This is a genomic window from Hymenobacter sp. B81 (genome assembly GCF_044628455.1).
Classification (GTDB): Bacteria; Bacteroidota; Bacteroidia; order Cytophagales; family Hymenobacteraceae; genus Solirubrum.
This window is the reverse complement of the sequence record NZ_JBIYZW010000002.1, coordinates 951156-994649: the sequence shown is the minus strand read 5'-3', so window position 1 is coordinate 994649 and position 43494 is coordinate 951156. Positions and strand designations below refer to the sequence as shown.

Genomic DNA, 43494 nt, shown 5'->3' with positions numbered 1-43494 from the left:
AGCCGGGGCACCACTCCGTTTACTCCGCGCCCCCGATAGCCGCCCCCGCCCCCGCTCCGTATCAGGCTTTCGGAAACCCGCCCGCTCCTGCCCATGATTGTCAACTACACGCCTACCGGCTGGCAGATCATCTACCAGCAGGCCCACGCCCTGCTGGCGGCCCAGCTGCTGCACCAGTGGCCCGCCTTTCTGCCGCCCGAGCGGTGGGTGGGCTTGCTGGCCGCCGCCGCCCAGCACGACGACGGCCAGCGCCGCTGGGACGGGCGCTACGCCCTCACTCCCGCCGGTGCCCCGGCCGACTTCACCACCAAGGAATTCTCGCTGGAGCAGGCCACCGAGCTGATGCGGCAGGCGCGGTTTCAGGGGCGCTGGCGCAGCCTGCTCACCAGTATGCACCTGGCGTTTCTCTACACCGACATCCAAGACCAGCACCCGGGCCTGGCGCCGTTTCTGGCCGAGCAGCAGCAGTGCCGGCAGCGCTGGCGCCGCGAGCTGAAAGTAGCCAAGGCCGAAGCTCAGCAGGCCTACGCCCTGCTGCAGTGGTGCGACCGGCTCAGCCTGATTCTGTGCCGCCACGAGCTGCCCGAGATGGAGCGCGCCCTCGAAGTCAGCCAGGGCCCCGACGGCCGCCGCTACGACGTGGCCCGGCGCGCCGCCGACCAGGCCGTAAAGGTGACGCCCTGGCCCTTCGCGGCCGCCGAGTTCAGCGTCAGCGTGGAAGCCAGCCGGCTGTCCCAGCTGCAATTCCGCGACGACGAGGAGCTGAGCCAGGCGTTGCGCCAAGCTCCGGTGGAAGTGCTGCAGTGGCAGCTGCGGGCGCCGGCCGGCTAAGCTCCGGCGCAACCGTGGGCGCCCTGTGGGCCGTAGTAGCTGCGCGGCCCGTTGGGCCCCGGCCCCTTTTTGCCTGCTTCATGTCCACGTCCTTCCGCTTTTCGGCCATTCCTTCGCTGTTTGGGTCCACCATTACCCAGTTCAACGAAAACAACTCGCTGCGCCTGGCCGCAGCCCTGTCCTACAACGCGGTCCTGTCGCTGCCGCCGCTGCTGCTCATCGTCATTGCCACGGCTGGGGCCTTGTTCGGTGAGGAAGCGGTGCAGGGCCGGCTGTTTGCCCAGCTCAACGGCCTGGTGGGCGCCGACGCGGCCAAAACCATTCAGGACTCCATCAGCGCCATTCACCAGCAGCAGCAGGGAGGCATGTCCGCGGCGCTGGGCATTGGGGCGCTGGTGTTCACGGCTACCACGTTTTTTGTGACCCTGCAGGAAAGCCTCAACAGCATCTGGAACCTGCGCGTGAAGCCCCGCTCCAACATGGGCACCGTCAAGCAGTTTATCCGCGACCGGGTGCTCTCGTTCGGCATCATCCTGAGCGTGGCCCTGCTGCTGCTGATTTCCTTTGTCATCAGCGCCCTGCTGAGCTTGTTTACCAGCTACCTGCAGCGGCTGCTGCCCGACATGGCCGTCATCTTCATCCGCCTTATCGACTTCGTGCTGTCGGTGGGCGTGACTACGGCGCTGTTTGCCCTTATCTACCGCTTTCTGCCCGATGCCATCATCCGCTGGCGCGACGTGTGGGTGGGCGCGCTGGTGACGGCGTCGCTGTTCGTGCTGGGCAAGTTCATCATCACTTTCTACATCTCCCAGGCCGAGCCCGGCTCGGCATTCGGCGCCGCCGGCTCCCTCATCATCCTGCTGATCTGGATTTACTACTCTTCCCTGATCATCTTCTTCGGCGCCGAGTTTACCCAGCAGTACGCCGACTGCTACGGCCAGCACGTGCAGCCCAAGGCCCACGCCGAGCGCATTGAAATCCGAGCCGTGCCGCCGGGCGAGTCCCAGGAAGAGCAGAGCACCGGGCGCCCCCACGCCGAGGGCCGCTGGCGCGCGTAGCCGCCCGAGTTACCCGCCTGCACTGGAGCGGCGCGCACCAATTCGCTCCCGGTCAGCGTTACGCTGGTAACTCACCGCCCACGGGGTTGCCGCCATGAAACGCCTGTTCCTTGCCCTGCCGCTGCTGGCGGCCTGCACCACCGATTCCGACGTCCGGCCCGACCCCGGGCCGGCGCTGTACCGCGTGCGCTTCGAAACCACCTGGAGCGCCGCCACTCACCCCCAGGACTTTCCCGCCGACGCGCACTTTTCGCGCCTGATTGGGGCGGCGCACCACGGCGCGGCCGCCTTGTTCCGGCCCGGCAGCCCGGCCAGCGTGGGCATTAAAGACTTGGCTGAGCGGGGCCACAACGCGGCGCTGATCGGTGAAATAAGGGGCCTGCAGGCAACCGGCGCGGCCGCGGCCCTGCTCGAAAGCCATCAGCTCTACACGTATGTGCCCGGCGAGCTGGTCGACACCGTGGCCCTCAGCGCCCGGCACCCGCGGCTGAGCGCCGTGACGATGATTGCGCCCAGCCCCGACTGGTTTGTGGCCCTGGAAAGCGAGAACCTGCTCGACGAGGCGGGCTGCTGGCGCCTCCACGCCGTGGTGCCGGCCCGCGCCTACGATGCCGGTACCGACAGCGGCCCCAGCTTTGCCTCGCCCGACCAGGTCACCAGCCCCGCGCAGCCCATCCAAATAATTACCAATGGCCCGCTCTCCCGCAACGGCGCGGTGGCCCCGTTAGGCGTTTTCCACCTCGACCGCATCCGCTAAGCCAGCGGGGGAATTGCCGTACCTTGCGGGGAATATCCCCTCGCGTATGACCCGTTATTTTCTCGTTTTGGCCGCGGCGCTGCTGCCGCTAGGCGCCATCGGCCAGTCCAAGCCGGCCACTGCTTCTGCCACCGCCCAGCTGGAAAGCGAAATAACCGCGGAGGTTTGCCGCGACTTTGAAAAGCAGCACAAGGTTCGCTCGCTCGACCAGCTCAGCAAGGACGAAGCCATGACCCTGATGCAGGAAGCCATGAAGCGCTCCATGATGAGCCGCGCCAAGCAGGTGGAGAAGCTGATGAAGGACGCTGGCGACAACTCGGCCGCCGTGCTGCGCGAAATGGGGCAGCGCGTGGGCGCCCGCCTGGCCAGCGAATGCCCCGTGGCCCTGGCCCTGTTTACGCGCCTGGCCGGCAACACCGCCGCCGTGCAGTCGGCCGACCTCACCATCGGCGACGCCGAACGGCCGCTGCTGACCCGCCTGGCCACTGCTATGTGCACCGATCTGACGGCCGTGGACGCCCAGCAGCCCCTGAGCCAGATGAGCAAGGAAGCGCGCACCGGCCAGATTCAGCAAAGCATGCAAAAAGTCCTGAAAGACCACGCCCGCGAGGTCAGCGAGCAGTACGGCCCCGAGCTGTTCATGGACGCGGATCGGATGCGCGCCCTAGGCATTAAAGTAGGCGGGCTAATGGCCGGCCAGTGCCCCAAGCTGGTGGCCACCTTCGGCCAGCAGTAAGCCCAGTAGCCGTATCAACGACAACGGCCCGGTTCGCGCACTGCGAACCGGGCCGTTGGGTTTTTAACCGGGGAGCTAGGCTACCTTTTCGCCCTGCTTCACGGCCAGCTGCCCGCAGGCCGCGTCGATGTCTTTGCCGCGCGAGCGGCGCAGATTCACCTGCACGCCGCGGTCGGCCAGGTATTTCATGAACGGGATGAGGCGGTCTTCGTCGGCGTTCAGGTAGGCGGCGTTGCTGATGGGGTTGTACTCGATCAGGTTCACCTTGCAGGGAATCCACTTGGTGATTTCCAACAGGGCCTTGGCGTCGTCAATCGAGTCGTTGATGTTGTCGAACACGATGTACTCGTAGGTTACCATGCGCTCGGTGAGCTGGTGGTAGTACTGCAGGGCTTCCTTGAGCACCGGCAAGGAGTTCGTTTCGTTGATGGGCATGATCTGGTTGCGCTTCTCGTCGGTGGGCGCGTGCAGGCTCAGCGCGAGGTTGGCCTTCACCCCGTCGTCGGCCAGCTTCTTGATCATCTTGGAGATGCCGGCGGTGCTGATAGTGAGGCGGCGCGCGGCCATGCCCAGGCCCTCCTTGTTGTCGGTAATGCGCTCCACGCTTTTCACCACGTTGGCGTAGTTGAGCAGCGGCTCGCCCATGCCCATGTACACGATGTTGGTGAGCGGCTTGCCAAAGTTTTCCTCAGCCTGGCGGGCGATGATGGCTACCTGGTCGAAGATTTCGGCCGCGTCGAGGTTGCGCTTGCGCTCCATGTAGCCGGTGGCGCAGAACTTGCACGTCAGCGAGCAGCCTACCTGCGAGGAAACGCAGGCCGTCATGCGGTCATCCTTCGGAATGAGCACGCCCTCCACGATATGGCCGTCGTGCAGGCGGAAAGCCGACTTGATGGTGCCGTCGGCGCTCTGCTGCTGCTGGTGCACCTGCACGGCGTTGATGACGAAGTGCTCTTCGAGCAGCTGGCGGGTGCTGAGCGAGATGTTGTTCATCCCGGCAAACGAGCTGGCCGCGTTGCGCCACAGCCACTCCAGCACCTGCTTGGCGCGGAAGGGCTTTTCGCCGTGCTCCACAAAAAAGGCTTTCAGCTCGTCGGCGGAGAGTTTGCGAATGTCGCGTCGCGAAGAGGCAATAACGGGCAGCGTAATCATAGCACAAAGGTACAACCAAACAGCTGCTTAGGTTCCCGGCCCGTCGCTCCGGCGGCTAGCCCCGCTTGTGCAGCCAGGCCGCGGCCTCCTCGGCCGTGTCGAAGTACTTCACCTCGAGCGGGGTTTGCAGCTGCATGACTACCTGCGCCGTGCCCAGGCGGTTGAACACGTTCTGCGACTGCACCACGGCGCAGTGCGCGTAGCCGCTTTCGCTCACGGCCCGCGGCACCCACTCCTCGCTCAGCCACTGCTGGTCGATGGGCGCGATGGGCGGCATGTTGCGGTGGTCGGTCAGAATGCGGTTCAGGCGCTGCTGCTTGAGCACGCTCAGGGCCTGCTCGTAGAGGGCGCGCAACTCCCCGCTGCTCATGGGCGCGCCCGTCCAGCTCAGGTGCACGTAGGCCTGCGGCTCGGCCCCCACGGCACCGGCCGCGTTGCGAAAATAGACGTGAGTGGGCAGGGAAGCAGGCATCAGCAGCTGGGCACCGTGAATGGTAAAATAAGGCGAATCTCACCGCCTGTGCAAGCCATTTATGGGACTTTTCTTTTCTACCGTTCGGTCATCTAACGCGTTTAGCTTGCCCCGGCTGCAGGCGGGCTCAGGCGGTTGGCTACGTCCGGCGGCAGCGGGCGCAGCTTGCGGGTATTGTAGTCGAAGCAGAGCATACCGGTTTTGGCGCGGGCTATTTCGCGGCCGCCGGTGGTCAGCACGTGGTACACCACGTCGAAGCCGTACTTGTGCGGGTCGGCCGCGGCCAGGTGCACGCGCAGCACGTCGCCGTAGAACCCTTCACCCTTGTACTCCACCGCCACGTCGGCCATGATCATTCCCAGCCGCGTGGCGGGGTCAAATTCGCTGAGCTGCAGGTGGGCCAGAAACTGCACCCGGGCCTCGTGGAGCAGGCTTACCAGCGCATCGTTGCCCAGGTGGGCGCCGTAGTTAAGGTCGGTAATGCGAATCGGCAGCTCCACTATGGTGGAAAACGCCTCGGGCAGAGCTATTTTTACTCGGGCCATACTCTTCCGTGATTAAATTGGCGAAAACAACGCCGGTACCAGCGGACAAAGCTACGCCTCAACCACCCGGCCAGGTGCTTCTCTCGCCGTTCCCCACTTCCAAAACGCCAGTTCCCTCCGCTATGAAAGTAGAAGTACGCACCACCGCCGATGGCTCGAGCACGCTGTACGTGCCTTCCCTCGACGAGCATTACCACTCCACCCACGGGGCCATTCAGGAAGCCCGCCACGTGTACCTGCAGGCGGGCCTGGAGCCCGCGCTGGCTTTGGCGACCAAGGGCCCGCTGTGGGTGCTCGAAGTGGGCTTCGGCACCGGCCTCAACGCCCTGCTCACCCTGCAGCACAGCCTCGACGCGCCGCTGCCCATTTTCTACGACACCATTGAGAAGTACCCGCTGTCGGCCGCCGTCATCCGCCAGTTGGGCGCCGAGCGCTACATTCACTGCCCCGAGCTGCTCGACTGCTACCAGCAGCTGCACGCGGCGGGCTGGGGCGTGCCGGTAGCCCTCACCCCGCAGTTTGCCCTGCACAAAATCATGGGCGCGCTGCAAACCACCGACTTGTCGGAAGACACTTACCAGGTGATTTACTTCGACGCCTTCGCGCCGGAAAAGCAGCCCGATATGTGGACCGACGCCATTTTTGCCCAGCTCTACGCCGCGGCCGCGCCCGGCGGCTGCCTGGTGAGCTACTGCGCCAAGGGCTCGTTTAAGCGCAGTCTGAAAGCTGCCGGCTGGCAGGTAGAGGCCATTCCCGGCCCGCCCGGCAAGCGCGAAATGACCCGGGCCTGGAAGCGGTAGCCCTCCAGCAGAGCCAGCAGGCATCACCCGCTGGCTCTTTCTTTTCTCACCCTTCGTTCGATGAGTTACTTGCGGGCCGCGTTGCTGGTGCTGGGTTTGGCCGTTCAGCAGCCCTTCACTGCCGACCCGGTTATTCGGGCCGAGAAGACCTACTTCGAGGCCGTGCGGGCCCGCGACGTGCCCTTGCCCAAAGCCCGGCCGGGCGAGTGGCGCCACGACCATCCCGAACCGGAACAGACCTTTGCCCAGTACCGCCAAAGCTTGATGCCCGGCGCCGACTCGGCGCGGCGCACCATTTACCTGCAGCCCCTGGGCTCGTTTACCCCGCTGCAGCAACGGGCGCTGCGCGAAACCCGCCGCTACCTGGCCGCCTTCTTTCAGACTCCGGTAGTGCTGCAGCCCGCACGCACGCCTTTCGTGCCGGCCCACACCCGGCGGCGGCTCGGCAAAGGCCCGGAACAAGTGCTGGCTTCCTACTTGCTGGAAAGCCAGCTGAAAGGTCAGCTGCCGCCCGATGCTTTGGCCCTGATGGCCTTCAGTCCCCAGGATTTGTACCCGCGCCCCGACTGGAACTACGTGTTTGGGCTGGCCTCCTACCCCGACCGGGTGGGCATTACCTCGCTGTACCGGCTGCAGGGCGGGACGCTGACGCCGGATAACTTTGCCCGGGGTCTGGCCCGGCTCATCAACCTGTCCTCGCACGAAATCGGCCACATGCTGCTCTTGCAGCACTGCCTGCGGGCCCGCTGCGCCATGAACGGCACCAACAGCCTGGCTGAAACCGACGCCACGCCCAACCGCTTTTGCGCCGAGTGCCAAGCCAAACTGTACCTGCGCCGCCGCTACGACAACCGGCAGCGGCTGCGGGAGCTGACGACTTTCTTTCAGGACCACGGGCTGCGCCGCGACTACCAGCTGGCCCGGCAGGATGCGCGCGGGCTGAAGTAGCGCGGCGGTCTTACTTTCGTCTTTTCTCCCCGTCCGTTCTATGCTGCAACGTCTCGCTCAAGCCCTATTTCCCGCCCGATTTGCTGCTGCCGACGATCGGTCGTTTGGCTTGTTTGGCCAGCGGGGTTTGCCCGAGCTGCTGCGCCGCCGCCGCTGGCGCGAAGTAGAGCAGGTGCTGCTGGCCGCCCAGCCCGACGAGCTGAGCTTGCTGCTGGACGAGCTGTGCCTGACCGACCGCTACACCCTGCACCTGCGGGCCTACCTGCAGGCAACCGATTCGGAGCTGGGGCGGCTGGTGCAGGGCGTGTACGACACTCACCGGGCCTGGGAGGCGCGCACCAGCAACTGGGCAGCCGAGGTGACGGAAGCGCAGGCCGACGGCTTCGTGCATTACCTGCTGGCCGCGCACCGCAGCCTGTCGGCCGAGTACGCGGCGCCGGGCCTGCAGCTGGAGGCGCTGGCCCGGCGCATTCGGGTGGAAATGGGGTTGAACGAGCTGCCGGAAGCCCACAAGACCTTCGCCGCCGCCGTGAGCCTGCACCCCGACCACGTGCTGACCTACCTGAACTACTTCAAGGCTCTGTCGCCGCGCTGGCTGGGTAGCCGCGACGAGCTGCTGGAGCTGATAACCTTCGCTGAGAATCCCGACACCCGGCAGCTGCTGCGGCTGGTGTTTCTGGTGGAGATGTTCAGCGACCTGCAGCAGGAAGACGAGCTTACTGCCGCCACCGAGCTGCGGCGCCAGCACGCGGCCACCCTGGAGGAAGCGCTGCAAAGCCCGCTGCCGCCGCTGAGCAGCACCATGAAATCGATTTACGCCCACAACTACTGGGCCTGCCTGTGCAGCATTCTGAACCGCGACGAACCACGCCGGGCCGCGCTCCGGCAACTGGGCACCCGCTTCACGCCCTACCCCTGGGCCTACTTCGGCGCCAAAACCCCGGCCCAGATCCGGGCACTGCAGCTGGGCTGACCAGCCCGGCCGGCGGCCGCGCGGGCCCGCTTCGCGGCCAACCCGCCGGCCCGATTGGATAACCCCGCCCGGCGCTTGAAAAAACGACCTGTCGTTTTACCGAAAACGCTAGGTCGTTTTCCCAAACACGATAGGTCGTTTTGCCCGTGACGACCTAGCGTTGCCAGCCCACCCCGGGCGGGACCGGGGCAAACCGGAGGGGTAGTTTCCCCCGCGGCCGGCCTGCAGTGCGCCGGCAGTTCAGCTGCCGGCTGGCGCGGGGTAGCCGGAAAGCGGCTTCTCGCGTAAGCTGGCAGAGCACTATGAGCCGTCAATTTCTCGAAACCGAAGGCCCGGGATGGGTCGAGCAGGGCATCATCAGCCCCGAGCAGCACCAGCGGCTGCTGGCTTTGTACCCCGAGCAGCACCAGCCCATCGGCCTGCTGCCGCTGCTGGGCAGCGGGCTCATTGGCCTGAGCGCGCTGAGCGTGGTGGCGGCCAACTGGCAGGCCCTGCCCGAGTGGCTGCGGCTGGCCTTGCTGATTGGGGCGCTGCTGGGGGCTTACGCGGGCAGCGAGTACTTTCTGCGGCGCGGGCAGCGGCCCCTGGGCATCGGCCTGGCCGGGCTGGGGCTGGTAGTGTTTGGGGCAGCCATTGTGCTTACCAGCCAGCTGTACCAGCTCATTGGCTACGACGCCACCGGGCTGCTGGCCTGGGTGGTGGCGGGCGTGGCACTGACTTATTTGCACCAGAGCCGCGGGCTGTTTCTGCTCACCGTGGCCATTGGGCTGCTGACGCAGGGCTACAGCACGGCCGAGCTCAGCGGCTACAGCTACGCCACGCTGGCCCTGACGGCCGGCGGACTGGGCTACTACTGGTGGCGGCGGCCCGACTCGCTGGGCGGAGCGGTGCTGGCGGCCGGGCTGCTGGGCCACGCGGCGCTGTTCATCGGGCACCAGCACCTGAAAATCACCTGGTTTTTTGTGCCGGCCATGCTGGTGTACGCCGCCGGCGACTGGCAGCCGCACCGGCCCGGCGCCCGCGCCCTGCAGGGGCCGCCGCTGGTGGCCGCGTTTCTGTTTATGCTGGGGCTGGCCATGTTCGGCGAGGCGGGTTCCTACACCGATCTGCTGCGGCCCCAGCTGCTGGCCTACCTGGCGGCGCTGCTGGGGGTATTTGTGGTGTCGGTGGCGGGCAAGCGGGCCCGGGGAAGGCTGAGCGGGGCTACCGACTGGCTGCTGCTGCTGCCGGGCTTTTACTTTCCGGCGGGGCTGCCGCTGGCCGTGGCGGCGCTGGTGGTGCTCTATGCTTACTCGGGCTCGGTGCTCTGGCGCGGGCAGCACGAGCAAAACGCCGACCGTATCAACCTGGGCACGACGCTGTTTGTGCTGACCACGATGGTGGCTTACTTCAAGCTGACCTGGGAGTTTATCGACAAGTCGCTGTTTTTCCTGCTGGGCGGGGCGCTGCTGCTGGGCCTGAGCTGGTATTTGCGCCGCCAGGCCCGCCGCGGTCTGCCCGCCGACTCGCCCTCCAACCCGCCGCAATGAACGCGCTCTTCGCCCTCACTCCCGAGCAGCGCCGCCGCGGCCGGCGCCTGGCCGTGGCGGCCCAGGTGCTGTTTGTGCTGGCCGTGGCCGCGGCCGGTTATGCCACCGACTACTTCGGCCATAGCGTGGCGCTGCGCACGGCGCCGGTGGATGCGCGTGACCTGCTCTACGGCGACTACGTGGTGCTCAGCTTCCGCATCGGCCAGCTCGACCGGCAGCTCTGGCGCGGGGCCAGCCCGCCGCGACGCCATCAGCCGGTGTACGTGGAGCTGCGCCCGGCACCCGATGGCAGCTACGAGGCCGTGGCCGTGCACGCCGCCGAGCCCGCGCGCGTACCGGCGGGGCACGCCGTGCTGCGGGGCTGGGTGCGCAATACCTGGCGCACGGGGCTGGGCATCCGGTACGGGCTGGAAAAATACTTCGTGCCCGAAGCCAGCCGCGAACTGCTGCGCAAGGCGCGGCGGAGCCCGTTGCTGGTGCACGTGCGGGTGGCAGGCTGGAGCCAAGCCCGCATTACCCGCGTGGAAACGCTGCCGGCCGAGTAATCAGCTGCCGAACTGCCAGATGCGGGTGGGCGTGACGCAGGCGTGCAGGGGCACGTCGCCGGGCCAGGCGTCGAGGATGCGCGCCACGGGCGGCTCGAGGCTGAGGCCGATGCGCCGGGCGTCGGGGCGGCAGAGGGGCAGGAAACGGTCGTAGAAGCCCTTGCCGTAGCCCACGCGCTGGCCCTGCTCGTCGAAGGCCAGCAGGGGAATGAGAAGGGCGTCGAAGGCGGCGGGCGGCAGCTCGGGGGCGTCGAGCGGCTCGGGAATGCCCCAGGCGTTTTCGCGCAGGACGGTGGCGGGCGTGAGCTGGTGGTGGGTGAGGCGGCCCTGGGCGTGCGAAACGGGCACGGCGACCTGCACGGGCGGCTGCTGCCAGAGCCGGTGCACGATGGGCCAGGTATCCAGCTCACGCTGGCGCAGAATGGGCAGGAATACGTGCACCGTGCGCCAGCGGGCCACGTCGAAGCCGGCAAAGAGCTGGTCGGCCACCTGGGCGCTGCGCTGGCTAAGCTCGGCTTCGGTGAGGGCCAGGCGGCGGGCGAGCAGGTGGCGGCGGAGGTCGGCTTTCAGCATGGGCAGGCGGGGTTTGCTCCGGGTGCGGGTGAGTTTGGTCCGGGGGCGGCGGGTTTTGCTCCAGCGGCGGCTGGTTTCAGTCCGACCGCCGGGAGTTTACGTCAAGTCAAGGCGTGTTACGCGCAAGTCGAAGGGTGTTATCGTCAAGTTGAATGGGGTTACACTCAAGTAGAAGGGTATTATCGTCAAGTTCGAAGGGTATAGCGTCAAATGAATCGGGTTACGCTCAAGTCGAAAGGTGTTGCGCTCAAGTCGTGGTAGGTTACGCTCAAGTCGAAAGGGGATACGCTCAAGTAGAAAGGTGTTATCGTCAAGTCGAGGTGGGGTAACGTCAAGTCGGGGTAGTTTATCGTCAAGTCGCAGGGGGTTATCGTCAACTCAGACTGGGTTATCGTCAAGTCGGGAGCTGGTTTTCCTGGTTCGGTTCCAGGACGGAGCAGCGGTGGCGGCGCGGCATAAAGAAGTGGTGCCCCGGCTGGGAGCCGGGGCACCACTTCTTTATGCCGGGGCTAATCCTTTACCGTGACGAAGAAGCCGAGCTTGGGCTGCATACCGGCCAGCAGGGCGCCCACGGCGGCCCGCTCCCAGGTGGCCTGGCTGGTGGTGCGCACGTACAGGTCGTTGTCGGTGAAGCCCAGGCCGGCCACGAAGGCCAGGGCCGAGCTGACGCGGGCCCGCTCGGGGCCGTCGACCCACTCCAGGCTGAGCAGGAAGTCTTCGTCGAGCACCAGCTGGTAGGGCGCCAGGTCGACGGTGATGGGGCCCTTCTGCACGGCCGAGGTGACGATGATGTCGCGGGCCACCAGCTTCACGTCGGAGGGCTTGCCGTTGGGCAGCAGGCGGTAGAGGTTGACGCGAAAGGTGAGCGGGCCGGCGTGGTTGTAGGCCACGTTGAAATTGGCGTTGAGCAGCAGGGTGGGCCGGCGCTTGAGCTGGATGATGCTGCCGATTTCGGTGCCCAGGTCGTTGGACGAGAGCGACAGGGTGCCGCCCTCCTTGTCTTTGTCGAAGCCCAGGCGGTGGGTGCGCTTGTACGGGCCCTTGGCTTTGACTTTCACTTCCTGCAGGGCAATGGCCTCGGGGGTGAGCTGCAGCTGGGGCTGGCGGGCCAGCTCTTCGAGCAGCAGGCGGCGCGGCCGGAAGCCCAGGCTGGAAACGCGCACGGTGTCGCGGGCGTGGGCGGTGCTGAAGGGCAGCGCGTAGCGGCCCTGCTCGTCGGCCACGGTGCCGATGCCCTTACCTACCAGCCCGATGTTGACGAAGGGCAGGGCTTCGCCGGTTTTGGCGTCGGTGACGCGGCCCTGAATGGTTTGGGCGGCCAGCGGCGCGGCGAAAAGCAGCAGCGCGGCCAGCAGCCACGATGCGCGGCGCGGGGCAAGGGCAGGTAGGAGCGGAAAGCGCATGCGAACTTATTCTTCTTCGATGACGGTGAACTGAAGGGCCAGCGGGTCGAAGGCGGCCAGCAGCTGCTCGATGAAGGCGGGGTTGTTGATGAGGATGCTGAGCACGTTGTCGTGGCGCTCCTGCAGGCCGCCGTCGGGGAAGAGCTTGTCCTTGAGGGCCGTGAGCTGGCCGTAGGCGGTTTCGTGGCGGGCTTCGGCGGCTTTCTGCAGGCGCTTTTCGAGGCCCGAGACGATGCCGCCCACTTTCTGCTGCTCGGCGGCCACGGTTTTAACCAGCGTGGGGTCGAGGCGCTGGGCCAGGGCCGACACGGCGGCGAAGGCGGCGGCCAGCTGCTGCTGTTGCTCGGCCAGCGACACTTCTTCCTGCCCCAGGGTAGCGCCGACCTGCTTTTTCAGCTCGGGCAGGGGGTGGAACAGGTCGTCGGTAGCCAGGCCCAGCTTGCGCAGCTTGCCCAGGTGGGTGCGGCCCACGTAGAGGGCCGAGTTGCGCGGCAGCACCACGGGCATGGGCACCCGGTAGTGGTCGAACACGCCCTTGAGCTGAAACCAGTAGGCGACTTCGGCCCCGCCGCCCACGTAGCAGAGGTTGGGCAGGGCCAGCTCCTGGTAGAGGGGGCGCAGCACCACGTTGGGGCTGAACCGCTCGGGATGGGCCTGGGCTTCGGCTACGGCCTCGGCGGGGGTGAAGCGCCGGTTGGTATTGCGCACCACGAGGTGGCCGTCTTCCAGCTCGAGCCGCTCGCGGCGGCCTTCGGAGGTGAGGTAAAACAGGTTGAGGGGGCGGGCGTAGACCTGGGGCTTGTACCCGGCGGCCTCGAGTTGCTGGTTGCTGGCCTGCACGGCGTGGTAGGCGGGCTGGCGCTGCAGCTCCTCGTGCAGCACCGGCACCAGGGCCTGCTTCAGTTCGGCGTCGTCGGGCTCGAGGCTGACCAGGCCGTACTGGCCGAACAGCGCGTGCACCAGCCGGCGGGTGGCATCAGCCAGGGTGGCGCTGTGCTCGTAGGCCTCGCGGAAGCCGGCGGGCAGCTCGGCCGGCAGCTGGCTGAGGATGGCCTCGGTGAGCCCGTCGAGCGGCAGGCGCCCCACCGGGCCGGCGCCGCTGCCGTCCACCGCCCACTCCAGGCGCTTGCCGAAGAGGTGGAAGTGGTTGATTTCGGCAAAGTCGTGGTCTTCGGAAGCCAGCCAGTACACGGGCACGAAGTCGTACTGCGGGTAGGCGTCTTTCAGCTGCCGGGCGAGCTTGATGACCGTCACGATCTTGTAGACGAAGTATAGCGGCCCGGTCATGAGGTTGAGCTGGTGGCCGGTGGTGACGGTGAAGGTGGTGTCGTGGGCCAGCAGCTCGAGGTTGGCCTGCACGGCGGCGGGAACTTCGGGCAGGGCTGCGTACTGGCGGCGCAGGGTGCTCACCAGGCGCTGGCGCGCTTCAGCGGAGTAGTGGGCCTGCTTGTCGTGCACCTGCCCGGCAAAGGCTTCCAGCGAGGGGAAGCGGTGGTAAAACGGCTGCAGTGCGGGGCTTTGGGCCAGGTAATCCGTAAGCAGGGGGCTGAAGGCGCCGGTAGCGGCGTAGGGCAGACAGTGAGCGGGCATGGGCGGGGAAGGAGCGTTGGGGCTGCAAGGTTCGCAAAAAAACCGCGCGGCCGGGCCAGGGTTCGAGCACAACCTTTTTTTCCGGGGCGCGTCATGCTAGCGGCGCGGCATTTCGGTATATTGCCTGAACCACCCACCCCCTCGTTTCCACCCACTTATGGATTTTTCTACGCTTCACTGGAGCTGGCTGGCGGCCCTGGCGCTGCTGCCCTGGCTGTATACCCTGTGGCACATTCGCCGCGGCGAGTTCCCGGGCCGCTGGGAGCGGCGCCGCTGGCTGCAAACGGTTATCTGCCTGCCCGGCATCGGCATGTGGCAGTACTGGACCAGCGGCGTGCACCGCCGCAACCTCTCGCACTAAGCGTCTGCGCCAGCAGCGGTGCGGCCTGCTGTCATTGCGAGGCGAAGCCGAAGCAATGACAGCAGGCCCCACCGCTGGCACCGCCCAAAATAAAGCACCGCCCGAAACCGATAATGCCGGTTTCGGGCGGTGACTGTTTTACGGCTGGTTCGTTGGCCAGGACCGATTGCTTCGCCTTGCTCGCAATGACAGCGGGGGCTACCCTCGGGCGGGCTTACTGCACCACCTCGCCGTAGAGGTCGAAGTCGGAGGCGCTGGTAATCTTGACCTGGGCGAAGTCGCCGAGGCGCACGTACTGGCTGGTGGCGGGCACCAGCACTTCGTTGTCGACCTCGGGCGAGTCGTACTGGGTGCGGCCCACCCAGTAGCCGCTTTCCTTGCGGTCGAAGAGCACCTTGTAGGTCTGGCCCACCTTGGCCTCGTTGAGTTCCATGGAAATGCCCTGCTGCAGCTCCATGATGGCGTCGGCGCGCTGCTGCTTCACTTCGTCGGGCACGTTGTCTTCCAGCGTGTAGGCGTGGGTGTTGTCTTCGTGCGAGTAGGTGAAGATGCCCAGGCGCTCGAAGCGGGCCTGCTCCACGAAGTCGTAGAGCTCGGCAAAGTCCTGGCCGGTTTCGCCGGGATGGCCGGCAATGAGGGTGGTGCGCAGGGCAATGTCGGGCATGCGCTGGCGAATGGTGTCGACCAGCTCCAGGGTGCGGCGCTTGCTGATGCCGCGGCGCATGGTCTTGAGCATGTTGTCCGAGATGTGCTGCAGGGGCATGTCGAGGTACTTGCACACGTTTTCGCGCTCCTGCATCACGTCGAGCACTTCCAGCGGAAACTGCGAGGGGTAGGCGTACTGCAGGCGAATCCAGTCGATGCCGTTCACGTCGGAGAGGCGGCGCACCAGCTCGGCCAGCTTCCGCTCGCCGTATTTCTCCAGGCCGTAGTAGGTCAAATCCTGCGCAATGAGAATCAGCTCCTTGGTACCCAGGCGGGCCAGCTTGGTGGCTTCCGTCACGAGGTTTTCCATGGTCTTGTCCACGTGCTTGCCGCGCATCAGGGGAATGGCGCAGAACGAGCAGGGGCGGTTGCAGCCCTCGGCAATCTTGAAGTAGGCGTAGTGCTTGGGCGTGGTCAGCAGCCGCTCGCCCACCAGCTCGTGCTTGTAGTCGGCGTTCAGGGTTTTGAGCAACTGCGGCAGCTCCAGGGTGCCGAAGTAGGCGTCGACCTGGGGAATTTCCACTTCGAGCTGGTCTTTGTAGCGCTGCGAGAGGCAGCCGGTCACGTACACCTTGTCGACCTTACCGGCCTCCTTGGCGTCGGCGTACTGCAGGATGGTGTCGATGCTTTCCTGCTTGGCGTTGTCAATAAAGCCGCAGGTATTGATGATGACCACGCCCGCCTCGTTCTTGGTCGACTCGTGGGTCACGTCGTAGCCGTTGCCGCGCAGCTGGCCCATCAGCACTTCCGAGTCGACCAGGTTCTTGGAGCAGCCCAGGGTGATGACGTTGACCTTGTTGGCCCGATTGCCTTTTACTTTCATCTGCAGTAGCGCGAAGGTTGGCTTCGCGTATCGTTGAGCGGCGCCACCCCGCGGGGAAGCACCTAATCCTGAACAAATTGCCCGCCTCTCGCCGCCGGCGAAAATCGGAGCGCAAAGGTACGCACGGCCCAACGCCTTTTCCTAGCTGGAACGTTCCTTTGGCTCAGGGGTGCCGCAGCGGCACGGAACGCTTCATCAGGATATCGGTTTGCTCGTCGTCGCCCAGGCGGAACACGTGCTGGCCGAACGCCACGAAGCCGTTTTTCTGGTAAAACCGGATGGCGCGCGGGTTTTCTTCCCACACGCCCAGCCACAGGTATTCGGCCCCGGCCCGCGCGGCCAGTGCCAGAGCCTGGTCGTAGAGCGCCTGCCCCAGCTGCTGGCCCTGGTAGTCGCGCAGCACGTAAATGCGCTCGATTTCCAGGGCGGGGGCCGCCTGCGCTTCGGTTTGCGCCGGGCCGGTGTTGACTTTCAGGTAGCCAACGACGCGGTTATTCAGCGTCGCGAGGTAGAAGGCCGAGTTGGGGTTGCGCAGCTCCGCCGTCAGCTTTTCGCGGGAAAAGCCTTCTGCCAGGTAAGCCTGCATGTTCGGCGCGGAATTGCTGGCCGCAAACGTCTCAACAAACGTCTGCCGGCCAATTTGCTGCAATTCGGCCACGTCCTCGACGGTGGCGGGCCGGATGGTAAGCTGATTCATATTCTGTCTTATGGAATGAGGCTGCCGCCTGAATGAATTGCCAAGCGGGCTGCGGACCTTCGGGACTTTCAGCTGCCCGACTAGCCTTTGCGAAACATGACCCTGCCCGAGATTCTGCAAACCACGTATCCGCTGCCGGCCGCCTCGCTGGCAAAAATCCAGGCCCTGGCCGAGTACGTGGAGCTGCCCAAAGGCACGCTGCTGTTTCGCGACGACCAGTTGGCCCGGCACATCTACGTGCTGCAGCACGGTCTGGCGCGGATTTTTGCCCGGCGCGAGGAGCAGGAAGTCACCTTCTGGTTTTCCACCGAAGGCGCGGTGCTGGTTTCGATTCGCGGCTACACCGAGCAGGCCCTGAGCTACGAAACCATTGAGTTGCTGGAGGACAGCCGCTTGTTTCGGCTCAACATGCACGCGCTGCAGGAGCTCTACCGCACCGACGTGCACCTGGCCAACTGGGGCCGGGTGATGGTGGAGCGGGTGTGGCTGCAAACCGAGCAGCAGCTCATTGCCCGGCAGTTTCGCAGCGCCGCCGAGCGCTACGCCGACCTGTTGCGCCAGAACCCGCAGCTGCTGCAGCGCGTGGCGCTGGGCCACATTGCGTCCTACCTCGGTATCAGCCAGGTTACCCTGAGCCGCGTGCGCGCCCAGCTCAAACAGGCCCCGCGCTCCTAGGGCGAAACGGCCTTCAGGCCCAGCACCGAGCCGATGAGCGTGGCAAGGAAAAACAGGCGCGCGCCGGTTAGCGGGTCGCCGAACACAAGCACGCCCAGGACGGCGGTGCCCACGGCCCCGATGCCCGTCCAGACGGCGTAGGCAGTGCCCAGCGGCAGCTGCGCCAGACTGAGGTTGAGCAGGTAAAAGCTCAGGGCCGCGCAGCCCGCAAAGCCCGCGTACCAACCCACCGACGCGGAGCCGGTGGCCAGCTTGGCCTTGCCCAGGCAGAACGCAAACGCGACTTCAGCCAAACCGGCCAGGACCAGAAATACCCAATGCATAGCGAAAAGGAAACGTGAGGCGACAAAGGTCCGGGCGCGCCGCCGCGTTTCTTTTTACCAATGTTAAAAACGCCATGCGCCCGCCGCCCCGCACCTACAAGCCCCGGCCGCCGGTCAGCACGCCGTAGGCGCCTGGCACCACGCGACGCAGGGTAGCGCCCAGCGCCACGGCTAGGGCCATTATGGCCAGCGGCAGCAGCAGGAAGGTAAGCAGCTGCTGGTTGGGCCAGCGCAGCAGCACCGCCTCGGTGGCGTAGTTGATCAGGGGCACGTGCACTACGTAAATCATGAACGCAAAACCCGTCAGCCACTGAAACCAGCGGCGGCGCATGGCCGTGCGCACCAGGGCGTTGGAGCCAAACCACATGACCAGAATGCCCAGCAGCTCGGCCGCTTTGTGCAGCAGCAGCATGGGCAGCACCGGCGGCTGGTCGAGGTGAAAAGCCAGCCAGGTTTTTACGCTCAGCAGCATCACCCACAGGGCCGCAAACGGCAGCAGCCGAAACCAGCGCGGTTGGAGCAGCACCTCTTTGTCGCGGCGGCGCAGCCACACGCCCAGGGCAAAGAAAAGCAGCCCGGAGCCCTCAAACAGCGGCGGCAGCCCAAAGTCGACCAGCCACAGCAGCCCCGCAATGCCGAAGTACACCTTTGGGGCGTGGTCCAGGGCCTTGCGCAGCCAGGGATAGGTGAGGTTGTACACCAGCAGGCTGCGCAGAAACCAGAGCTGAAACGGCACCGGCATCAGCAGCCAGCGAATCAGCAGCTCGCCCGGCGAATAGCCGCTTACGAAGGGATTTTCCGGCCCAAAAATGCTCAGAGCCGCATTCTGCACCAGCAACCGGGTGTAGGGGTGCTGCTCCAGCGCCCAGGTGCCGGCCAACCCAATCAGGCTCCACAGCAGGTAAGGCACCAGCAAGGTGCGCACCCGCCGCTTCACGCGCTGCCCGTGCGGCGTGCCTGCGTCGTGGTGGGCGAAGAGGTAGCCCGAAATGGCAAACAGGATGGGAATGCGGAATCGCAGCAGGCCGTTGGCCAGGAAATACTGCAGCCAGGTGCCCACCGACAAGGCCTCGTCGACGGGCGTAGCGGGCTGCAAGTAGCGGGAGTGCAGGTTGTAGGCGTGCACGTACACCAGCATCAGCATGGCTACCAGCGACCAGAACCGCAGCTTCTGGCTCAGAAACGGGTCGAGGCGCGCGGGCGCTACCAGCGGCGGAACGGAGGCTTTGTAGACGACTTGCATATTCAACCAGATGCAGCTGATGGCGCATCGGTTGGCTAGTTAGGCAGATAATCGGTCCGGCGCACTCGCACAATCGGGTGAGTTCCGTCAGGCAGCTTGTGCCTCAACGCGCCGCAGCCGGCGACCTGGCAATCAGGGCCTGCATCAGCTCCTGCGCGGCGGCCAGCACCGGTCCGCCGAGCGCGTCCTGCCACAGCGCGTCGAACGGGGCCTGCCCGAAGTGCAGGCCCGAGGGCGTGAGCATGCTGATGCGGGCTGTGCCCTTAGCTGGAGCGGCGGGCCGCGGCTGCTCCCAGGGACCAATCTGCGCTGCTACCCGCTCGCCGGCAGCTAGCAGCGCCTGAATCGGGTCAGCCAGCGAATCGTCGGGCCGCTCCCACACCACGCCGGCGCCGCTGTAGTTGTAGTAGCGGGCTGTGCCATCGGCGTAGGCCGCCACCAGGTCGAGTCCCTGCTCCAGGCCTACTTCCACTACTACGCCCAGCACCTGCTTGGCCTGAGCCGGTGGCGGCTGGTGGCCCAGCTCCCGCAAGGCCTGCCAGGCTTGCAGGTACTGACGAGCTTCGAGTCCTTCGGTGGCCAATACCCGGCGCAAGGCCCGCTCGGCTGCAGCCTGGTTGTTCTCTTGCATGGCCTGCTGAGCTGCTACAAACCACGTCCACGGCGCCGTGTCACCCAGGCCTGAGTCCGGTCGCGGCCACTCGGCCAGGGGTAGGTCGCCGAACATTACCTCACGAATACCGGAGGCCGGGGGCGCCGGGGCAGCACCGCGGAGCTTGTTGAAGAGTTGTCGAAACATGGAAGTCAACGCGGAAAACCGGCCCAAAGTAACGCAAAAGCGCCCCCGGCGCGGGACCGGGGGCGCTTTATTAGCAGCATGGGAAAACCAGCTTTACTTTTTCGAGAACAGCGAATCGACGAAGGTGCGGCGGTCGAACAGCTGCAAATCGGTCATTTTCTCGCCCACCCCGATGTAGCGCACGGGCACGTTCAGCTGGTCCGAGATGCCGATGACCACCCCGCCCTTGGCCGTGCCGTCGAGCTTGGTAATGGCCAGGGCCGATACCTCGGTGGCCTTGGTAAATTCCTTGGCCTGCAGGAAAGCGTTCTGGCCGGTGCTGCCGTCGAGCACCAGCAGCACCTCGTGCGGGGCGTCGGGAATCACCTTCTGCATCACGCGCTTGATCTTGCTCAGCTCGTTCATCAGGTTCACCTTGTTGTGCAGGCGCCCGGCGGTGTCGATGATGACCACGTCGGCCTGCAGGTCCACGCCCTTCTGCACTGCGTCGTAGGCCACCGAGGCCGGGTCGGTGTTCATGCCGTGCGAGATAACGGGCACGCCCACGCGCTGGCCCCAGATGATGAGCTGGTCGACGGCGGCGGCGCGGAAGGTGTCGGCGGCGCCCAGCACCACTTTCTTGCCCGCGGCGTGAAAGCGGTGGGCCAGCTTGCCGATGGTAGTGGTTTTACCCACGCCGTTGACGCCCACCACCATGATGACGAAGGGCTGGCCGGTGGTGCCAGCGCGCTCGAGCACGGCCGTCGAGCCCGCGTCGGGGCGCTGCAGCAGCTCGGTGATTTCCTCGCGCAGAATGCGGTCCAGCTCGCCGGTGCTCACGTACTTGTCGCGGGCCACGCGCTTCTCGATGCGGTCGATGACCTTCACCGTGGTATCTATGCCCACGTCGGCGTGCACGAGCAGGGTTTCCAGGTCGTCGAGCACCTCCTCGTCGACCTTGCTCTTGCCAACGACGGCTTTGCTGAGCTGGTCGAAGAAGCTGGTTTTGGTTTTCTCCAGCCCTTTGTCGAGCGACTCGCGCTGCTCGGGGGCTTCCTTGTCCTTCTTAAAGAAATCGAACAGGCCCATAAGAGGTCTGAGGGGTTAGGTCTTAGGGCTTAGTCCGGACGGACCAGCCAGAAAATGGGCCAGGAGCCAATGGGACCGGGCAACTAAGACCTAAGCCCTAATCCCGAATCCCTAACACGCAAAAAAGTCCCACGGAAAGGCGGGACTTCTTCACTATCGGTAGGAGTGCGCGGCGCGGTTGCCCGCGACCGAATCGAACTGCAGTTGAATCCTCAGCCCGCCGGTGCGCACCCGCTGCTCAGGCTTACTTAACGCCGGTGGCGATGAACTCCTGCACCTTGTCGACGGGCACCATTTCCTCCTTGAAGGTGTAGGCGCCGGTTTTGGGCGAGCGGACGGCGCGAATCACTTTCGCCCAGTCTTTGCCGCCCGGGGTTTTCAGGGTAGCTACTACTTTCTTAGCCATGGCTTAGCTTACTTGATTTCCTTGTGAACGGTCATCTTCTTGAGCACCGGGTTGAATTTCTTCAGCTCAATGCGCTCGGGCGTGTTCTTGCGGTTCTTCGTGGTGATGTAGCGCGAGGTGCCCGGCTGACCCGAGTTTTTATGCTCGGTGCATTCCAGAATCACCTGCACCCGGTTTCCTTTCTTGGCCATCGTGGTAGTGACAGGGCGTGGGTTTCGATTTCAGGACTGCAAAGGTACAGACCTTTTTCGATTTGGCAAATGCCTGAGTTATTTGTTATTGGTTTATTGTTTTTCGCCGCGGGTTTACCGGTGGCCTCAGGCCGCATTACGAGCCGGGCTGACCCCGCAAAACAAACCACGAGCAACGCAAACCGACCCGCTTATTTCAGGGCCGGCAGGCGAAAATCGTCGAGGGCGCTGGGCTGGGCCATCATCCGCTCCACCTCCGCCACGGTGCGGGGCGCGTCCTTCGAGAGGTTTTCGGGGGCGCTACTGGTCACCAGAATATCGTCTTCGATGCGCACGCCGATGTTCCACCATTTCCGGTCGCAAGGGCTGCCCTCGGGAATGTAGATGCCGGGCTCCACGGTGATGACGTTGCCGGCCTTGAGCGGGCCGTAGCTGCCGCGGTCGTGCACGTCGAGGCCCAGGTAGTGCGAGGTGCCGTGCGGAAAGTAGCGCCGGGCTTCCGCGGCCGTCTTCACGATGCCCAGCTTCACCAGCCCGGCTTCCACCACGGCGCGGGCGGCTTTGTCGGGGGCCTGAAACTCGTTGCCGGGGCGGCAGGCGGCAATGCCGGCGTCCTGGGCGGCCAGCACCAGCTCGTAGATCTGCCGCTGCTCAGGGCTGAACTTGCCGCTGGGCGGGGCGGTGCGCGTCACGTCGGCGGTGTAGCCGTGGTACTCGGCGCCGCAGTCCATCAGCAGCAGCTCGGTGCCCAGGCGGGGCTTGTCGTTGGCAATGTAGTGCAGCACGCAGGCGTTGTCGCCGCCGCCCACGATGCTGGGGTAGCCCTCGAACTCGGCGCCGTACTTGCGGTACACGTACTCGTGCAGGCCCTGCACTTCCATCTCACCCATGTCGGGCCGCAGGGCTTTCATCACTTCCTGCTGGCCCACGGTGCTGATGCGGATGGCCCGGCGCAGCAGCTTCAGCTCCTCGGGCGTTTTCACCTCGCGCAGCTGGTCCAGCACTCCGCCCAGGGCCGTGGCGTCGAGGCGGGAAGCGGGCCGCGCGGCCATTACTTTCTGGCGGTCGGCGTCGGTTTCGGCTTTCAGGTAGGTTTGCACGTAGGCGTCGGCCGACACGGCGGCACCCAGGCCGGCCAGGTAGGGCCGCAGGTTGGCGGCCCCGCTTACGCCGTAGCGCTGAATCATTTGGTGGGCGGCGGCCAGCTGCGGGCTGAAGTCGGCGGGCACTTCGGCCTTCTGGCGGAAGGTGGCTACCAGGTCGAACAGGTCGGCGGGGTCCTGCGCATCGTTGCGCACGTCGGCGGGCAGCTCGGTGAAGAGCACCCGGCTGAAGCGGTTCCAGGCAATGGGGGCGGCGGCAAATTCGCGGTTGTCGGCCACGTACTGCAGCTTCAGTTGCTGGCGGGTGCCCTCGGCGCCCAGGCGGCGGCCGGTCCATTGCTCGGCCCGCGGGTCGCGGGGCTGCACGAACAGCGCCTCCGTGATGCCCGTCTGGCTGCCAATGGTCTGCGGCTCCTGAAACAGCAAGAGCACGGCGTGGGGCTCGTCGTAGCCGGTGAGGTAGTACAGGTCGGGGTTCTGGTGGTAGCGGAAGTCCACGTCGTTGGCGCGGTTGCGCACCGGGGCGGCAAACACCGCGGCTACCGCACCCGCGGGCAGTTGCTGGCGCAGGGCCTCGCGCCGGCCGCGGTGAAAGGCCGGGTCCAGAAAATCCTGGGGCCGGCCGGGGCCGGCCGCGCGCTGGGCCAGGGAGGGCTCGGCCAAGGCCAGCAGGCCACCCAGCAACAGGGCGGCGGGCCGGGCCAGCGCGGCAAAACGACGAAGCAGCATAACAAGCAGAAAACAGCCGACGGACGGAACGGAGGCCGCCGGGGAGCACGGAAAAGGGGAATGGCGCCGGCGAGAATACCAGGAACCGGCCAAAACCAAAGAAGTGAGAATCCGGCCAAGGTTGCTGCCCGCGGGCAACATTCCCAACCAAATTCTCACTTCTGGTAAGCTTGCAACGCCCGCCAGGGCGCGGCGGCATTAGTACGTGACGAAGCCTTGCTGCTTGGCTTTCTTGAGCACGGCCATGATGCCGTTCTTGTTGATGGTGCGGATGGTGGACGTAGCCACTTTCAGCGTCACCCAAGCATCTTCCTCAGGAATGTAGAAGCGCTTCTTCTGCAGGTTCGGGAAGAACTTGCGCTTGGTTTTGTTGTTGGCGTGCGACACGTTGTTACCAACGCGGGTGCGCTTGCCGGTCAGATCACAAACTCGGGCCATGGCTATGTGTGTACTTGAAGTGACAATGCGGGAAACAGGGCCGCAAATATCGGTAAAAATTTAACACCGCCAAACCAGCCGGCTTGAAAACCAGCGGTTACCGCCCCAGCGCCCGCCGCAGGGCCAATCTAAATCCCCCAAGCCCTTGTTACCTTTGCCCCTGCACCAAGCGGGGACGGGTTCCGCGCTTGCCCTACCCGCCTGCCCTCCCCCGCTATGCTCAAGGACGTTTACCGGTTTGTTTCGCCCCGGTTTCAGAACCTCTTTCTCGATTACAAGGTCGCCTTCAAACCCCGCTACGGCCACGGCAAGCCGCCCCACGCGGGCCTCTACAGCATCATCGACGCGCACCGTGCCGACTACCAGGCCTTGCTCGAATCGTTTCTGACGCACCGCGCGGTATTCAGCAAGATCCGCGACGCCAAGGATGAAACCGACGCCAACCAGCCGGCCTGGAACAACAACTTCCTGCCGGGCCTCGACATCGTGGGCATCTACGGCATGCTGGCCCACTTCCGGCCCCAGCAGTACGTGGAAGTGGGCTCGGGCAACTCCACCAAGGTGGCCTACAAGGCCATCATGGACCAGGGCCTGAGCACCCAGATTACCTCCATCGACCCCTTCCCCCGGGCCGAAATCGACCAGCTGGCCTCGCGCGTCATCCGCCAGCCCTTCGAGAACATCGACTTTTCGTTTCTGCGCGAGCTGGGCGAAAACGACATTCTGTTCATCGACAACTCCCACCGCGTGCTGCCCAACTCCGACGCGACGGTGTTTTTCCTGGAAGTGCTGCCGCTGCTGCGCAAGGGCGTCATCGTGCACATCCACGACATCTACCTGCCCTACGACTACCCGCAGTTCATGTGCGACCGGTTTTACTCCGAGCAGTACATGCTGGCGGCGTTTCTGCTGGCCAACCCCGGCAAGTACGAAACGCTGCTGCCCAACTACTTCATCAGCGAAGATGCGCAGCTGCGGCAGGTGCTGGCCCCGCTGTGGCAGCAGCTGCCGGGCGTGGAGCAGCACGGCGGCTCCTACTGGCTGCGCATCGCCGAGTAAGCTCGCTTCACCGCATTATCCGCGCACCGCTGGGGAGTCCCCGGCGGTGCGTTTCTTTTTCCCGGGGCTTGGGAGCAGGCGGGCCCTATTGATGTCTCCTGGCTTACCTATCCTAGCGGCCTTAAAAGCATCCTGTGTTGGGAATTGGTTGCACTGCGTTCGTGGCAGTCTGACGTCCGTTGCTGCGGCCGTAAGTAGGCGTATAGCCGCAACTGGTCCTCCGCAAGCCCTACTTGAAACTGCCCGATAGCTTCGATTTACTGCTCAACTTCCTTCGGGTTATGCGCCCGGGCTTTCCCACTGGGAAACTCCAGCTATTCGATTTCGGTAACGGGCCGCTCCAGCCCGAAAAGCGGGAATTGGTTCGCAGAAGCGGTGATTTCGGGAGCCGTTAATGATCAAGCGGCTTAGCTAAGGCTTCCTGTAAGCTCGCCAGTAGGTCGGCGCTTTGCTGCTTCACTGCTCCCAACACGCTACGGGCGTGGGCTGTCGGATGGCCCTGTGCATCGTAGTACCGTCGGTTGCTCCGGTCAAGGAAGTGTTCGGCCGGAGTCAGTTTTAATTGGGCATCGGTCGGCAGGGTTCCCGTGGCTGACGGAACGTAGGGCTGCACGAGAAACGCACTCATCTCGCACCGGGCTTCGCCCTGCTGCACGGTTATGCGCAACTCCCGCCACAGCGTGGCCTGAAAGGCACCCGACGCGGCCCGTACCATGAAGGGCATCTCGACGTTGGCGCTTAAAACACCCTTAGCGGCATCGGTGACCGGCGGCACGTGGGTGTTGGGCGTCGCCACCCTAGGCAACCACTGGAACGCCCGGTCGTAGAGCTGGGCTTGGGTAGCCTCGGGCACGCGGAGCTGGGCGGCGTAGGTAATCTTTCCGCGGGCGCTGTCCATGGCCGGCGATGGGAACTGAGCAGCGGCCGGTAGAGCCAGCAGCAAGCCAACGACAAGAAGCAGTGGTTTCATAGGGCAGCGAAGCTATAAGACAGTCTGAACCGGGGAGCGTCAGCGCGCGCTGTGCTATTCAAGGGATTTGTAAAAATGGTGATTAACAATACTACTAGTTAGGTCAACACACATCATAGGTCTGTTGATTTCTCACTGAATTTGCCTCCCGGAACGGAAAAACAAAACATCATTCAGATGCCCAACCTTTATGGCTACTGACGCGGGCCGGCTTGCCTCAACCTACCTTTTCTCCGCCTTCTTCTTTTTCCAGGGGCAGTGCCGGCAGCCGCTGCCGCAGCAGCTGCCGCGGCGGCGGTGGTACTGTTCGGTGAAAACCATGTAGCCCTCGGGCGTGAAGTAATAGTCGCCGGGCTGCAGGGGTTGGGGAGTTGCGGGCATACGCGGCACTTAACCCCGCAGGGCGGCAATGCATTCAATTTCGACCAGGGCATCGAGCGGCAGGCGCGACACTTCCACGGTGCTGCGCGCCGGGCGGTGCTCCCCGAATACCTCGGCGTACACGGCGTTCATGCGCCCGAAGTCGGCGAAGTTTTTCAGGAATACCGTGGTCTTGACGATATCCGGCAGCCCCAGTCCCGCGGCCGACAGCACCGTGGCCAGGTTGTGGAGCGCCTGCCGCGTCTGCTCCTCGATAGTGCGAGCCTCAATCTGCATGGTGGCCGGCACCAGCGGCGTCTGGCCGGAGCAGAACACAAGGCCACCGGCCACAATGGCCTGGGCGTAGGGGCCCACGGCTTGCGGGGCGTCGGGGTGGTGCAGGGCGTTCATGGGCAGGAAATACGGGGAGTGCGGAAGCAGGTCGCAAAGGTAGCAGCCCGGCTTCGATGGCCGCCCGCGCCCGCCCGCCGCAGCCGATACCTTTTGTCATACTGCAACTGCGGGCCGTTACATTCCGGCCGGCCGCGTTTGCGTACTTTTGACTTCCCCCGCTCGTTTTTCCCACTTCAACTTTCCCAGCTTTATGTCCGTCAGCACGCCCCCGGCCCACGAACCGGCCACCGCGACCCACCAGCACAGCAGCCAGGAGCTGATGCAGCTCGAAGACCAATACGGCGCCCACAACTACCACCCGCTGCCGGTGGTGCTCAGCCGCGGCGAGGGCGTGCACCTTTGGGACGTGGAAGGCAAGCACTACTACGACTTCCTCTCGGCCTACTCGGCCGTGAACCAGGGCCACTGCCACCCGCGCATCATCGGGGCCATGACGGAGCAGGCCCAGCGCCTCACTCTCACCTCGCGCGCCTTCTTCAACGACCAGTTGGGCCGGGCCGAAAAATACCTCTGCGAGCTGTTTGGCTACGACAAGGCTTTGCTGATGAACTCGGGCGCCGAGGCAGTGGAAACCGCCCTGAAGCTGGCCCGCAAGTGGGGCTACCAGGAAAAAGGCATTGCCCCCAACCAGGCCCGCATCGTGGTAGCCGAGCACAACTTCCACGGCCGCACCACCGGCATCATTTCCTTCAGCACCGACCCCGACTCCACCGGCGGCTTCGGCCCCTACATGCCCGGCTACCAGGTGGTGCCCTACGACGACCTCGCTGCCCTGGAAGCCGCCGTGCAGGACCCGCACGTGTGCGCCTTTCTGGTCGAGCCCATTCAGGGTGAGGCCGGCGTGATGGTGCCCGGCGAAGGCTACCTGGCCCACGCCCACGCCATCTGCAAAAAGCACAACGTGCTGCTCATTGCCGACGAAATTCAGACCGGCCTGGGCCGCACCGGCGAGCTGCTGGCCTCGTGCTACGATGCCGTGCACGCCGACATTCTGGTGCTGGGCAAGGCCCTGTCGGGCGGTGTGCTGCCGGTATCGGCGGTGCTGGCGCGCAACGAAATCATGCTCACCATCAAACCCGGGCAGCACGGCTCCACCTTCGGCGGCAACCCCCTGGCCTGCGCCGTAATGGTGGCCGCGCTCGACGTGCTCATCGAGGAAAAGCTGACCGAAAATGCCCGGGCCCTGGGCGAGGTGTTCCGCGAACGGATGCGCCGCGTGCAGGCCAAGCGCCCCGAAGTGGTGGAGCTGGTGCGCGGCAAGGGTTTGCTCAACGCCGTCGTCATCCGGCCCCACGCCGACGGCCGCACGGCCTGGGACGTGTGCGTGACGTTGATGGAGCGCGGCGTGCTGGCCAAGCCCACCCACGGCGACATCATCCGCTTTGCCCCGCCGCTGGTCATCACCGAGGAGCAGCTACACGAGGCCTGCGACATCATCGAGCAAACCATCCTGGAGTTCTAACCTCCACGGTACCTCTGCCGTTGCAAGGGCTGCCCTATCTTGGGTGGCCCTTGTTTTTTGCCAATGAAGAAGGTTTTACGCCCCAGCCCGTGGCTGCTGATGATTCTGCTGATATTGGGAAGCTGCCGCGGCAGCCGGGTAGCTTATCAGCTGCCACCGGCCCCCGTAGCCGCTCCGGTAACGGTATCTGCATCATTCCTGTTGGCTGCGGCTCCTGAAGTTAAGCCGGCGCCGGTTATTGCTCCACCAGCTGCCAAACCTGCGCGGCCGGTGCCGCTGGCCCAGGCAGCACCAGTCCCGCAGCACCAGCGGCCGGCAACCGCTGCCAGGCGGCTCCGGCGCCTCGCGCCGCGGCAGTCGTCTGAAGCGGCCAGCCGGCCGCAACGGGCGGCCAGCCGGGATGGATTTCACCTGGGCCTGGGCATTGCCTTGATTGTGGGCGGCGTGGTGGCGGGCTTGCTGCTGGGCGGCTGGCTGGGCCTGGGCGTGGGGGCGCTGGTGGTACTAGGTGGCTACTACTTCCTGATTCTGGGCATCGGCGGCCCCGATGCCTGGCTGGAAGTCGGTCAGGAGTTCTTTAACATGTGAGCCTCCCGGGCGCAGCATCATACCGGGCTATCATCCGGCCCGGGCAACTCCCCGCGCAACTTTACCTTTGCCCCGGCTGTTTTGCCCGGTCCACCAACGCTACTCATGGCTAACCTCCCCACCCACCGCCCCCGCCGCAACCGCAAGTCCGAAGTCATCCGCGACATGGTGCAGGAAACCCGCCTCACCACCCACGATTTCATCTACCCCGTTTTCCTGATTGAGGGCCAGAACCAGCTGGTGGAAGTGGCTTCCATGCCGGGCATCAACCGCTTTTCGGCCGACCGCCTCATCGACGAAATCGGCCAATGCGTGGAGCTGGGCATCAAGGCCTTCGCACCCTTCCCCAGCATCAACGACGGCCTGAAGGACCGGCTGGCCAAGGAATCGGCTAACCCCGACGGGCTGTATTTGCGCACCGTGGCCGACATCAAGCGGCAATTTCCCGAGGTGGTGATGATGACCGACGTGGCCATGGACCCCTACTCCTCCGACGGGCACGACGGCGTGGTGGACCCCGAGTCGGGCGAAATCCTGAACGACGCCACCCTGGAAATTCTCGGCCAGATGGCCCTGGCCCAGGCCCGCGCCGGCGCCGACATCATCGGCCCCAGCGACATGATGGACGGCCGCGTGGCCTGGATTCGCGAGGTGCTCGACCGCAACGCGTTCAGCCACGTGAGCATCATGAGCTACACGGCCAAGTACGCCTCGGCCTTCTACGGTCCCTTCCGTGACGCGCTGGATTCGGCCCCCAAGAAGGGCGACAAGAAAAGCTACCAGATGAACCCGGCCAACCGCCGCGAGGCCCTGCGCGAGCTGGCCCTCGACGAGCAGGAAGGCGCCGACATGGTGATGGTGAAGCCCGCCCTGAGCTACCTCGACGTGATTCACGACGTGAAAACCCACACCAACCTGCCCGTAACGGCCTACAACGTGTCAGGTGAGTACGCCATGGTGAAGGCCGCCGCCCGCAACGGCTGGCTCGACGGCGAGCGGACCATGCTGGAAGTGCTGCTGAGCATCAAGCGCGCCGGCGCCGACGCCATCCTGACTTACTTTGCCAAGGAAGCGGCTGCGGTGCTGCGCCGGGGCTAACTCCAGGGCACTAAACATTGAAAACGCCTTCCCGGCGGCTACCACGGCCCGCCGGGAAGGCGTTTTCAGCGCCGGGCCCGCCGTTACAGCTGCTGGTAGAGGAAGCTGAGCAGCTGGCGGGTGGTTTCAAACATCTCGGCTATCTGGTGGGTCATCAGAAACAGGGCCACGTAGAACGGGCTGGGGTAGCTGTGCTGCCAGTGCAGCAAGGGCGCCAGCAGCCGTTCCCGCACCGGCGCCAGGTTGGTGGCTCCGGCGCCCAGCACGCCTATTGCCGCGCCGGCCAGCAGATCGGACGGGTAGTGCAGTCCCAGGTACACCCGCGGCAGGCAGATAACCAGCACTACGTAGACCAGCGCCGCCAGCCCCAGCCGGGGAGAGAGAAAAAAGAACCCCGTCGCCAACGCGAAAAACAGGGCGGCATGGTCGCTCGGAAACGAGCTTTTGTCCTTGGTGTGGGCCACGAAAATGGCTTTCACCGGCGTCAGGCGCAGCTCGGGGTTGTGCAGCGGCCGGGCCCGCATGGGGGCCGCCGCCACCACAAGCCGCGCCGCGCCCACGCTCACCAGGCAGCCCAGCAACACGCCCAGCAGCACGCTGCGCCGGTGCCGCACGCCCGCCGCCTCGCCGCGCTGAAACCACAGCCACCAGATAATGGCCATGAATACCCCGCCCTTGAGCAGGTTACTGTCGCTGATTACTGCTACCAGTTCGTCGAACCACTGGTACAGGTGCACCCATTGATTCAGGCTCTGTAAGCACAAACGGTCGAGGTCGGCTAGCATCACATCCCGAACTAAGTGGATGCGTAAGATATCAATTAAATAACCATTTAGTAATAATTACTATATAATTAGTTATATAAATACCCTGCTGCCTTAGTCCGGCTGCGCTGCCGTAGCAAAAGGCCAGCGCCTGCGCCGCCGGCTCCAGAGCAGAAATACCACCACGCCGGCTGCAATCATGGCCAGGCCCGAAAGCATGAACGCCGGGCCGGTGCTCCACAGAATCAGCAGCCAGCTGCCCACGGCCAGCACCACCGGCAGCGGGTACAGCGGCATGCGGAACGGCAGCCCCGCCGTGCCCCGCCGCCGGCGCAGCAGCACCAGCCCCACCGCCTGCCCCACAAACTGCACCAGGATGCGCATGGCCAGAATGGCGCTGATGACCTCCGAAAGCTTGAACAGCAAACTGAACACGAAGCCCAGCCCCCCCAGCACCAGCAGCGACACGTGCGGAAAATGCTTGGTGGGGTGCAGGCGGGCAAATACCGGCAAAAACTCGCCGTCGGCCGCCGCCGCGTAGGGAATGCGTGAGTAGCCCAGCAGCACGGCAAACAGGGAGGCAAACGCCACCCACAGCACCAGCGCCGTAGCTATCTGTGCCGCCCCCGGCCCGAACAGGTGCTCGATAAAGGTGCTCACGATAAACTCCGACTGGCTGGCCACCTGCCAGGGCAGCACCCGCGCCACGCTGTAGTTCAGCAGCAGGTACAGCGCCGCAATGCCCAGAATGCTCAGGAAGATGGCCCGCGGAATTACCCGGGCCGGCTCCTTGATTTCGGCCCCGAGGTGACACACGTTGTAGTAGCCCAGGTAGCTGTAGATGGTCTTGACGGTGGCCTGCCCCAGCGCCGCGGCCAGCAGCAGGCCCGGCCAGTTGGCCGCCCCGTCGGCGGCGGTGGGCAGCAGCGGCACCGCCCGCTCGCCCAGCCACAGCCCGCAGCCAATGAGGCCCAGCAGCAGCACCAGCACGCCCACCCACAGCGTCACGCCCAGCCGCCCCACGCTGCCGATGCGCCGGTAGAGCAGCGCCACCAACAGCAGCACCACCGTGCCGCTCACCAGCTTGGGCTGCCACCATTCCGTCAGCGGCACCAGGTAGCCGAAGTACTGCGCGAAGCCAATGGAGCCCGAAGCCAGCACCAGTGGCGCCTGCACCAGCGTTTGCCACACGTACAGAAACGAGAGCAGCCGCCCCCAGGTATGCTCGCCGTAGGCCAGGCGCAGAAAGCGGTAAGAGCCCCCCGCCTCGGGGTGCGCCGCGCCCAGCTCGGCCCACACCAGCCCATCTACCACCGAGAGCAGCGCCCCGGCAATCCAGGCCCACATAAAGTACGGCCCCAGCAGCTGCATCACCAGCGGCAGCACCACGAAGGGCCCTATCCCCACCATGTCGATCATGTTCAGGGCCGTGGCCGGCAGCAGCCCCAGCTCCCGGGGCAGATGCGCGGCAGCGGGCGCGGCGGCAGTGGTAGTCGGGGCGGTGTCGGGTAGCGGTGGAGTCATACAGGGCAGGTGGCGGTGGCGGGAAGGTAAAGGCGGAAGCCGGCCGGATTGTTGGCCCAGGCGGCCTCCCAACTTACCGTTTTATCGCCGCCCCGTGGTGCCCCGGCTCCCAAGCCGGGGCACCACTACGTTTACGCCGCGCCTGCCCCTCCCAGCCGGCCAGCTTCCCGGGGAAAATCGTTTCCAGCGTCGATGCACCAGCTCCCAGCGCCGATGCAATCATTTCCAGCGCCGATGCAGCCGTTCCCAGCGCCGATGCACTCGTTCCCAGCGCTGATGCAACACTTCCCAGCGCCGGGGAATCGTTTCCAGCGTCGATGCAACCGTTCCCAGCCACGGGGAAATGATTTCCAGCGCCGATGCACTGCCTGGGGCAACGGCTTCCCCCAGCACCCCGGTCGCCACTGCCCAACCGACGCGCCGGCTCCCACGCCCGCCGTCGTATCATTGCCCGCATGAATGCATCCCCCGCCGAAACCGAGGTCCTGCTGAGCCGCTTCCGCCAGGCCCTGGCCGACATCACCCTCTCCGACCACGAAGCCCGCCAGCTGCGCGCCCACGTGGCCGCCTTCCAGCAGCAGGGCGGCGACGCGGCCGAGCTGCGCCGCCGGGTGTTTCAGCTGGCCAAGGAGCACAGCAGCACCCCCCTCGACAAGGGCATCATCAACTGGCTGCACGCGGCCACCGCCCTGCTGCCCGATCAGGCCGCCCCCGGCGTGCGCCACGAGGTGCATTTCAGCCCCGGCGAGGCCTGCGTGGGCGCCATCCGCCGCTTCATTGCCCAGGCCGAGCGCCAGCTCGACGTGTGCGTGTTTACCGTGGCCGACGACCGCCTCACCGAGGCCCTGCTGGCTGCCCACCGCCGCGGCGTGCGCGTGCGCCTGCTCACCGACAACGACAAGCTCCACGACGTGGGCTCCGACGTGCGCCAGCTGCACCGCGCCGGCGTAGCCGTGCGCACCGACCGCACCGAGTACCACATGCACCACAAGTTTGCCGTGGCCGACCACGCCCTGGTGCTCACCGGCAGCTACAACTGGACGCGCTCGGCCGCCCTCTACAACCTCGAAAACGTGCTCATCACCGACGACCCGGCCCTGGTGCAGCCCTACGACGCCGAGTTTGCCCGCCTCTGGCAGCAGCTCCACCCCTTTGGCTCCTGAGCCCCTGCCCCCGCACTTTCCGGCCGGCGTCGTCGTTGGGGCAGCGGGCACCTCGTATTTTCGCCCCGGCCCCGGTGCCCCCTGATTTGCCCGTATGAAGAATTCCCTGCTTGCCCTCGTGCTGTGCGCGGCCCTGGCCTCGCCCGCCCTGGCCCAGAAAACCAAAGTCAAAACCAAAGGCGGCGCGGCCGCTACCGAGCTGCCCTTCAGCGCCCGGCGTCTGCAGCCCCTGTTTGGCGGCCTCACCCCCGAAGCCGCGCAGCAGCTGCTGGGTGAGCCGTTCATCAACGGCATTGCCCAAAGCTTCGCCTCCCGCGCCGAGGCCAGCCGGTTTTTCACCAACAAAGGCTACGAGTACCTCACCGAAGGCCAGCCCGACACGGCCCGCTACCGCTTCAACCTGGCCTGGGTGCTCGACCCCCAGAATTCCCACGCCTACCGCGGCCTGGGCATTCTCACCAGCGCCACCTCCCTCGACGAGTCCATCGGCCTCTTTGCCCGCGGCCTGGCCGCCGCCCCCGGCAACAGCCAGCTGCTCTCCGACCTGGGCGCCAGCTACCTGCTGCGCCACGAGCAAACCAAGAAAGCCAAGGACCTGAAGCTGGCCCAGCAGCACCTCGACCAAGCCGTGGCCGCCGATGCCAACAACGCCTACGCCTACCAGCAATTGGCCCGCGTGTACTACCTGCAGGGCAGCTACCCCCAGGCCTGGGAAGCCGTGCACAAAGCCCGCAACCTGAGCCTGAGCAACGTCGATTTTGGCCTCGTGAGCGAGCTGACGGCCAAGCTCGCCGACCCGCAGGGCGTGTTCAAATAGGCGACCCGGCGCAACGCGGCCCGCGCCGGGGGCGTATCCCCGTTGGTTTCACCAGACTTCACTCCCGTGCGCATCCTGCCTTTTATCCTTGGATCAGCGGCCCTGCTGGCGGCCCCCCTGCTGGCTTCGGCCCAGGCGCCGCGCCGTCATTTCGACGCCCAGGGGCGCGCCTTCTACCGCGGCCCGCTGCGGCTGACGGCCGGCGGCGGCGTGGCCCTCTACAACGGCGACCTGACCACCAGCCCCACCCAAAGCCGGCCCGGGGCCTGCGTGCAGGCCGGCGTTATTTACCCCTGGCGCCCGCACTGGGCCGTGGGCGCCGAGTTGGGCTGGTTTCAGCTCGGCTCCTACGACCAGCTGCGCGAGCGTAACCTGGCGTTCCGCTCGCGCAACCTCGCCCTGAGCAGCTACCTGCGCTTCGAGCCCCTCACCGACCCGGGCCAGTACTCCATCACGGGGGCCAACGCGGCTACTGTTAAACCCTTTCTGCAGGCGGGCGTGGGCTTGTTGCTTTATAACCCCAAAGCCTACACCGGCACCGAGCCGCTGAGCCAGCAGGCCATCCTCGACCCCGAGCGCGACGACTACCCCGCCACCGGCCTCACCCTGCCCGTGGGCGGCGGATTGTCTTTCCTGCTCGCCCGCGGCCTGTACCTCACGGCGCAGGGCACCTACGTGTTCACCTCCACCGACCACCTCGACGACATCAGCCGCCGCGCCAACCCGCTGCGCAACGACGGCTACGGCCTGGCCGAGCTCAAGCTCGAATACACCCTGCGCTAAGCCTTATGAGCACTTCCCCGGCTGAATTTGCGGCGCGCTGGTCCCTGCAGGGCAAGGTGCTGCTGGTAACCGGGGCCTCGGCCGGCATTGGGGCGGCCATTGCCGAGGAGCTGCTGCGCTTAGGGGCTACCGTGCTGGCCGTGGCCCGCCGGCCCGAGCCCCTGCAGCAGGCCGTAGCCGACTGGCAGGCCCAGGGTCTCGCCGCCTACGCCCTGCCCGGCGACGTGAGCCAACCCGAAACCCGCCGGGCGCTGCTCGTTCAGGTGCAGCAGAACTGGGAGCGCCTCGACGGGCTCATCAACAATGTGGGCACCAACATCCGCAAGCCTACCACGGCCTATGGCGAGGAGGAATACCGCCACGTAATGGCCACTAACCTCGATTCTACCTTTGCCCTGTGCCAGCTGGCGCACCCGCTGCTGCAAGCCAGCGGCGCCGGCGTCATCGTCAACATCTCGTCGGTGGCGGGGCTCACGCATCTGCGCACCGGCGCGGTGTACGGCATGACCAAAGCCGCCCTGGTACAGCTCACGCGCAACCTCGCTGCCGAATGGGCACCCGACGGCATCCGCGTGAACTGCGTGGCACCCTGGTATATTCACACGCCCCTGGCTGCCGGCGTGCTGGCCAACGACGACTACCGCCAGCAGGTACTGGGTCGCACCCCCGCTGGGCGCATTGGGGAACCCCGTGAAGTAGCGGCCGCCGTGGCCTTCCTATGCCTGCCCGCCGCCGCCTACATCAGCGGCCAAACCCTGGCCGTCGACGGTGGCTTCGTGGTCAACGGCTTTTAGCAGCCCGGGCGGCTGATGCCCGAAGCCGGGGCCGCTACTGTTGTTTCGGCTTTCAGCTATTGCCCACCGCAAATGCGCCCGCACTATCACTCCTGCACCGCATGAAGCCCAAATACCTTCTTTGCTTAGCCGTCGGCGCCCTGCTGGCGTGGTTTATTGTTGATGCGCTCAGCCAGCCCAGTCCGCAGGACCTGCCGGGCGGTTTCGAGGAAGTAGCCATGTTCCGCAACGAGAACAACACCGGCCCCATCGTGCGCATTTACGCCGTGACGGTAGCCGACACCAGCCGGTGGCAGGAAATGCAGCAGTACGGGGAGCTGATGCCGCACACCAAATACGGCACCACCAAGGTGTTTTTCTTCGTCAAAAATGCACCCGCTCCCACCCAGGTCCAGCCTGCCCAGCCGCACTTCCCGGCAGAGTTGAACCGCTACTGCCTGGCGGTCTACGAAAAGGACCTGATGAGCAGGGCATCCTTCGCGAAGCAGCCGCTCCACTAACTCACCCGCTACCAGGTGGATCATCGGCGCAGCCGTCCTGTTTTTGGTGGCTCAGGCTACTCCATTCCGCGTTTGCTCAGCCACGGGGCATAAGCTGCCTCAGCGCCTGATAGTAGCGGACGCAGGCCTGTTTGCCACCTATTTCCAGGTAGAGAAAAGGCTCGATGAGTTCCAGCTCCATTAGCCAGAAACCGCCGGCGGGGCTGTCGACCCCGTCGACGCGGGCGTAGAGGCAGCCGGGGGCAAAGCGCCGCACGATGTCGCGGGCAGCCTGCTCGATGTGGGGCGGGGCCGTCACCGCCCGGATGCTGCCGCCCAGGTAGTGCTGCACGCGGAAGTCGCCGGGCTTGGGAGTTTTCAGCACGCAGTGGCTCAACTCGCCGCCGAAGAAAACCAGCGACCATTCGCCCGTGGTTTGTACCTGCTCCACGAAGGGCTGCACCAGAAAGTCGGCCACGGCCAGCAGGCTTTGCAGCTGCGGTCGGGCGGTGGCAGCGGTAGCCGGGGTCAGCGCGAAGGTGTCTTTGGCCCCGCCGCCCACCGTGGGCTTCACCACTACTTTTTCGGTTCCCAGCTCGGTTAGCCAGCGTTCGGGCTCGGCGCGGCTGCCGCGGGGCAGGTGCCGCGTCGGCACTACGCCCACGCCTGCCGCCTGCAGATCGAGCAGGTAGGCCTTGTCGGCGTTGTAGCGCACGATGGCCGTGGGGTTGAGCAAGGCCACGCCGGCTGCGTCGAGATGGTCGAGCCAGCGGTGAAACTCGGCGGGGCGGTCGAAGTAGTCCCAGGGCGACTTGAGCACCACCGCGTCAAAGCTTCGCCAGTCTACCTGCGCATCCGACCACACGGCCAGGGACACGCGCAGGCCCTGGGCGCGCAGGTAGTTGGCCAATAGGTCGTCTTCGTTGGCCACGTTGGCCGCCGCGTATTGTTCCAGCACAACGCTGGTAACCAAGGCTAGGTGCATAGCAGAAACCGGCCGGTGCCGGAAATGGAGGCGCAACTTACGCCCGCAAAAACGGCCCGGCCTCCCCTGGGGAAGCCGGGCCGTTTTATACGGTCCGCACGGTGGGCCGTTTACTGCTTCACAAAGCGCGAGTGGAAGGACTTCTGCCCGTCGGACACGCTCAGCTGGTAAATACCGGGGGCCAGGCGGCTGACATCCACGCGGCCATCTTCGGCCAAGGCTGCCTGCTTGACTTCCGCCCCGCGCACGTCGTACACCCGCACCGATTTCAGCGGGGCCTGGTCGGGCAGCACCACGCTCAGCAGGTTGCTGGCCGGGTTGGGGTATACCTCGGCCCGCCGTTCCAGCTGCGCCCCGTCGAGACTGGGGCTGGTGCCGGTGAGGCTGGCTACGCCGGCCGGCGCAAAGGCCGCGCCGCCCGTCACGTTCACGGTGTAGTCCTCCGTTTCGCCGTAGCTGTAGCTGTTGCAGCTGGTAGTGGCCGAGTTGTCGCTCATCACCACGCGCAGGCGGGTAGCGCCGTTCTTGGCCGTGGCCGGCACCGTGAACACGCTACTGAGCGTAGTGGAAGCGGAACTGGAGCGGCTGGCCACCAGCTCGCCGGCGTCGGCGAAGTCGCCGTCCTGGTTGTAGTCGATGTAGACCTTGAAGTACTCGGTGTAGGCGGTGGAGGTGAAACCGGCCGAGTAGTAGATGGTCTGCGACGAGCCGGCCGGCAGCGTGGTGCTCAGGGCCGTGCCGTTGTAGTAGCCGGCATCTTTGCCGGAGCTGCGGTTGATGGAGCCCAGCTGCACCAAATCAATCCACTCGTAGCTCACGTTCGAGCCCTTCGAGGCGCAGTACGTCGGCGTCGTCGGCGTGCCACCGCCGCCGTAGGCTGCGCCCACGCCCACGGCGTACCAGGCGTTGGTCACGGCAATTTCCTGGGCCGAGCCGGCGCCGTACAGGTCTTTGGCCGACTGAATGGAGTAGGTGCGGGCCGCGGCGTAGTTGCTCGAGGCCGTCAGGTACACGCTCTCGGTGCGGTAGGCAATCTTGGCCGCGGCGTCGATGCCGATGCCCGTCACGCTGAAGCTGCTTCCGATGTCGTTGGTGCCGCTGCCGCCCACCGCCAGGCGGTAGAACCAGTGGTTGAGCACGCCGGAGTTGGTGTGCACTCCGCCGTAGTCGCCCGAGCCGGTGTACCAGTAGGTGCCTTTGTAGGTGTCGGGCTGACCTTCGGCGTTGGGGTTGCTCATCGAGCGCAGCGAGGGCCGCACGTTGTCGATGTCTTCGCCGATGAGCCAGGTCGACTTCGTGGGGGCCTTGTAGTACTCCACGGCCGCCCCCCAGATGTCGGAGAATCCCTCGTTCAGCGCCCCCGACTCGTAGGAGTAAGTAAGGTTGGCCGTGTAAGTGCACACGGCGTGGCCGATTTCGTGGGCCGCCACGTCCAGTGAGGTCAGCGCGTCGAAGCGCGAGTACCCGTCGCCGTAGGTCATGCGCGAACCGTCCCAGAAGGCGTTTTCGTAGCCGCGGCCGTCGCCGGGCGTGTCGTCGAAGTGCACGTAGCTGCGGATGGCGGCGCCGGCGTTGTTGTAGCTGTTGCGGCCGTGCACGTTCTTGAAATAGTCGAACGTGCCCTGGGCACCCCAGTGCGCGTCGAGCGCGGCGTTGTCCTTGTTGGCGTTGTTGTACTCCGTCCAGCTGTTGTCGGCGTCGGTGAAGTCCACCGCGTTGGTGTAGGAGTTGCTCTTGCGGCAGTTGTAGGTCAGAATGCCCGAGCCGCGCGATACGTCGCGCAGGCGGTACGAGCCGTTGTAGCTGTCGGTGGTGGTGCTTTGGGTGCCGCTGTAGCGCGTGGCCAGGGTGCCGGTGGCGGCCGCGTGCTTGATGATGGCGTCGACGAACACAATTTCCCCGCTGCGGGCGTCCACGTAGATGTGGGCGCGGCTCAGCGGCTCCTGGGCGTACACGTTGAACTTCCAGGCCAGGGTGGGCTGGCCGTTCTTGGCCGCGTCCATGCTCAGCTGGTTGCGCACAATCACCAGCTCGCCCTGCGGGAAGTAGCTGGCCCCGGGGTTGTTTTCGGCCTGCTTGAGGCCGGCTTCCTCGCGGGCGTCTTCCCACATGTACTTGCGGGCCCGCACAAAGCCCAGCGCTGCCTGCCGGGCCGCGTCGGCCGAGAGGCCGGGGCGCACGTCGAGGCTCAGCTGCTCGGCGTCGCCGCTCATGGCCTCGATGGCGCCGTTGCGGGCGTGCACGCTGTAGCTGGCGTGCTCCACCTTCACGCCCTTGTAGTACTGCTGAAACTTCTCGTGGGTGATGCCCAGGGCATCGACCTCGCGGCGCAGCGGGCGCATTTCGGTTTCGGGCGCCAGGGCTAGGGTGGCCTGCAGGGCCTTTTGGGCATCGGCGAGCTTGGGGCTGGTGCCGGGGCGGAACTGCACCAGTTCGGGCAGACCATCGGCGCCGCGCTGCAGCTGGGGGGCGCGGGCCGCATCCTGAGCCTGAGCGGTGAGGGCACTGCCTAGCAGCGCCAGCACCAGGGCCGGGTACTTGTGTGACATGGAACGGTGATTTGGTTGTGGGAAAGAAGGGGCGCAAACGCGGACCGGGGTCCGACGGCCCCAATTAATATAATTTTAACCAAACCACCCAATTCTTGATCATATATCAATTATCAACACTATTCTTTATCAATACCCAAGCCCAACAGCAACTTACCCGTAACAACCCTCGTACGAGGCCGGCTTCGGGCGCCAGGGCAGTGGCCCGGAATAATCCTGTACCTACATCAATGCATCTGGGTTCCTCGCAGCACGGTGGAATCCGGCCCGACTCGTTTCCGACTCGTCGCGGGAGCCCATAAACAGCCGCGGGCGGCGCCGGAACCAGGTTCCAATGCCGCCCGCTGACGGTGCTTCCTGCTCGGGCTTATTTGCGGCCCGCGCCCTGCAGGTAATCTACGGCCAGCTGGGCCAGGGTACGCACGCCCAGGCCGAAGCCGCCTTCGTCGAGGAAGAAGCCGGGGGTGTGGTGCGGGGCCGTGGTGGCTGGATCGACGCCGCGGGGCATGGCGCCCAGGTACAGAAACAGGCCGGGCACTTTTTCCTGGTAGCAGCCAAAGTCCTCGGCGCCGGTAACGGCCTTCATCTCGCTTACCGCCGCGCTGCCGGCCACCGCGCGCAGGGTGGGCAGCATGGCGGCCGTGAGGCGTGGGTCGTTGTAGGTGAGCGGGGCGGCGGGGCGGATGCTGACCTCGGCGGTGGCGCCGGCGGCTTCGGCCACGTTGGTGGCCACGCGCTGCACACTCTGGCGCAGCTGCTCGCGGGTTTCGGCGCTGAGGGCGCGCAGCGTGCCGGTCAGCTCCACCTGCTCGGGAATGATGTTGTTGCGCACGCCGCCGTGAATCATGCCCACGGTGACCACGGCCGCGTTGTCGGTCAGCTCTACTTCGCGGCTCACGATGGTTTGCAGGCTCAGCACGATCTGGGCGGCGGCTACTACGGGGTCGACGGCCAGCCAGGGGTAGGCGCCGTGGGCCGACTTGCCCTTGACCTGGATGGTGAACACGTCGGAGCTGGCCATCATGCCGCCGGCGCGGTACTTGAGCTGGCCGATTTCGGTTTGGGCGTTGACGTGCAGGCCAAACACAGCGTCGACGCGGGGATTGTCGAGCACGCCTTCCTTCACCATGAGGGCGGCGCCGCCTTCCTCGCCGGCGGGCGGACCTTCCTCGGCGGGCTGAAACACGAACTTGACGGTGCCGGCGAGGTCTTTTTTCATCGCGCTGAGCACGTTGGCGGCCCCCAGCAGCATGGCCGTGTGGGCGTCGTGGCCGCAGGCGTGCATCACGCCCACTTCCTGCCCGTTGTAGAGCACGCGCTCCTTGGAGGCGAAGGGCACCTTGCGCTCCTCGGTGACGGGCAGCGCGTCCATGTCGGCGCGCAAGGCCACTACGGGGCCGGGCTTGCCGCCGCGCAGGATGCCCACCACGCCGGTTTTGGCTACGCCGGTTTGCACCTCTAGGCCCAGGCGCCGGAGCTCGGCGGCCACCAGGGCAGCGGTGCGGGTTTCGCGGTTGCCCAGTTCGGGGTGCTCGTGCAGGTCGCGGCGCCAGGCTATGACCTGGGGCTCGACTTTGGCGGCCAGCGCGTTGATGCGGGCAGCGTGTTTCTGGGCCTGGGCGGCGGCGGGCAGCAGCAGCGCGCCCACGAGGGCGAGGCGGAGGACGGAAACCATAGGCGGGCAATCATCGAAGAAGGCGGCAAAGTACACCGGCGGCCGGCTTTCCCGCACCGGGGGCCGCCGAACGGCGTACTTTCGGTGGATTGCCCTGGTCTTACCCGCTCTTTCGCACTGCCATGAAGCTTTTGTTTGCCCTTGCCTGGGGCCTGCTCGGGCCCCTGCTGCTGAGCGCCCAGCCCACGCCCGCGCAGCTGGTGCCCTACCGCCAGCAGGGCCGCTGGGGCTACGCCGACCGCCAGGGGCGACTGGTGCTACCGGCGCTCTACGACGAGGCGGGGCCGTTTGTGGAAGACGTGGCCTGGGTGCGGCAGGGCGACCGGTACGGCTACATCAACGGGGGCGGGCACCTGCTCACGCCGGTGCATTTTGAGCGGGCCGGTACGTTTGCGCGGGGCCGGGCCACGGTGCAGCTGAACGGCGAAACCTTCGACATCGACCGCAGCGGGCAGCGGCTGACCGAGGCCGCGCCGCCGGCGCCGGAGGAAGACTTTCTGGAGCAGGGCGACGTGCTGCGGCAGGGCGGCAAGGTGGGCTTCCGGTTTACGGCCGGCGGCACGGCGGTGGTGCCGGCGGTGTACGACGAAATCCGGGACCTATTTCACGACGGGCTGCTGCTGGTGCGCCAGGGGGCGAAGTGGGGCGTGGTGAACGGCGAGGGCCAGCTGACTTTGCCGGTGGAATACGACGCCATTGAGGCCGGTGCGGCCAACGGCTACGCCCGGCCGGTGCTGCGCCAGGGCAACCGCTTCGGCTACCTCTCCCACGCGGGCACGCTGCTTACCCCGCTGAAGTACGCGGCGGCTGAGCCCTTCGTAGCCGGCGTGGCGCGGATAACCACCCCGGAGGGCCAGGTGGGCTACGTGGACGATACGGGGCGGGAATTCATTGGGCAGTAATCAATTATCATTTATCAATTAACATTTATCAGCGCAGCTGGGGTATTGGTGGCGGTTGAATGGATTCTGCGTCAAGCGGGGGTTGGTTAGCGTCAAATGGGGAGGGGTTAGCGTCAAGTTGGGGTGGGTTATCGTCAAGTATGGGGAGGGTATGATCAAGTTGGGAGGGGTTATACTCAACTCGAAGGGTGTTACGCTCAAGTCGAAGGCTGTTATCCTCAAGTCGCAGGGTGTTGCGCTCAAGTCGTGGGGTGGTATGATCAAGTCGAGACAGGTTACGCTCAAGTCGAAAGGGGTTTGCGTCAAGCTAAGGGTGGTTAGCGTCAGTTGAACGGTAGTTATCGTCAAGTGAATGGTGGTTAGCGTCAAGTGAGAGGTAGTTATCGTCAGGCAGGGGGTGGGTAGCGTCAAGCGGGGTGGGTTTGCTGCGAACTTTTGCGTAGCGTTGGGAGCAGTTGCTGTTACCTGATCATCGTTTTCGCTTCGCTATATGCCTGCTACCCTGCCCCGGGCCTCGGAAGAATTGATTACCGGCTTTGCCGAGCGGGTGGCCCGCCGCGACGAGCCCCGGCCGGACCTGACGTTTTTCAGCCCCGAGCGGGTGGCGGACCGCGTGGCGGGGGCCCTGGAGGCACTGCTGCCCCGCGGCCGGCAGCACCGGCGGGCCACGCTGGCGCGGCTGTGCCTGGTGTTTGTGGGCCAGCCGGCGGCGACGGTGGGCGAGCTGGATGCCGTGAGCGGGGTGCATCCGCAGACGGGCTCGCGCCTGCGGGCGCTGCTGCAGGCGCTGGGGCTGCTGGAAGCGCGGCGCGTGGCCGGGCGACGGGAGTTTGGGCTGAGCCGCTGGGGCGAGGACTGGCTGCTGGCGGCGGTGCGCGGGGAAGTGGCCCCGGCGCGGCCTTCGTAAGTTGAGCGACTGATTTTCTTTTGGTGATGCTGCCCCTGCCCATTCGTAACGTTGCCCTGAGCCCCTGCTCCGAAAGCTGGGCGGCCATGCCCTCTACGCCCCACGGCCGGCACTGCGCCAGCTGCCAGCGGGAGGTGGTGGATTTTCGGCAGGCCACGGCGGCCGACCTGGCCTGGGCCCGCCTGGCCGCGCCGGACGGGCGGCCGTGCGGAATGTTCCGGAGCGAGCAACTGGCGGGGGCCCGCCGCCCGGCAATGGGGCTGGGCCCGCGGCTGCGGCTGTTTCTGGTGGCGCTGGTGTTGGTGCTGGGCCAGGGGCTGAGCGCGCAGCAGGTGTATGCACAGCACCGGAAGCCTCAGACTTCCGTCAAAAAGGCGCCCGTTGCCGACTTGTCGGTAATAGACTTGTCCGAGCCCGATGTTCCCCCGGCACCTTTCGAAGGGCGGCACGTTTACCGATATGTCACGCAGATGCCCAATTACCAAGACGGTGGTTGGGAAGGTCTGAAGCAGACCATAGCTGCTCGCATTCGGCGGCCCAACGGACGGTATGGCCTGCGGAGTTGCCTCGTATTCGTCAGCTTCTTGGTTGACCGGCAGGGACACATACAGCGGCCCAAAGTGGTGAAGGGCATTCACCCCGATTTCGATGCGGAGGCGCTGCGCGTAATCGGGAACCTCGGGATATTTTCACCTGGCAGGCAAAACAGCCAGCCCGTTGACGTGGAG

General features: G+C 65.6%; 47 protein-coding genes (1 of these 47 cut by a window edge). 23 read left to right on the top strand and 24 right to left on the bottom strand.

The genetic code is table 11. The features are described 5' to 3' along the window. Positions 1-93: 93 nt before the first annotated feature. The 4 genes from ACE191_RS15380 (at position 94) to ACE191_RS15365 (ending at position 3382) form a co-directional block, all read left to right on the top strand. Positions 94-831: a DUF3891 family protein gene (locus ACE191_RS15380; protein ID WP_400193123.1), complete on the top strand. Its 738-nt coding sequence runs from the start codon at positions 94-96 to the stop codon at positions 829-831. Positions 832-911: 80 nt separating this feature from the next. Continuing rightward, entirely contained in the window at positions 912-1889 is a 978-nt protein-coding gene (locus tag ACE191_RS15375; protein ID WP_400193122.1) for a YihY/virulence factor BrkB family protein, read from the top strand. Positions 1890-1983: 94 nt separating this feature from the next. After that, positions 1984-2646, top strand: coding sequence for a spondin domain-containing protein (locus tag ACE191_RS15370; RefSeq protein WP_400193121.1), 663 nt, complete (start codon positions 1984-1986; stop codon positions 2644-2646). 46 nt (positions 2647-2692) lie between these two features. Further along, complete coding sequence (locus ACE191_RS15365) at positions 2693-3382, top strand: hypothetical protein (RefSeq protein ID WP_400193120.1); 690 nt, start codon at positions 2693-2695, stop codon at positions 3380-3382. Between the two features lie 75 nt (positions 3383-3457). On the opposite strand, the gene rlmN is transcribed toward ACE191_RS15365, so the two are convergent. The 3 genes from rlmN to ACE191_RS15350 form a co-directional block, all read right to left on the bottom strand. Beyond that, on the bottom strand, positions 3458-4534 hold the full coding sequence (gene rlmN, locus ACE191_RS15360) for a 23S rRNA (adenine(2503)-C(2))-methyltransferase RlmN (RefSeq protein ID WP_400193119.1): 1077 nt from the start codon (positions 4532-4534) through the stop codon (positions 3458-3460). 55 nt (positions 4535-4589) lie between these two features. Further along, a complete protein-coding gene (locus ACE191_RS15355; RefSeq protein WP_400193118.1) occupies positions 4590-5006 on the bottom strand; it encodes an STAS/SEC14 domain-containing protein in 417 nt (138 codons plus the stop codon). 101 nt (positions 5007-5107) lie between these two features. Continuing rightward, on the bottom strand, positions 5108-5551 hold the full coding sequence (locus ACE191_RS15350) for a thioesterase family protein (RefSeq protein ID WP_400193117.1): 444 nt from the start codon (positions 5549-5551) through the stop codon (positions 5108-5110). Positions 5552-5673: 122 nt separating this feature from the next. Here ACE191_RS15350 and mnmD point away from each other — a divergent pair, with 122 nt between their 5' ends. From mnmD to ACE191_RS15325, 5 genes are all read left to right on the top strand, one after another. Beyond that, positions 5674-6351 (top strand): tRNA (5-methylaminomethyl-2-thiouridine)(34)-methyltransferase MnmD, encoded by a 678-nt coding sequence (mnmD, locus tag ACE191_RS15345; protein WP_400193116.1) that lies wholly within the window; start codon positions 5674-5676, stop codon positions 6349-6351. Positions 6352-6411: 60 nt separating this feature from the next. After that, a complete protein-coding gene (locus ACE191_RS15340) occupies positions 6412-7299 on the top strand; it encodes an archaemetzincin (RefSeq protein WP_400193115.1) in 888 nt (295 codons plus the stop codon). 40 nt (positions 7300-7339) lie between these two features. Continuing rightward, positions 7340-8272 carry a hypothetical protein gene (locus tag ACE191_RS15335; RefSeq protein ID WP_400193114.1) on the top strand — a complete coding sequence of 311 codons (933 nt, stop codon included), beginning with the start codon at positions 7340-7342 and terminating at the stop codon, positions 8270-8272. A gap of 302 nt (positions 8273-8574) precedes the next feature. Then, positions 8575-9801: a DUF2157 domain-containing protein gene (locus tag ACE191_RS15330; protein ID WP_400193113.1), complete on the top strand. Its 1227-nt coding sequence runs from the start codon at positions 8575-8577 to the stop codon at positions 9799-9801. After that, entirely contained in the window at positions 9798-10346 is a 549-nt protein-coding gene (locus ACE191_RS15325; RefSeq protein WP_400193112.1) for a GDYXXLXY domain-containing protein, read from the top strand. The genes ACE191_RS15330 and ACE191_RS15325 overlap by 4 nt, the downstream gene beginning before the upstream one ends. Here the strand turns inward: ACE191_RS15325 and ACE191_RS15320 are convergent, their stop codons facing one another. The 3 genes from ACE191_RS15320 to bshC all read right to left on the bottom strand — a co-directional run bounded on the left by ACE191_RS15320 (position 10347) and on the right by bshC (position 13912). Beyond that, the gene (locus tag ACE191_RS15320) at positions 10347-10919 is read right to left on the bottom strand and encodes a 5-formyltetrahydrofolate cyclo-ligase (protein ID WP_400193111.1); all 573 of its coding nucleotides are present in this window, start codon (positions 10917-10919) and stop codon (positions 10347-10349) included. 509 nt (positions 10920-11428) lie between these two features. Continuing rightward, positions 11429-12322, bottom strand: coding sequence for a carboxypeptidase-like regulatory domain-containing protein (locus ACE191_RS15315; RefSeq protein WP_400193110.1), 894 nt, complete (start codon positions 12320-12322; stop codon positions 11429-11431). A gap of 6 nt (positions 12323-12328) precedes the next feature. Further along, positions 12329-13912 carry a bacillithiol biosynthesis cysteine-adding enzyme BshC gene (gene bshC, locus ACE191_RS15310; protein WP_400193109.1) on the bottom strand — a complete coding sequence of 528 codons (1584 nt, stop codon included), beginning with the start codon at positions 13910-13912 and terminating at the stop codon, positions 12329-12331. A gap of 157 nt (positions 13913-14069) precedes the next feature. On the opposite strand from bshC, the gene ACE191_RS15305 reads away from it, so the two are divergent. Continuing rightward, positions 14070-14273, top strand: coding sequence for a hypothetical protein (locus tag ACE191_RS15305; protein WP_400193108.1), 204 nt, complete (start codon positions 14070-14072; stop codon positions 14271-14273). A 214-nt stretch (positions 14274-14487) separates the two neighbouring features. Here ACE191_RS15305 and rimO read toward each other — a convergent pair whose 3' ends face one another. Continuing rightward, positions 14488-15801, bottom strand: a complete 1314-nt coding sequence (gene rimO / locus ACE191_RS15300) for a 30S ribosomal protein S12 methylthiotransferase RimO (protein WP_400193107.1) — start codon at positions 15799-15801, stop codon at positions 14488-14490. A 163-nt stretch (positions 15802-15964) separates the two neighbouring features. Next, entirely contained in the window at positions 15965-16498 is a 534-nt protein-coding gene (locus tag ACE191_RS15295) for a GNAT family N-acetyltransferase (protein ID WP_400193106.1), read from the bottom strand. Positions 16499-16594: 96 nt separating this feature from the next. Between ACE191_RS15295 and ACE191_RS15290 the strand changes: the two genes are divergently transcribed. Further along, entirely contained in the window at positions 16595-17173 is a 579-nt protein-coding gene (locus ACE191_RS15290) for a Crp/Fnr family transcriptional regulator (RefSeq protein WP_400193105.1), read from the top strand. Here the strand turns inward: ACE191_RS15290 and ACE191_RS15285 are convergent. From ACE191_RS15285 to rpmB, 8 genes are all read right to left on the bottom strand, one after another. Next, positions 17170-17496 (bottom strand): DMT family transporter, encoded by a 327-nt coding sequence (locus tag ACE191_RS15285; protein ID WP_400193104.1) that lies wholly within the window; start codon positions 17494-17496, stop codon positions 17170-17172. The two genes, ACE191_RS15290 and ACE191_RS15285, sit on opposite strands and share 4 nt — an antisense overlap. A 94-nt stretch (positions 17497-17590) precedes the next feature. After that, a complete protein-coding gene (locus ACE191_RS15280) occupies positions 17591-18739 on the bottom strand; it encodes an acyltransferase family protein (RefSeq protein ID WP_400193103.1) in 1149 nt (382 codons plus the stop codon). Positions 18740-18842: 103 nt separating this feature from the next. Then, positions 18843-19538 (bottom strand): hypothetical protein, encoded by a 696-nt coding sequence (locus ACE191_RS15275; protein WP_400193102.1) that lies wholly within the window; start codon positions 19536-19538, stop codon positions 18843-18845. A gap of 93 nt (positions 19539-19631) precedes the next feature. Further along, a complete protein-coding gene (gene ftsY, locus ACE191_RS15270) occupies positions 19632-20606 on the bottom strand; it encodes a signal recognition particle-docking protein FtsY (protein WP_400193101.1) in 975 nt (324 codons plus the stop codon). 244 nt (positions 20607-20850) lie between these two features. Next, the gene (locus ACE191_RS15265) at positions 20851-21012 is read right to left on the bottom strand and encodes a DUF4295 domain-containing protein (RefSeq protein WP_151078600.1); all 162 of its coding nucleotides are present in this window, start codon (positions 21010-21012) and stop codon (positions 20851-20853) included. An 8-nt stretch (positions 21013-21020) separates the two neighbouring features. Beyond that, positions 21021-21203, bottom strand: a complete 183-nt coding sequence (rpmG, locus tag ACE191_RS15260; RefSeq protein ID WP_045689232.1) for a 50S ribosomal protein L33 — start codon at positions 21201-21203, stop codon at positions 21021-21023. 191 nt (positions 21204-21394) lie between these two features. Next, the gene (locus ACE191_RS15255) at positions 21395-23035 is read right to left on the bottom strand and encodes an aminopeptidase P N-terminal domain-containing protein (RefSeq protein WP_400193100.1); all 1641 of its coding nucleotides are present in this window, start codon (positions 23033-23035) and stop codon (positions 21395-21397) included. A gap of 198 nt (positions 23036-23233) precedes the next feature. Next, complete coding sequence (rpmB, locus tag ACE191_RS15250; RefSeq protein ID WP_400193099.1) at positions 23234-23473, bottom strand: 50S ribosomal protein L28; 240 nt, start codon at positions 23471-23473, stop codon at positions 23234-23236. 216 nt (positions 23474-23689) lie between these two features. Between rpmB and ACE191_RS15245 the strand changes: the two genes are divergently transcribed. Further along, positions 23690-24532 (top strand): class I SAM-dependent methyltransferase, encoded by an 843-nt coding sequence (locus ACE191_RS15245; RefSeq protein WP_400193098.1) that lies wholly within the window; start codon positions 23690-23692, stop codon positions 24530-24532. A 391-nt stretch (positions 24533-24923) separates the two neighbouring features. Here the strand turns inward: ACE191_RS15245 and ACE191_RS15240 are convergent, their stop codons facing one another. The 3 genes from ACE191_RS15240 to ACE191_RS15230 form a co-directional block, all read right to left on the bottom strand. After that, positions 24924-25502, bottom strand: coding sequence for a DUF4468 domain-containing protein (locus ACE191_RS15240; protein ID WP_400193097.1), 579 nt, complete (start codon positions 25500-25502; stop codon positions 24924-24926). A gap of 222 nt (positions 25503-25724) precedes the next feature. Further along, positions 25725-25883 carry a DUF5522 domain-containing protein gene (locus tag ACE191_RS15235; protein WP_400193096.1) on the bottom strand — a complete coding sequence of 53 codons (159 nt, stop codon included), beginning with the start codon at positions 25881-25883 and terminating at the stop codon, positions 25725-25727. Between the two features lie 9 nt (positions 25884-25892). Further along, on the bottom strand, positions 25893-26273 hold the full coding sequence (locus ACE191_RS15230) for a RidA family protein (protein ID WP_400193095.1): 381 nt from the start codon (positions 26271-26273) through the stop codon (positions 25893-25895). A gap of 193 nt (positions 26274-26466) precedes the next feature. Here ACE191_RS15230 and rocD point away from each other — a divergent pair, with 193 nt between their 5' ends. From rocD to hemB, 3 genes are all read left to right on the top strand, one after another. Beyond that, positions 26467-27738: an ornithine--oxo-acid transaminase gene (gene rocD / locus ACE191_RS15225; RefSeq protein WP_400193094.1), complete on the top strand. Its 1272-nt coding sequence runs from the start codon at positions 26467-26469 to the stop codon at positions 27736-27738. A 63-nt stretch (positions 27739-27801) separates the two neighbouring features. Further along, complete coding sequence (locus ACE191_RS15220; protein WP_400193093.1) at positions 27802-28326, top strand: hypothetical protein; 525 nt, start codon at positions 27802-27804, stop codon at positions 28324-28326. 105 nt (positions 28327-28431) lie between these two features. Then, positions 28432-29424: a porphobilinogen synthase gene (gene hemB, locus ACE191_RS15215; RefSeq protein ID WP_400193092.1), complete on the top strand. Its 993-nt coding sequence runs from the start codon at positions 28432-28434 to the stop codon at positions 29422-29424. Positions 29425-29507: 83 nt separating this feature from the next. Here hemB and ACE191_RS15210 read toward each other — a convergent pair whose 3' ends face one another. After that, positions 29508-30209: a phosphatase PAP2 family protein gene (locus ACE191_RS15210; protein ID WP_400193419.1), complete on the bottom strand. Its 702-nt coding sequence runs from the start codon at positions 30207-30209 to the stop codon at positions 29508-29510. Positions 30210-30302: 93 nt separating this feature from the next. Then, on the bottom strand, positions 30303-31712 hold the full coding sequence (locus ACE191_RS15205; protein WP_400193091.1) for an APC family permease: 1410 nt from the start codon (positions 31710-31712) through the stop codon (positions 30303-30305). Positions 31713-32167: 455 nt separating this feature from the next. On the opposite strand from ACE191_RS15205, the gene ACE191_RS15200 reads away from it, so the two are divergent. From ACE191_RS15200 to ACE191_RS15180, 5 genes are all read left to right on the top strand, one after another. Further along, a complete protein-coding gene (locus tag ACE191_RS15200) occupies positions 32168-32875 on the top strand; it encodes a phospholipase D-like domain-containing protein (RefSeq protein WP_400193090.1) in 708 nt (235 codons plus the stop codon). Positions 32876-32969: 94 nt separating this feature from the next. Continuing rightward, positions 32970-33692: a tetratricopeptide repeat protein gene (locus ACE191_RS15195; protein WP_400193089.1), complete on the top strand. Its 723-nt coding sequence runs from the start codon at positions 32970-32972 to the stop codon at positions 33690-33692. Between the two features lie 66 nt (positions 33693-33758). Beyond that, a complete protein-coding gene (locus ACE191_RS15190; RefSeq protein ID WP_400193088.1) occupies positions 33759-34475 on the top strand; it encodes a hypothetical protein in 717 nt (238 codons plus the stop codon). A gap of 5 nt (positions 34476-34480) precedes the next feature. Then, positions 34481-35269: an SDR family oxidoreductase gene (locus ACE191_RS15185; protein ID WP_400193087.1), complete on the top strand. Its 789-nt coding sequence runs from the start codon at positions 34481-34483 to the stop codon at positions 35267-35269. Positions 35270-35370: 101 nt separating this feature from the next. Beyond that, positions 35371-35769: a hypothetical protein gene (locus ACE191_RS15180; protein ID WP_400193086.1), complete on the top strand. Its 399-nt coding sequence runs from the start codon at positions 35371-35373 to the stop codon at positions 35767-35769. Positions 35770-35845: 76 nt separating this feature from the next. Here the strand turns inward: ACE191_RS15180 and ACE191_RS15175 are convergent, their stop codons facing one another. The 3 genes from ACE191_RS15175 to ACE191_RS15165 form a co-directional block, all read right to left on the bottom strand. Then, positions 35846-36733, bottom strand: coding sequence for a RimK family alpha-L-glutamate ligase (locus ACE191_RS15175; RefSeq protein WP_400193085.1), 888 nt, complete (start codon positions 36731-36733; stop codon positions 35846-35848). Between the two features lie 110 nt (positions 36734-36843). Continuing rightward, a complete protein-coding gene (locus ACE191_RS15170) occupies positions 36844-39282 on the bottom strand; it encodes a M4 family metallopeptidase (protein ID WP_400193084.1) in 2439 nt (812 codons plus the stop codon). Positions 39283-39649: 367 nt separating this feature from the next. Then, on the bottom strand, positions 39650-40957 hold the full coding sequence (locus ACE191_RS15165; RefSeq protein WP_400193083.1) for an amidohydrolase: 1308 nt from the start codon (positions 40955-40957) through the stop codon (positions 39650-39652). A 122-nt stretch (positions 40958-41079) separates the two neighbouring features. On the opposite strand from ACE191_RS15165, the gene ACE191_RS15160 reads away from it, so the two are divergent. The 3 genes from ACE191_RS15160 to ACE191_RS15150 all read left to right on the top strand — a co-directional run. Further along, on the top strand, positions 41080-41859 hold the full coding sequence (locus ACE191_RS15160) for a WG repeat-containing protein (protein WP_400193082.1): 780 nt from the start codon (positions 41080-41082) through the stop codon (positions 41857-41859). Between the two features lie 490 nt (positions 41860-42349). Continuing rightward, positions 42350-42766, top strand: coding sequence for a hypothetical protein (locus ACE191_RS15155; RefSeq protein WP_400193081.1), 417 nt, complete (start codon positions 42350-42352; stop codon positions 42764-42766). A 26-nt stretch (positions 42767-42792) separates the two neighbouring features. After that, positions 42793-43494, top strand: the 5' portion of a protein-coding gene (locus ACE191_RS15150; RefSeq protein ID WP_400193080.1) for an energy transducer TonB. 36 nt of this gene lie beyond the right edge of the window; only the first 702 of its 738 coding nucleotides appear in the window; it begins with the start codon at positions 42793-42795; the stop codon falls past the right edge of the window.

What these genes read in the sequence shown, in the direction of transcription:
- ACE191_RS15380 (WP_400193123.1), top strand. Translation starts at nt 94, where the DNA reads ATGATTGTCAACTACACGCCTACCGGCTGGCAGATCATCTACCAGCAG.
- ACE191_RS15175 (WP_400193085.1), bottom strand. Translation starts at nt 36,733, where the DNA reads ATGCACCTAGCCTTGGTTACCAGCGTTGTGCTGGAACAATACGCGGCG.
- ACE191_RS15320 (WP_400193111.1), bottom strand. Translation starts at nt 10,919, where the DNA reads ATGCTGAAAGCCGACCTCCGCCGCCACCTGCTCGCCCGCCGCCTGGCC.
- ACE191_RS15210 (WP_400193419.1), bottom strand. Translation starts at nt 30,209, where the DNA reads ATGCTAGCCGACCTCGACCGTTTGTGCTTACAGAGCCTGAATCAATGG.
- ACE191_RS15370 (WP_400193121.1), top strand. Translation starts at nt 1,984, where the DNA reads ATGAAACGCCTGTTCCTTGCCCTGCCGCTGCTGGCGGCCTGCACCACC.
- ACE191_RS15200 (WP_400193090.1), top strand. Translation starts at nt 32,168, where the DNA reads ATGAATGCATCCCCCGCCGAAACCGAGGTCCTGCTGAGCCGCTTCCGC.
- ACE191_RS15265 (WP_151078600.1), bottom strand. Translation starts at nt 21,012, where the DNA reads ATGGCTAAGAAAGTAGTAGCTACCCTGAAAACCCCGGGCGGCAAAGAC.
- ACE191_RS15155 (WP_400193081.1), top strand. Translation starts at nt 42,350, where the DNA reads ATGCCTGCTACCCTGCCCCGGGCCTCGGAAGAATTGATTACCGGCTTT.
- ACE191_RS15165 (WP_400193083.1), bottom strand. Translation starts at nt 40,957, where the DNA reads ATGGTTTCCGTCCTCCGCCTCGCCCTCGTGGGCGCGCTGCTGCTGCCC.
- rlmN (WP_400193119.1), bottom strand. Translation starts at nt 4,534, where the DNA reads ATGATTACGCTGCCCGTTATTGCCTCTTCGCGACGCGACATTCGCAAA.
- ACE191_RS15305 (WP_400193108.1), top strand. Translation starts at nt 14,070, where the DNA reads ATGGATTTTTCTACGCTTCACTGGAGCTGGCTGGCGGCCCTGGCGCTG.
- rpmB (WP_400193099.1), bottom strand. Translation starts at nt 23,473, where the DNA reads ATGGCCCGAGTTTGTGATCTGACCGGCAAGCGCACCCGCGTTGGTAAC.
- ACE191_RS15205 (WP_400193091.1), bottom strand. Translation starts at nt 31,712, where the DNA reads ATGACTCCACCGCTACCCGACACCGCCCCGACTACCACTGCCGCCGCG.
- ACE191_RS15315 (WP_400193110.1), bottom strand. Translation starts at nt 12,322, where the DNA reads ATGCGCTTTCCGCTCCTACCTGCCCTTGCCCCGCGCCGCGCATCGTGG.
- ACE191_RS15295 (WP_400193106.1), bottom strand. Translation starts at nt 16,498, where the DNA reads ATGAATCAGCTTACCATCCGGCCCGCCACCGTCGAGGACGTGGCCGAA.
- ACE191_RS15170 (WP_400193084.1), bottom strand. Translation starts at nt 39,282, where the DNA reads ATGTCACACAAGTACCCGGCCCTGGTGCTGGCGCTGCTAGGCAGTGCC.
- ACE191_RS15275 (WP_400193102.1), bottom strand. Translation starts at nt 19,538, where the DNA reads ATGTTTCGACAACTCTTCAACAAGCTCCGCGGTGCTGCCCCGGCGCCC.
- ACE191_RS15180 (WP_400193086.1), top strand. Translation starts at nt 35,371, where the DNA reads ATGAAGCCCAAATACCTTCTTTGCTTAGCCGTCGGCGCCCTGCTGGCG.
- ACE191_RS15195 (WP_400193089.1), top strand. Translation starts at nt 32,970, where the DNA reads ATGAAGAATTCCCTGCTTGCCCTCGTGCTGTGCGCGGCCCTGGCCTCG.
- ACE191_RS15185 (WP_400193087.1), top strand. Translation starts at nt 34,481, where the DNA reads ATGAGCACTTCCCCGGCTGAATTTGCGGCGCGCTGGTCCCTGCAGGGC.
- rpmG (WP_045689232.1), bottom strand. Translation starts at nt 21,203, where the DNA reads ATGGCCAAGAAAGGAAACCGGGTGCAGGTGATTCTGGAATGCACCGAG.
- ACE191_RS15245 (WP_400193098.1), top strand. Translation starts at nt 23,690, where the DNA reads ATGCTCAAGGACGTTTACCGGTTTGTTTCGCCCCGGTTTCAGAACCTC.
- ACE191_RS15235 (WP_400193096.1), bottom strand. Translation starts at nt 25,883, where the DNA reads ATGCCCGCAACTCCCCAACCCCTGCAGCCCGGCGACTATTACTTCACG.
- ACE191_RS15330 (WP_400193113.1), top strand. Translation starts at nt 8,575, where the DNA reads ATGAGCCGTCAATTTCTCGAAACCGAAGGCCCGGGATGGGTCGAGCAG.
- ACE191_RS15340 (WP_400193115.1), top strand. Translation starts at nt 6,412, where the DNA reads ATGAGTTACTTGCGGGCCGCGTTGCTGGTGCTGGGTTTGGCCGTTCAG.
- ACE191_RS15375 (WP_400193122.1), top strand. Translation starts at nt 912, where the DNA reads ATGTCCACGTCCTTCCGCTTTTCGGCCATTCCTTCGCTGTTTGGGTCC.
- ACE191_RS15160 (WP_400193082.1), top strand. Translation starts at nt 41,080, where the DNA reads ATGAAGCTTTTGTTTGCCCTTGCCTGGGGCCTGCTCGGGCCCCTGCTG.
- ACE191_RS15350 (WP_400193117.1), bottom strand. Translation starts at nt 5,551, where the DNA reads ATGGCCCGAGTAAAAATAGCTCTGCCCGAGGCGTTTTCCACCATAGTG.
- ACE191_RS15355 (WP_400193118.1), bottom strand. Translation starts at nt 5,006, where the DNA reads ATGCCTGCTTCCCTGCCCACTCACGTCTATTTTCGCAACGCGGCCGGT.
- ACE191_RS15240 (WP_400193097.1), bottom strand. Translation starts at nt 25,502, where the DNA reads ATGAAACCACTGCTTCTTGTCGTTGGCTTGCTGCTGGCTCTACCGGCC.
- rimO (WP_400193107.1), bottom strand. Translation starts at nt 15,801, where the DNA reads ATGAAAGTAAAAGGCAATCGGGCCAACAAGGTCAACGTCATCACCCTG.
- ACE191_RS15220 (WP_400193093.1), top strand. Translation starts at nt 27,802, where the DNA reads ATGAAGAAGGTTTTACGCCCCAGCCCGTGGCTGCTGATGATTCTGCTG.
- mnmD (WP_400193116.1), top strand. Translation starts at nt 5,674, where the DNA reads ATGAAAGTAGAAGTACGCACCACCGCCGATGGCTCGAGCACGCTGTAC.
- ACE191_RS15285 (WP_400193104.1), bottom strand. Translation starts at nt 17,496, where the DNA reads ATGCATTGGGTATTTCTGGTCCTGGCCGGTTTGGCTGAAGTCGCGTTT.
- ACE191_RS15335 (WP_400193114.1), top strand. Translation starts at nt 7,340, where the DNA reads ATGCTGCAACGTCTCGCTCAAGCCCTATTTCCCGCCCGATTTGCTGCT.
- ACE191_RS15290 (WP_400193105.1), top strand. Translation starts at nt 16,595, where the DNA reads ATGACCCTGCCCGAGATTCTGCAAACCACGTATCCGCTGCCGGCCGCC.
- ftsY (WP_400193101.1), bottom strand. Translation starts at nt 20,606, where the DNA reads ATGGGCCTGTTCGATTTCTTTAAGAAGGACAAGGAAGCCCCCGAGCAG.
- ACE191_RS15325 (WP_400193112.1), top strand. Translation starts at nt 9,798, where the DNA reads ATGAACGCGCTCTTCGCCCTCACTCCCGAGCAGCGCCGCCGCGGCCGG.
- rocD (WP_400193094.1), top strand. Translation starts at nt 26,467, where the DNA reads ATGTCCGTCAGCACGCCCCCGGCCCACGAACCGGCCACCGCGACCCAC.
- ACE191_RS15255 (WP_400193100.1), bottom strand. Translation starts at nt 23,035, where the DNA reads ATGCTGCTTCGTCGTTTTGCCGCGCTGGCCCGGCCCGCCGCCCTGTTG.
- ACE191_RS15280 (WP_400193103.1), bottom strand. Translation starts at nt 18,739, where the DNA reads ATGCAAGTCGTCTACAAAGCCTCCGTTCCGCCGCTGGTAGCGCCCGCG.
- ACE191_RS15230 (WP_400193095.1), bottom strand. Translation starts at nt 26,273, where the DNA reads ATGAACGCCCTGCACCACCCCGACGCCCCGCAAGCCGTGGGCCCCTAC.
- ACE191_RS15365 (WP_400193120.1), top strand. Translation starts at nt 2,693, where the DNA reads ATGACCCGTTATTTTCTCGTTTTGGCCGCGGCGCTGCTGCCGCTAGGC.
- bshC (WP_400193109.1), bottom strand. Translation starts at nt 13,912, where the DNA reads ATGCCCGCTCACTGTCTGCCCTACGCCGCTACCGGCGCCTTCAGCCCC.
- hemB (WP_400193092.1), top strand. Translation starts at nt 28,432, where the DNA reads ATGGCTAACCTCCCCACCCACCGCCCCCGCCGCAACCGCAAGTCCGAA.